52 protein-coding genes and 4 pseudogenes (1 of these 56 cut by a window edge) are annotated in these 54,907 nt (G+C 65.5%); 18 read left to right on the top strand and 38 right to left on the bottom strand.

Annotated features, from left to right (window positions below; all coding sequences use genetic code 11):
• The first annotated feature begins 970 nt into the window (after nt 1–970).
• The 3 genes and pseudogenes from ACFW16_RS23555 to ACFW16_RS23565 form a co-directional block, all read left to right on the top strand.
• Nucleotides 971–1,375 (top strand): response regulator, encoded by a 405-nt coding sequence (locus tag ACFW16_RS23555; protein ID WP_380309592.1) that lies wholly within the window; start codon nt 971–973, stop codon nt 1,373–1,375.
• Between the two features lie 257 nt (nt 1,376–1,632).
• On the top strand, nt 1,633–2,073 hold the full coding sequence (locus ACFW16_RS23560) for a hypothetical protein (RefSeq protein WP_380309594.1): 441 nt from the start codon (nt 1,633–1,635) through the stop codon (nt 2,071–2,073).
• A 36-nt stretch (nt 2,074–2,109) separates the two neighbouring features.
• Nucleotides 2,110–2,733, top strand: a pseudogene (locus tag ACFW16_RS23565) (Tn3 family transposase); the annotation flags it as partial.
• Nucleotides 2,734–2,791: 58 nt separating this feature from the next.
• On the opposite strand, the gene ACFW16_RS23570 reads toward ACFW16_RS23565, so the two are convergent.
• The 4 genes from ACFW16_RS23570 to ACFW16_RS23585 all read right to left on the bottom strand — a co-directional run bounded on the left by ACFW16_RS23570 (nt 2,792) and on the right by ACFW16_RS23585 (nt 6,232).
• Nucleotides 2,792–2,938, bottom strand: coding sequence for a hypothetical protein (locus ACFW16_RS23570; protein ID WP_380309596.1), 147 nt, complete (start codon nt 2,936–2,938; stop codon nt 2,792–2,794).
• Between the two features lie 220 nt (nt 2,939–3,158).
• On the bottom strand, nt 3,159–4,226 hold the full coding sequence (locus ACFW16_RS23575; RefSeq protein ID WP_380309598.1) for an NAD(P)H-dependent flavin oxidoreductase: 1,068 nt from the start codon (nt 4,224–4,226) through the stop codon (nt 3,159–3,161).
• Nucleotides 4,227–5,002: 776 nt separating this feature from the next.
• A complete protein-coding gene (locus tag ACFW16_RS23580; RefSeq protein WP_380309600.1) occupies nt 5,003–5,452 on the bottom strand; it encodes a MucR family transcriptional regulator in 450 nt (149 codons plus the stop codon).
• 135 nt (nt 5,453–5,587) lie between these two features.
• Complete coding sequence (locus ACFW16_RS23585; RefSeq protein WP_380309601.1) at nt 5,588–6,232, bottom strand: hypothetical protein; 645 nt, start codon at nt 6,230–6,232, stop codon at nt 5,588–5,590.
• Nucleotides 6,233–6,401: 169 nt separating this feature from the next.
• On the opposite strand from ACFW16_RS23585, the gene ACFW16_RS23590 reads away from it, so the two are divergent.
• From ACFW16_RS23590 to ACFW16_RS23605, 4 genes are all read left to right on the top strand, one after another.
• Nucleotides 6,402–6,647, top strand: coding sequence for a multiprotein-bridging factor 1 family protein (locus ACFW16_RS23590; RefSeq protein WP_380309603.1), 246 nt, complete (start codon nt 6,402–6,404; stop codon nt 6,645–6,647).
• A gap of 117 nt (nt 6,648–6,764) precedes the next feature.
• Nucleotides 6,765–6,914, top strand: coding sequence for a hypothetical protein (locus ACFW16_RS23595; RefSeq protein ID WP_380309605.1), 150 nt, complete (start codon nt 6,765–6,767; stop codon nt 6,912–6,914).
• A complete protein-coding gene (locus ACFW16_RS23600) occupies nt 6,911–8,587 on the top strand; it encodes a recombinase family protein (protein ID WP_380309607.1) in 1,677 nt (558 codons plus the stop codon). The genes ACFW16_RS23595 and ACFW16_RS23600 overlap by 4 nt, the downstream gene beginning before the upstream one ends.
• A 495-nt stretch (nt 8,588–9,082) precedes the next feature.
• A complete protein-coding gene (locus ACFW16_RS23605; RefSeq protein WP_380309609.1) occupies nt 9,083–9,445 on the top strand; it encodes an antibiotic biosynthesis monooxygenase family protein in 363 nt (120 codons plus the stop codon).
• 556 nt (nt 9,446–10,001) lie between these two features.
• On the opposite strand, the gene ACFW16_RS23610 is transcribed toward ACFW16_RS23605, so the two are convergent.
• Complete coding sequence (locus ACFW16_RS23610) at nt 10,002–10,748, bottom strand: hypothetical protein (RefSeq protein WP_380309611.1); 747 nt, start codon at nt 10,746–10,748, stop codon at nt 10,002–10,004.
• Between the two features lie 684 nt (nt 10,749–11,432).
• Here ACFW16_RS23610 and ACFW16_RS23615 point away from each other — a divergent pair.
• Nucleotides 11,433–11,933, top strand: coding sequence for a hypothetical protein (locus ACFW16_RS23615; protein WP_380309612.1), 501 nt, complete (start codon nt 11,433–11,435; stop codon nt 11,931–11,933).
• Nucleotides 11,934–12,067: 134 nt separating this feature from the next.
• On the opposite strand, the gene ACFW16_RS23620 is transcribed toward ACFW16_RS23615, so the two are convergent.
• A complete protein-coding gene (locus ACFW16_RS23620) occupies nt 12,068–12,838 on the bottom strand; it encodes an SDR family oxidoreductase (RefSeq protein WP_380309614.1) in 771 nt (256 codons plus the stop codon).
• 31 nt (nt 12,839–12,869) lie between these two features.
• Entirely contained in the window at nt 12,870–13,508 is a 639-nt protein-coding gene (locus ACFW16_RS23625) for a hypothetical protein (protein WP_380309615.1), read from the bottom strand.
• Nucleotides 13,509–13,540: 32 nt separating this feature from the next.
• Here ACFW16_RS23625 and ACFW16_RS23630 point away from each other — a divergent pair, with 32 nt between their 5' ends.
• Entirely contained in the window at nt 13,541–14,005 is a 465-nt protein-coding gene (locus tag ACFW16_RS23630; protein ID WP_380309617.1) for a hypothetical protein, read from the top strand.
• Here the strand turns inward: ACFW16_RS23630 and ACFW16_RS23635 are convergent.
• From ACFW16_RS23635 to ACFW16_RS23660, 6 genes are all read right to left on the bottom strand, one after another.
• Nucleotides 13,935–14,519 carry an RNA polymerase sigma factor gene (locus ACFW16_RS23635; protein ID WP_380309619.1) on the bottom strand — a complete coding sequence of 195 codons (585 nt, stop codon included), beginning with the start codon at nt 14,517–14,519 and terminating at the stop codon, nt 13,935–13,937. The genes ACFW16_RS23630 and ACFW16_RS23635 overlap by 71 nt on opposite strands.
• Before the next feature lie 134 nt (nt 14,520–14,653).
• On the bottom strand, nt 14,654–14,791 hold the full coding sequence (locus tag ACFW16_RS23640) for an entericidin A/B family lipoprotein (protein ID WP_380309621.1): 138 nt from the start codon (nt 14,789–14,791) through the stop codon (nt 14,654–14,656).
• Between the two features lie 188 nt (nt 14,792–14,979).
• Nucleotides 14,980–15,261, bottom strand: coding sequence for a DUF3309 domain-containing protein (locus ACFW16_RS23645; RefSeq protein WP_380309623.1), 282 nt, complete (start codon nt 15,259–15,261; stop codon nt 14,980–14,982).
• A gap of 162 nt (nt 15,262–15,423) precedes the next feature.
• Complete coding sequence (locus tag ACFW16_RS23650; RefSeq protein WP_380309625.1) at nt 15,424–15,594, bottom strand: DUF3309 family protein; 171 nt, start codon at nt 15,592–15,594, stop codon at nt 15,424–15,426.
• Between the two features lie 50 nt (nt 15,595–15,644).
• On the bottom strand, nt 15,645–15,827 hold the full coding sequence (locus ACFW16_RS23655; RefSeq protein WP_380309627.1) for a CsbD family protein: 183 nt from the start codon (nt 15,825–15,827) through the stop codon (nt 15,645–15,647).
• A gap of 151 nt (nt 15,828–15,978) precedes the next feature.
• Nucleotides 15,979–20,415 (bottom strand): chemotaxis protein CheB, encoded by a 4,437-nt coding sequence (locus tag ACFW16_RS23660; protein ID WP_380309629.1) that lies wholly within the window; start codon nt 20,413–20,415, stop codon nt 15,979–15,981.
• Between the two features lie 170 nt (nt 20,416–20,585).
• Between ACFW16_RS23660 and ACFW16_RS23665 the strand changes: the two genes are divergently transcribed.
• Both ACFW16_RS23665 and ACFW16_RS23670 read left to right on the top strand, forming a co-directional pair.
• Nucleotides 20,586–20,960, top strand: coding sequence for a response regulator (locus ACFW16_RS23665; RefSeq protein ID WP_380309631.1), 375 nt, complete (start codon nt 20,586–20,588; stop codon nt 20,958–20,960).
• Nucleotides 20,961–21,031: 71 nt separating this feature from the next.
• The gene (locus ACFW16_RS23670; RefSeq protein ID WP_380309633.1) at nt 21,032–23,308 is read left to right on the top strand and encodes a glycosyltransferase family 4 protein; all 2,277 of its coding nucleotides are present in this window, start codon (nt 21,032–21,034) and stop codon (nt 23,306–23,308) included.
• A 50-nt stretch (nt 23,309–23,358) separates the two neighbouring features.
• Here ACFW16_RS23670 and ACFW16_RS23675 read toward each other — a convergent pair whose 3' ends face one another.
• From ACFW16_RS23675 to ACFW16_RS23695, 5 genes and pseudogenes are all read right to left on the bottom strand, one after another.
• Complete coding sequence (locus tag ACFW16_RS23675) at nt 23,359–23,946, bottom strand: DUF2147 domain-containing protein (RefSeq protein ID WP_380309635.1); 588 nt, start codon at nt 23,944–23,946, stop codon at nt 23,359–23,361.
• 213 nt (nt 23,947–24,159) lie between these two features.
• Entirely contained in the window at nt 24,160–25,473 is a 1,314-nt protein-coding gene (nhaA, locus tag ACFW16_RS23680) for a Na+/H+ antiporter NhaA (RefSeq protein ID WP_380309637.1), read from the bottom strand.
• Between the two features lie 225 nt (nt 25,474–25,698).
• On the bottom strand, nt 25,699–26,346 hold the full coding sequence (locus tag ACFW16_RS23685) for a CapA family protein (RefSeq protein WP_380309732.1): 648 nt from the start codon (nt 26,344–26,346) through the stop codon (nt 25,699–25,701).
• Nucleotides 26,259–26,867 (bottom strand): annotated as a pseudogene (locus ACFW16_RS23690) (CapA family protein); the annotation flags it as partial. The gene ACFW16_RS23685 and the pseudogene ACFW16_RS23690, both read right to left, overlap by 88 nt.
• A 129-nt stretch (nt 26,868–26,996) precedes the next feature.
• A complete protein-coding gene (locus ACFW16_RS23695; protein WP_380309639.1) occupies nt 26,997–27,197 on the bottom strand; it encodes a hypothetical protein in 201 nt (66 codons plus the stop codon).
• Nucleotides 27,198–27,678: 481 nt separating this feature from the next.
• Between ACFW16_RS23695 and ACFW16_RS23700 the strand changes: the two genes are divergently transcribed.
• Nucleotides 27,679–28,149, top strand: coding sequence for a DUF2934 domain-containing protein (locus ACFW16_RS23700; RefSeq protein ID WP_380309641.1), 471 nt, complete (start codon nt 27,679–27,681; stop codon nt 28,147–28,149).
• Nucleotides 28,150–28,219: 70 nt separating this feature from the next.
• Here ACFW16_RS23700 and ACFW16_RS23705 read toward each other — a convergent pair.
• Together ACFW16_RS23705 and ACFW16_RS23710 are read right to left on the bottom strand one after the other, a co-directional pair.
• Nucleotides 28,220–28,705: pseudogene (locus tag ACFW16_RS23705) on the bottom strand (conjugal transfer protein TrbE); the annotation flags it as partial.
• Nucleotides 28,704–28,846, bottom strand: a pseudogene (locus ACFW16_RS23710) (ATPase, T2SS/T4P/T4SS family); the annotation flags it as partial. The pseudogenes ACFW16_RS23710 and ACFW16_RS23705, both read right to left, overlap by 2 nt.
• A 349-nt stretch (nt 28,847–29,195) precedes the next feature.
• Here ACFW16_RS23710 and ACFW16_RS23715 point away from each other — a divergent pair.
• Both ACFW16_RS23715 and ACFW16_RS23720 read left to right on the top strand, forming a co-directional pair.
• Nucleotides 29,196–29,981 (top strand): NYN domain-containing protein, encoded by a 786-nt coding sequence (locus ACFW16_RS23715; RefSeq protein ID WP_380309643.1) that lies wholly within the window; start codon nt 29,196–29,198, stop codon nt 29,979–29,981.
• A 536-nt stretch (nt 29,982–30,517) separates the two neighbouring features.
• A complete protein-coding gene (locus ACFW16_RS23720) occupies nt 30,518–31,657 on the top strand; it encodes a fatty acid desaturase family protein (protein WP_380309645.1) in 1,140 nt (379 codons plus the stop codon).
• 442 nt (nt 31,658–32,099) lie between these two features.
• Here the strand turns inward: ACFW16_RS23720 and acnA are convergent, their stop codons facing one another.
• From acnA to ACFW16_RS23735, 3 genes are all read right to left on the bottom strand, one after another.
• Nucleotides 32,100–34,706, bottom strand: a complete 2,607-nt coding sequence (gene acnA / locus ACFW16_RS23725; protein WP_380309734.1) for an aconitate hydratase AcnA — start codon at nt 34,704–34,706, stop codon at nt 32,100–32,102.
• Between the two features lie 2 nt (nt 34,707–34,708).
• Nucleotides 34,709–36,031: an MFS transporter gene (locus tag ACFW16_RS23730; RefSeq protein WP_380309647.1), complete on the bottom strand. Its 1,323-nt coding sequence runs from the start codon at nt 36,029–36,031 to the stop codon at nt 34,709–34,711.
• A 143-nt stretch (nt 36,032–36,174) separates the two neighbouring features.
• Nucleotides 36,175–37,065 carry a GntR family transcriptional regulator gene (locus ACFW16_RS23735; RefSeq protein ID WP_380309649.1) on the bottom strand — a complete coding sequence of 297 codons (891 nt, stop codon included), beginning with the start codon at nt 37,063–37,065 and terminating at the stop codon, nt 36,175–36,177.
• A 144-nt stretch (nt 37,066–37,209) separates the two neighbouring features.
• On the opposite strand from ACFW16_RS23735, the gene ACFW16_RS23740 reads away from it, so the two are divergent.
• A complete protein-coding gene (locus ACFW16_RS23740) occupies nt 37,210–38,289 on the top strand; it encodes a lactonase family protein (RefSeq protein ID WP_380309651.1) in 1,080 nt (359 codons plus the stop codon).
• Nucleotides 38,290–38,301: 12 nt separating this feature from the next.
• Here the strand turns inward: ACFW16_RS23740 and ACFW16_RS23745 are convergent, their stop codons facing one another.
• The 10 genes from ACFW16_RS23745 to ACFW16_RS23790 all read right to left on the bottom strand — a co-directional run bounded on the left by ACFW16_RS23745 (nt 38,302) and on the right by ACFW16_RS23790 (nt 48,671).
• On the bottom strand, nt 38,302–39,273 hold the full coding sequence (locus tag ACFW16_RS23745) for an amidohydrolase family protein (RefSeq protein WP_380309653.1): 972 nt from the start codon (nt 39,271–39,273) through the stop codon (nt 38,302–38,304).
• A gap of 52 nt (nt 39,274–39,325) precedes the next feature.
• Nucleotides 39,326–39,799 (bottom strand): ribonuclease E activity regulator RraA, encoded by a 474-nt coding sequence (rraA, locus tag ACFW16_RS23750; RefSeq protein WP_380309655.1) that lies wholly within the window; start codon nt 39,797–39,799, stop codon nt 39,326–39,328.
• A 21-nt stretch (nt 39,800–39,820) separates the two neighbouring features.
• On the bottom strand, nt 39,821–40,456 hold the full coding sequence (gene otnC, locus ACFW16_RS23755) for a 3-oxo-tetronate 4-phosphate decarboxylase (RefSeq protein ID WP_380309657.1): 636 nt from the start codon (nt 40,454–40,456) through the stop codon (nt 39,821–39,823).
• Nucleotides 40,453–41,727: a 3-oxo-tetronate kinase gene (gene otnK, locus ACFW16_RS23760; RefSeq protein WP_380309659.1), complete on the bottom strand. Its 1,275-nt coding sequence runs from the start codon at nt 41,725–41,727 to the stop codon at nt 40,453–40,455. Before otnK ends, otnC begins: the two co-directional genes overlap by 4 nt.
• 13 nt (nt 41,728–41,740) lie before the next feature.
• Entirely contained in the window at nt 41,741–42,406 is a 666-nt protein-coding gene (locus ACFW16_RS23765; protein WP_380309660.1) for an aspartate/glutamate racemase family protein, read from the bottom strand.
• 4 nt (nt 42,407–42,410) lie between these two features.
• Nucleotides 42,411–43,490 carry an ABC transporter ATP-binding protein gene (locus ACFW16_RS23770; RefSeq protein WP_380309662.1) on the bottom strand — a complete coding sequence of 360 codons (1,080 nt, stop codon included), beginning with the start codon at nt 43,488–43,490 and terminating at the stop codon, nt 42,411–42,413.
• The gene (locus tag ACFW16_RS23775; RefSeq protein WP_380309664.1) at nt 43,483–45,111 is read right to left on the bottom strand and encodes an ABC transporter permease; all 1,629 of its coding nucleotides are present in this window, start codon (nt 45,109–45,111) and stop codon (nt 43,483–43,485) included. The genes ACFW16_RS23770 and ACFW16_RS23775 overlap by 8 nt, the downstream gene beginning before the upstream one ends.
• Before the next feature lie 205 nt (nt 45,112–45,316).
• Nucleotides 45,317–46,423: an ABC transporter substrate-binding protein gene (locus tag ACFW16_RS23780; protein WP_380309666.1), complete on the bottom strand. Its 1,107-nt coding sequence runs from the start codon at nt 46,421–46,423 to the stop codon at nt 45,317–45,319.
• Nucleotides 46,424–46,563: 140 nt separating this feature from the next.
• Complete coding sequence (locus ACFW16_RS23785) at nt 46,564–47,655, bottom strand: isocitrate/isopropylmalate dehydrogenase family protein (protein WP_380309668.1); 1,092 nt, start codon at nt 47,653–47,655, stop codon at nt 46,564–46,566.
• Nucleotides 47,656–47,756: 101 nt separating this feature from the next.
• Nucleotides 47,757–48,671, bottom strand: coding sequence for a GntR family transcriptional regulator (locus ACFW16_RS23790; RefSeq protein ID WP_380309736.1), 915 nt, complete (start codon nt 48,669–48,671; stop codon nt 47,757–47,759).
• A 323-nt stretch (nt 48,672–48,994) separates the two neighbouring features.
• Between ACFW16_RS23790 and dctA the strand changes: the two genes are divergently transcribed.
• From dctA to ACFW16_RS23805, 3 genes are all read left to right on the top strand, one after another.
• The gene (gene dctA, locus ACFW16_RS23795) at nt 48,995–50,341 is read left to right on the top strand and encodes a C4-dicarboxylate transporter DctA (protein ID WP_380309670.1); all 1,347 of its coding nucleotides are present in this window, start codon (nt 48,995–48,997) and stop codon (nt 50,339–50,341) included.
• A gap of 39 nt (nt 50,342–50,380) precedes the next feature.
• Nucleotides 50,381–50,803, top strand: coding sequence for a cupin domain-containing protein (locus ACFW16_RS23800; RefSeq protein WP_380309672.1), 423 nt, complete (start codon nt 50,381–50,383; stop codon nt 50,801–50,803).
• Nucleotides 50,804–50,906: 103 nt separating this feature from the next.
• Nucleotides 50,907–51,806 carry a LysR family transcriptional regulator gene (locus ACFW16_RS23805; protein WP_380309674.1) on the top strand — a complete coding sequence of 300 codons (900 nt, stop codon included), beginning with the start codon at nt 50,907–50,909 and terminating at the stop codon, nt 51,804–51,806.
• Here the strand turns inward: ACFW16_RS23805 and ACFW16_RS23810 are convergent.
• The 5 genes in view from ACFW16_RS23810 to trbL are tightly spaced (at most 7 nt apart) and all read right to left on the bottom strand, a layout consistent with a single transcriptional unit that may run on beyond the window.
• Nucleotides 51,763–52,044 carry a DUF2274 domain-containing protein gene (locus ACFW16_RS23810; protein ID WP_380309676.1) on the bottom strand — a complete coding sequence of 94 codons (282 nt, stop codon included), beginning with the start codon at nt 52,042–52,044 and terminating at the stop codon, nt 51,763–51,765. The two genes, ACFW16_RS23805 and ACFW16_RS23810, sit on opposite strands and share 44 nt — an antisense overlap.
• A 7-nt stretch (nt 52,045–52,051) precedes the next feature.
• Entirely contained in the window at nt 52,052–53,197 is a 1,146-nt protein-coding gene (locus ACFW16_RS23815; RefSeq protein ID WP_380309678.1) for a TrbI/VirB10 family protein, read from the bottom strand.
• Nucleotides 53,194–54,153, bottom strand: coding sequence for a P-type conjugative transfer protein TrbG (gene trbG / locus ACFW16_RS23820; RefSeq protein ID WP_380309681.1), 960 nt, complete (start codon nt 54,151–54,153; stop codon nt 53,194–53,196). Before trbG ends, ACFW16_RS23815 begins: the two co-directional genes overlap by 4 nt.
• Nucleotides 54,153–54,839, bottom strand: a complete 687-nt coding sequence (gene trbF / locus ACFW16_RS23825; protein ID WP_380309683.1) for a conjugal transfer protein TrbF — start codon at nt 54,837–54,839, stop codon at nt 54,153–54,155. The genes trbG and trbF overlap by 1 nt, the downstream gene beginning before the upstream one ends.
• Nucleotides 54,836–54,907, bottom strand: partial view of a P-type conjugative transfer protein TrbL gene (gene trbL / locus ACFW16_RS23830; protein WP_380309685.1) — the final stretch only. 1,152 nt of this gene lie beyond the right edge of the window; the window shows 72 of its 1,224 coding nt (coding positions 1,153–1,224); the start codon falls outside the window, past its right edge; it ends in the stop codon at nt 54,836–54,838. The genes trbF and trbL overlap by 4 nt, the downstream gene beginning before the upstream one ends.

The following is a 54,907-nucleotide window of genomic DNA, read 5'->3' on the forward strand; positions in this document are numbered from 1 at the left end:
TGCCGCCATTGCAGCAGGGGCGCGCCCCTGCTGCAATGGCATCACCAAACTGACCTGTCTCTATTTATCGTGTCTCATGTCAGGGGTGCAGTCCAATATTCTTACTCTCTATCTTTATACATTAAATTTATCTAGACCCCGCGAAATCGCCGACGCCACCTAATACGCGACGAATTGTATAATAAATCGGCGGCGAGCGCACTGCTTCTGTCGGTCAGCAAAGGTCACTATGTAAATCAGCAAGTGCTCCCGCCGCCGATCGGCACGGTAAGTGCTGGATTTCGCGCGATATTGAGGGATCATGATCCGGCGCCGATTCACACGGACGGTGCCCAGCCGGTGAAATCACCAAATTTCAAAGAGGAAGTTCGAACGCAATCGGGCGCGCCACCACGGAAGCTATGACGCGCCCAGCCTCTCGCGTGGGGCCACCTCCGGGGAAATATCCCGGCATGCCCCCCTGGCGCTTCACGGCGTCGATGCGCGTTTCAGCGGCGTACCGGGGCGCCAGGACCGCCGCTTGGACTATCCCTCGTTGCCGGGGCCGCCCGGAAGTGGTTGCCCACCCTGACCCTCCCGACCTTTGTCGCCGGGACGAGACTGGCCGGGCTGCGCAGGATTAGGCCGCTCGCCTTGCTGGCCGCCCTGTCCCGGGGGTGTCGCCTGGCCCCGACGGCCCTGATCGGGCTGGTCAGGACGATTCCGGTCCGGTTGGTTGCCCTGCGTTTGGTTGTTCGGATTGGTATTCGACATGTCCGTTCTCCTGGGCGTGATGCCCTGAGGAAGCAACAGAACCGCCAGGCATTCTGTTCCAATATTTGAAAATCTAATCAGACATCGAGCAGATATTTATATCATTTGATGGAATCAAAATTACGATGCGGCCCACCAAAAATATCGAGTGCGTCGGCACGTTCGGCCTCGCTGGGATGTTGTCAAGAAATGCATTTGGCCAGGGAGGCTTTAAACCATGTTGAGCCAGTTCAAACCGCGCCCGCGGGTGCTGGTGGTCGAGGACGAGTTTCTTCTGGCGCTCAATCTCGAGCAACTCATCACCGAGCTCGGCTTCGAGGTGGTCGGACCCGTCGCCAGCCTGCAGGATGCTGCGCGCTGCGCGGACAAAGAGACGTTGGATGCAGCGATCCTCGATATCCAGCTGCAGAGCGGCGAGCGCGTGTATCCCATCGCCGACATCCTGCTGTGGCGACACATTCCCCACATGTTCATGAGCGCCCGTGGCCACGACGCCATCGAGCCCGCCTATGCCGAAATCCCGCTGCTGAGCAAGCCGCTTCAACTGGTGGATCTACGTCTCGGCCTTAGACGATTGCTGGCTTCTGCCGCCGACGGCGCGGGCGGCCCGCACGACGGCTGAGCTTGTCACCTGCTTCTCGCATCCACCAGGAAGCCGTGCGGCACCAGCGTCGCTGGCCGGCGAGCATTTCGCATGATGTTGATCCCCCTCGTGAAACCAACAGCAGCAGATGCCCCAATCCCATCAAAATCGAGTCGGATGGGTATTCGGCCGGCCGGCTCTCTGATTGAAAAGCGGGTGCTGCGCTTCTGGCTGATGGTTACCGTGGTCTGGCCCTGAACTGCACAGCCACAAGCATCAGCAGTGGAAGTGCAGCCATGAAACCTTACGCTGGACTGGACGTCTCTCTCAAGTTGATCTCGGCATGCATTGTCGAGAATCCGTCTCAGATCTTCGAATTCTTGCCCCATGGCGTGCGCGGCTGCATCCCGACCAGCGCCACTCTCAGCGTCGCGATCGGAGCGCTGTCATTGGCGATCGCCGGCGGCGTGTTCGTGCCGGCCAGAGCGCTCCTCGACCCGAACTGCGTACGGCGGCAGGCTCCGCCGGATGCCAGGAGCGTGTTCAGTCTGACCGCGCGGCAGGCCGCGATAGCCGACGGCATTTGCCGTGGAAAGCCGAACAAGGTCATCGCCTATGAGTTCAACCTCAGAAAGCACGGTAAAGGTGCACATCCGCGGCATTATGGGAAAGCTTCAGGCCCGGAACGCACCGAGGTTGCCTTCAAGCTGCACGCGACCAAGGCAGGCCCGAGGTGACCCATGGCGCCTGGTTGGCCGCACTAAACCAGCCAAGGCACAACCTCGTCATCGGATGGCCAGTTCGTCCGGACGGGCCGCGGCAAGGGCGGCCACGCTGCCGTCAACGCCAAGTACAACGTCGATCCCGGCGTCCGGTTCTACACCCATATGTCGGACCAGCACGGATCCTATCGCTCGGTGGTCATCTCCTCGACCGGCTCGGAAGCACCATATGCTCTCGACGGGCTGCTGCTGCGTGGCACGTCGCTACAGATCACCGAGCACTACACTGACACCGGCGGCAGCAGCGATCACATCTTCGGCCTGAGCCACATGCTCGGCGTCCGCTTCGTGCCGTGGCTGCGCGACCTGGCCGACCGCAAGTTGGCTTCGATCGGCTCCGCCAGCCAGTATCCTGGCCTGAAGGACCTCATGGGCAAGCCGATCCGGACGGACGTCATCATCGAGTGCTGGGACGACGCTGTGCGCACTGTGGCGTCGATCGACGCCGGCACCGTGGTGCCGTCGGAGATCCTCAAGAAGCTCGCCGCCTACCGGCGCCAGAACCGGCTCGACCTGGCGCTGCAGGAGATCGGCCGGATCGAGCGCACCCTGTTCACCCTCGACTGGCTCGAGGACCCGGACCTCCGGCGCCGCTGCCGGGCCGGCTTTAGGCGGTGTGGACGAATTGACTCAGGTACTGGTTTGAAGATTCCGCCAAGAAACTCGATGTGATTCATGGAATGCCGACCGATTTGGAGTCGGCGATGTCCACGACGATGATGGAACCGGATTGGCCGAACGCACGGGAGGTCTTCCGCGCCTCGCTGCCGCGGCGTGGGGCGAAAGGCCGGGATGACTGTTCCTGGAGGCCCTGCACCATTTCTCGGTCCACAAAGTAGGGCGAATGTCGTCACCCCAAGACCCAGCACGACTACGTCCGGGTGGTCGGCGACTTCGCCCGGTTCCTGGGGCGCTCGCCGGCGCGCGTCGAGACTCGACTTGCGACGAGCCGGCAATGGCCCAAACCGGCGCTCGAAACCCAATCCGAGACGGCACTGCAACTCGCAGGATTGGCGATCAAGCTTTGGCCATCGCCGGTATCAGCAGAGATTTCTGTGCGCGTCGGCGATCAGCCGGCGCACGAGATCGCCTGCGGGGATCTCATCCGCCGCTGATGCGCCCTGGCCTGCCCACATCGGCAGGAAGTCGGGGCGTATGGTTGTTCCGTCGGTGCCGCTCCCGAGCGGCATCGAGAGGGTCGCCTGGAATGGAAAGTCGAGCACCTGCGCGTCACCGGCTTCCATCTCGCTTGAAAAACGGTTGCGAAGCACGCGGGCGGGCCTGCCGGTATAGGCTGGCGTGATGTGGGTGCCGTGGTCCGTCGCACGGCGCAGTGCGGCCCGGTACGGCTCGGGGACGTTGCATTCGGGGCAGCCGAGAAACGCCGTGCCGATCTGCACGCCGCTGGCCCCGAGCATGAACGCCGCCGCGATCCCGCGGCCGTCGAAGATGCCGCCGGCGGCGATGACCGGCACGCGGATCGCATCGGCGACCTGGGGAACAAGTGCCATCGTTCCCACAGTGCCCGCGCCGGGATGGTCGGTGAAGGTTCCCCGATGCCCGCCGGCCTCGGCCCCCTGCGCGATGATCGCGTCGGCGCCTGCATCCTCGAGCCAGCGCGCCTCGTCCACCGTGGTGGCAGAGCTCAAGACGACGCAGCCTGCCTGCTTCAATCGGCGCAGAGCCTCTTCGCCGGGGAGCCCGAAATGGAAGCTCACGACCCGCGGCCGGAGCTCGAGGAGCAGATCCAGCCGTGCGGAATCGAACGTCGGGAAAGGCGGTTCGCTTGGCTCGGGAGCCATGCCGAGGCCGAGCTCATCATAGTAGCGCTGGATTGTCGTGCGTGCCCGGGCCAATGCCGCCCTTTCGAGGGGCGGCGTCGGATGAGCGAAGAAATTGAGGTTGAAGGCGTGACTGGTCCTTGCCCGCACGGCCGCCACCTGATCGCGCACGACATCGGACGACAGGATCCCGCAGCCGAGCGACCCCAGGGCGCCGGCGTTGCTGACGGCCGAGACCAGCTCGGGCGTCGTAACGCCGCTCATCGGGGCCTGGATGAGCGGGTGCTCGATGCCCAGAAGTTCCTGAAGATCCCGACGCGGCCACATCCAAGCCCCCTACTCTGCCGGACTGCCAGAACGCCAAACACCATCACTATACCATACCTGTCAGCCAGACATCGCGATGGCGTCTCCGAAGCAGATGACCGTTCCACTGGCACGGCCGTCTTCAGCGGGGCGGACCGCCTGCGACCTCGGCGCGCACAGCCCCCGTTCGGCGCCCGCGGTCGAACGGCGCGCGCACCCCAAATGGCACCGTATCCGATTGGCTGCGCTTGCCGAGGCGCGCTATCGGCCTCGGATGCGTTAGCGCAACCGTCCGGTTCGGAAGCGGGCGGAAAGAACCCTGAAAGTCGATAATGGGACCAAGCGGCCCTCCCCTAAGGTCCGCTATCGGGAACTCGTCGCGGCGACTGCAATGTCCGGTTCGAAGCAGCCCGGGTGGCTCCTCAATGGCGGGAATGGGGACGAACCGGCCCCCGCCCCGAGGTCCGCTTTCGGGAGCTCGTCGCGGGGATCGGTACGTCCGGTTTGGAGCGACCTGGTCGACTTCTGGATGACTGCAAAGGGGACAATCCGGCCCCGGATTCAGGCCCGATCTAGGGGCTGCCGCAGCGCCGATGGAGTGTCAGATTTGGAGTCGCCCCGAAGGCGTCCGAACAACAGCAATAGGGGTCTGAGCCGACGGTCGTGTCAGCAGCACGATTCCAGCGGATGCAGGAGTAGATCGCGCCGGCACCCGTGATCGGAGATCGACGGGTGCCGGCTCAAGTTTATCAGGCCGCCTTGCGGCCGCGGCGGGCCTTCGGAGTAGCGGGTTCAGGCTAGGGCGCCGGAGCCGGCGCCACTTCAGGACGATGTGTCCCGAGCCCGATCGTTTTGGCCAGGGCGCTGCGCTGGTTGGCGTAGTTCGGCGCGACCATCGGATAATCGGCCGGCAGGCCCCAACGCTCGCGGTACTCGTCCGGCGTCATGTTGTAGCCGGTCTTCAGATGCCGCTTGAGCATCTTCAGCTTCCTGCCGTCTTCGAGGCAGACGATGTAGTCGGGCATGACCGACCTCTTGATCGGCACCGCCGGCTGGGGCCGCTCCTTCACCGGCTCGACAGGCTTTCCGAGGCCGCTAAGTGCGCTGTACACCTGATCGATCAGCGCCGGTAGGTCACTCGTCGCAACATTATTGTGAGCCACATGCGCGGCGACGATCTGCACGGTCAGCTTTCGTGTCTCGTCTGCTGCTTCCTGTTGCAGTCCGACGGAAGTCTCCCCCGCCATTTCTGTTCTCCTTTGGGAATCGATGAGCGACTGTTGTCGCAGCCGCTCGGCAAGTCCAGGGTTTTCGGAAGCTCTTACATGTTATTCACACCGAGCCGCTTTTCTCGCTGTAACAGCTCGGATAACGCGCATTTCTTATCGTGAGGTCGACACCACGCTGTCCGGCAGCTTTCCCAGGCGCTGAAGATCCGCCAGCACCGAACGCAGAGGCGGCCACGGGAACTCGTCATCGTCGGAGCGGGATTGGCCAATGGAGAGCACCATGGCGAGTTTCGCGGCAACGCCAGCCAGGCTGCCGGCCGGGACCTGCCACACGGTTTCGGTGAGGGCGTCCCAGCGGTCCCAGGCGTTATTAACACGCTCCTCCACCGGACCAAGCCCGATCGCCCCGGCGGCGATCTCCCACCGACGCCGGTGGGCCGCGAACTCGCGGTGCAGCCTCTGTCGAAGCTCTTCCGTCCCCGGCAGATCTTCGAGCAGCTCGTCGATCTCGGCGGGCTCGCAAGCGGAGACCGGCTCGACCTGGCCGGGCACCGGCACGAGCACGCGCGGCATGCCGACGGTGCGGAGAAGAACGCCCTCCTTCTTCTGCCAATCGTCCTGCCAAGCATCCAACTCGGCGTGGAGGACTCGCCACTCCTCCCAGAGGTCGAGGACGGGGTCAGAGGTCGAGCCCCGGCGCGGGGCATCGGCCGCGCCGATCGGCAGAACGGTGGCGCCGCCGATCAGCTCGCGGCGGCTGAGCGCAGGCAAGGTCGTGGTATCGTCGGAATCAGCCATGATCCGGCTCCTAGCAGCTGGATTGTGGTCAGGCCGGGCTGGGTGGTGCGAACACCTGGCTCGTCCGCCTTATACCTCAAGGCGCAACTTGATACCTCAAGGCTAAACTCGTTCTTGACAAAGTCAAGACTCTTGGACTTGAGTGAGACTCCTGCGCTATGGCGCAGGGATGACCAGTGAGCAGATTCGCGCAGCACGCATGTTTCTGTGGTGGACGCAGCAGGACCTGGCGTCGGCATCCGGGGTGTCGCTCGCGACGATCAAGCGATTGGAGTCGAAGCCCGGGCGGCTCAAGGCCTATCGTCCGACGTTGGACGCCATTAGGAGAGCCTTCGAGGCAGCCGGCGTCGAACTCATCCCGGAGAACGGCGACGGTCCGGGCGTGCGGCTGAAGAAGCCGAGCTCTGGCGCCTAGGGGCGTTTCCGCCGCCGAGAGGCCGCTCCTCCCGCCCCGGCCGGCCTCGGCGGATTGATCCGCCTGCGTCGCGGGCGCAGCTCTGTTCCCCAGGAGCGACTGGCACGGAGCGGAGCGATGCCGGAGGACGTGGACCGGTGGGAGCGGATCGACGCGGCGGTGCTGCGGATCGCGCGGCTGTTGGGCCGACAGCTGGCCCGGGAGGAGCACGAGCGGTTGCAGCGCCAGGCCGCCAACGAGAACCGAGAGGAGAAGGAGGACCGATGATCCGTGTCGCGCTTTACGCCCGCTACTCCTCGGACGCGCAGCGGGACGCCTCGATCGAGGACCAGCTGCGGCTGTGCCGGGCGCATGCCGAGCGGCAGGGCTGGACCGTGACGCTCTGCTACACCGACCGGGCGATGTCCGGCGCCTCCCTTCTCCGCCCCGGCATCCAGGAGCTGATGCAGGACGCCCACCGCGGCGGCTTCGAGCTGGTGCTGGCAGAGGCGCTCGACCGGATCAGCCGCGACCAGGAGGACGTGGCCGGAGTGTTCAAGCGGCTGCGCTTCGCCGGCGTCGCCATCGTTACCCTGGCTGAAGGCCAGATCAGCGAGCTGCATGTCGGGCTGAAGGGCACGATGAACGCCCTCTTCCTGAAGGACCTCGCGGCGAAGACCCATCGCGGCATCCGCGGCAGGGTCGAGGCCGGCAAGATCGGCGGCGGCCTGTGCTATGGCTACCGCGTCGTCCCAAGCCCCCAGGGTCGCGGCGACCGCGAGATCGTCAAGGCGGAGGCGGAGACCATCCGCCGGATCTGCCGAGACTTCGCCGCCGGCGCCAGCCCGCGGGCGATCGCCCGATCCCTGAACGCCGAAGGCGTGCCGGCTCCCGGGGGGACAGAATGGACCGACACCACGATTCGTGGTCATGTCTCCCGTGGCACCGGGATCCTGAACAACGAACTCTATGTCGGCCGCCTGGTCTGGAACCGGCTCCGCTACATCAAGGATCCGTCGACCGGCAAACGCGTCTCCCGGATCAACCCGCAGTCCGAGTGGATCACCACAGAGGTGCCGGAGCTGCGCATCGTCGAGGACGAACTGTGGCAGGGGGTGAAGGCGCGCCAGCAGGCGATCCTCGCCAGCCAAGCCCACGCGGTCTCGGCGCTGAAGGCCAATCGGCTCAATCCGGCGCGCCGCCCCGTGTCGCTGTTGTCCGGCCTGATTACCTGCGCCGTCTGCGGCGGCTCCTATGTCCTGCACCTCCGGGACCGCTTCGCCTGCTCCCAGCACGTGCGCAAGGGCAGCTGCAGCAACAGCCGGACCATCGCCCGCCTCGACCTCGAGCGCCGGGTCCTCGCCGGCCTCAAGGACCGGCTGCTGGCGCCGGAGGCCGCGGCCGAGGCGATGCGCGCCTATACCGAGGAGATGAACCGCCGCAACCAGGCGCGGCGCGCCTCCATCGAATCGGATCGACATGCCCTGGTGGCTGCCGACAAGGCCGTGGCGGAGATCGTGCGCATCATGGAGACCGGTGGCTACAGCCGAGCGCTGATGGAGCGGCTGCACAATCTCGAGGCCGAGCAGGACCGTCTGCGGCTGCGCCTGGCCGAGGCGGAGGCGCCGCCGCCGGATGTGCACCCGAACATCGCCGAGCTGTTCCGGCGGAAGGTGGAGCGGCTGGCGGAGGCGCTGGCCCATCCGGAGGACCGCCGCGAAGCGGCAGACGCCCTGCGGACCGTGATCGCCGGCATCACCCTGCGGCCCGGTCCGGAGCGCGGCGAGCTGCACGCCACGCTGCATGGCGATCTCGGCACGATCCTGGGCTGGCTGGGCGCCAAAGCAAACAAGCCCGATGCGGTGTCGCATCGGGCTTGCATGACATCAGTGGTTGCGGGGACCCGCAACCAACGATTCTTGCGCTTGGTCGAAGGGTATGTTCCCAGGCTCGCTGCATAGCCCTTCGACAAGCCCACACTCATAACCTCGGCACTCCAGTGTCGACCGGCATGGGGTCAGCGCCGATCGGCACTGTAAAGGTGCCGGATATTTCATAATAGTGAGGGGCCACGACCTGGCGCCGATCCACAGCCGGCGGCACTTGCCGAAGCGCTGCCGACCGCCGAGGAGATCGAGTTGGGAATCGCGCACCCCCACGATCCAATCGACCCTTCCGACACGTAGCTGTAGCGGCTTAAGATCATCTGAAGTCGTTCTCCCAGTCAGCACCACCCGACCGAAGCGCGCCAAAGGCAGCCGCCACGCCGGCATCCCAATCCGGACATCTGCCGGACCGGCCGCAGCGGCTCATGCTTGAGGCGGTATGCCGGGAGAAGGCCATCAGGTAAGGGCCTAACAGCGAGTCCCCATCGACGTGTTCCCTGGGAATAGCAGCGATTTGCTATGCTCAGGAGCGATCACGTCACGAACCAAAGGCACTGCGGAGATCCAGGCATGGAACGCCAAGATGTGACGACGATCGTCCTGTTCGAAGTGCCCGCGCAACATGCGTCCCGATTCCTGTCGGACTGGACAGCGAGCAACGATTTCATGAAGCAGCAGAGCGGGTTGATCGATGGCACGCTTTACGCGACCGCTGACGACAATGCCCGATACAGGTTCATCAACGTGGCACGTTGGGCGTCAGAGACAGATCTCGCAGAAGCCAGGAAACGCCATTGGGAGCATCTGGAAGCGCCGAGCGTGAACCAACGTGAAGCCTGGAAGACATTGGGAATCACTGTGACGCCCGTCAACTATGCCATGGTGATCATCTACTCTGGAACTGAACGCGCGATCGAAGAAGAGCCTCGCTGAATTTCGCGTCGGGTGGGAGGGTTTTATGAATTTCGCTTTGCGGCTTCTCGACAACCAGGACGGCTGATGGCCGAACAGGAGGTCGGCGCGGTGATCGGAATCGCGAGCTATCTGGAGTTGGGCGTCATCGTCATCGACGAGGGACCGCACGATGCGGCAGCGTCAAGGGACTACGCCGCGCACTAGCTACTTTGATGTCATTCTTTCTTTTGCAATGACCAAGCTGCCCGCGCTATGGTTGTATTATCTGGTTCATATTCCGAACTGCCGCACCACTCCGAGACTTTGCAGAGATAAAGATTACCCATGTTGAATACAATATCGTTCTCTTTGTAGATTTTCCCTCTTATATACTGCGGATGTGATGTGGCATTGGTTTGCGCAATAGAGTCGGATGAAAATGTCATGACGGCAATAAGCATAGCAGCACAAAGAGACAAAATTACATGGATCGAAGCGCCAGATCGCGAAGGACAATTAATCATCACATTCCTCAGTTCTATCACAGGTTCCCTTTTCGAATCTTGAAATCTCGGATGATCGAGGGGCTGAAGCGTCAGCCGGCCTCGTGCGGCCGCGGGCGAGTCATGACCGCCGATCCGCCGTTCGCGACGATAGCGCGGATCGCCGCTTGCGCCGCGTCCAGAGCCGGTTTCCCCGCGAAGTAGTGGCCGTAGAACTGCCCGTCCCTGGTCACTGTCCATCTTCCGGCCTGGTACGCCACCAGGAATACCGTCGGGACGACCCTATGTTGCTCAACGACATGCTCCACCGTCGATGTGCACTGAAGTGGGCCCGCCGGCTGATCGGCGGGGATGGCTGATTTCCCCGACTCTTCTCCAAGACGGATCACCTCGCGGACGAACTGTTCGGCGTGTTGGGCGGTGTCCGTGTAATCGTGCTCGCGACGGCTCAAAAAATCTGGATTGTTGAACGCACGATTCAATCGAGTGATGAACTCCGGCTCGGTCTCCGCCATATGGGCGATCAGCGCCTGCAGGATTTGCTCGTGCGCGAGCACGCGTCTCTCCAGATCGGTGTTCTCGACCGCGCCATATCGCCTCCGAGCATGACCGTGGTCTATGCCGATGGTTGGTCCGCCATACTCGTGGACGGGGCTTCCTTGCCCTCCGATGCGCGCTGCCCGGTCCATTTCCCAGCCTGCCGGGTCCTGCGACTTCCGCGGGTGTTCGGCCATCCCTTCGTTTTCACTGCGCTCTTCCGCGGAACGGTCCAGTTCGGCAGGGAGCAGCGAGCCGCTCCGCACTGGCTCGCCCGACCAGTAAGAGCTCTTGCTCCGCATGAGGTTTCCCATAGTCTTTCCTTTGATGGGATATCGCTTTCCTGCGAAGCAGGACCCGATCGTTCCCAGTTCAATCTCGCTCGACAGGGGGGCGCGCGCCGGACCCTTGATCAGGATGCCGCTTCAACTGGCTGCCGTGACGCCATCCAAGTGAGGGCGCGATCCCGGATTGGATGTGGGGATCTTATATGTAGATTTCAAGAAAATTTGAAATATTTCCAGTAAACTTGAAAATATATGATTGAACTTCGATATAAATCGACTGACGGAAATGTGTGGAATGTCTTATTTTATCCCGGCCAATGCATTGACGATGATTGCCTCTCGTTGGCCATGCGCTGAAAAGGCAGCGTCCTCTGCACGCCTCTGGGGCCGGAGGAATTATCGATGCTTTCGGTCGTAATAGCTTCGGAGTCTCACCATCTCTTCAGGGTGAGCCGCTGAACATCATCGACCGGGCCTTACGGATCAGTCGGCTGGCGACGCCGCCTGATGGCCTGCTTCTTGACGGACCACAGTGCATTGAGAGAGCGCGTCATGAAAGCCTGGTTCATTCCACCGATCGTGATTCCCGCGGGCTTCACTCTGCTGGGCATCCTCTATGTCGTGTGGGGAGCGCTCCTGTAGCGCCTGCGCGCGGATGAATTGCGGTGAAGAGACGAGCAGCGAGCTCGGAGGATTCCGATGACCCTGCGGACCCGTAGCGAGACCGTCACCTTTGCGCGGCCCTTCACCTTGAGCGGCATCAACGGACCGCAACCACCAGGGACCTACACTGTCGAGACCGATGAGGAACGGATCGAGGGCTCGTCCCCTCCCACCTATCGGCGGGTCTCGACGATGATCAGGCTGGCCGGGCGCCCCGGAACCGGGGAGCAGGTCCAGGTTGTCGTCGTGGATCCCGAGGAACTGGCGGCGGCGTTGGCGCGAGATGCTGCTCCTCCGGATGGCGCTTCCGAACGGGGGCCGCCAGAGGAAAGCGGCCGAGAGGGCATACCGCCCGGGGCTCTGCAAGGATCCGAGCGCCGTTCCGGTGAGAAGAGCAGTCGGCAAGGGACCGCTCGCCCGATCGATCGGCTCCATGAGGTGTGGCGATTCTGGGCGAAGCGACACCCCATGAGGCTGGCCGGGATCGTCGCAATACTCGTGGGCGTTCTCTTCGCCGCCTTTGCTGTGAGCTGGTGACTGACCCACAGGTAGGAATATCGCGATGCGCACGTTCAGGAAGGCCTCTCGGCCAGCCGAGCGCGCTGTGAGCTTCACGATCAAGGCCGCTTCAAGCAGGCGAACCACAGCCGTCCGACGGAATATACCTGCGCTCAGCTTCGATTGATCGATACGCCGCCATCGGCGAGCAAGGCGCTGCCGGTCGTGAAGCTCGATGCGTCCGAGGCGAGGTAGAGCGCCGACTTTGCGATCTCCTCGGGCCGTGCGATGCGCCTCAGCGCGTGGAGCCGTTCGATGAAGGCCAGCACCTCGGGGCCCGCGCCCGGCGCGTTGGTGACGCTTGCCGGCGTGTCGGTGCCGCCCGGCAGCAATGCATTGACGCGAATCCCCATCGGCCCGTATTCGGCGGCGAGAACCTGCGCCAACCCGATCAACCCCGCCTTGCTGGCGGCATAGGCGGTCATGCCCGGCATGCCCACCGTGTGGCCGACGAATGAGGAGGTCAGGATCAGGGAGCCGCCGCCGCGTTCGATCATCGCCGGCACCTGATATTTGGCACCCAGGAAAGCGCTCGTCAGATTGGTGTCGAGCGTCTCGCGCCAACCCTTGAGTGTCAGGTTGGCAATGGCTCCCGTCTCGCCGATGATGCCGGCGTTGTTGAAGGCGACATCGAGCCCCCCGAATTCGTTTACCGCCAGTTCGACCAAGGCTTTCGCATAGGCTTCGTCCTTGACGTCACCGGCAAGCGCTGCCGCCTGACCGTCGGCCTCCCGGATTTCCGCGACGAGCGCGTCGAGCTCGGCTTTCCGCCGGGCCGCGACCACGACCTTGGCGCCTTCTCGCGCGAACAGCAACGCGGTTGCCCGGCCAATTCCGGAACTGGCCCCAGTGACAATGGCGACTTTGTAGGTGAGCGATTTCATCACAAAGTTCCACTTCTTTGTTTCAGGCTAATCATTCGCTTTGTTTTTGCGAGAATTGAAGTCGTTCTTCTGAGCCGATCCCAAGCGCCGGTGATCCGAGTGGATGCAGGAAATACTCGTCCCCACCCATGGTCATCAAAAGCGTCTGCGCATGCTGGAGATGGCGGCCCTCGACACGGCGCTCAAACGGACCGGGTTCGGCCGCGGATCGGTCGACAAGCTCGACAGGCGGGGCGTCCGCGTCGGGGTGACGATAGATCTCGATGGTCGCGGCGCAGGGCGACAGAACCGTGGCCTGCACGAGAAGGTCCGGGCCGTCCTCCATCACCCGGAAGTTCATCGCGTGCCGCGGCAGCCGCGGATCGTGATCGAGCGCCGAGAGGATCTGCCTGACCGCCACCGGGGCGACGGCGGCGATCCATCGGATGTCGCGATTCTGCAGGGTAAAGTCACGCGCCAGCCGCTCGCTCAGCGGCCCGACGATGCCGCGCCCGAAGACGACCAGGTCGAAATCGGCGGCGTCGAACTGGCGGGCGGCTCCCTCAGGATCGGTCGACCCCTGGACTGGGATGCCGAGCGCGAGAAGCGGCCCCACCACACTCTGGTTGATCGCCGGCGATCGGCCGATAACCAGGACGCGCTGCGAGGGCCGAGGGGAAAGGTACATCATCTCATCCGTCCCTTCATGAACCGGAAGCCTGCATGGCCGAGCCGGACGCCCACGGAACTCTGCATCCCGGACGAATTCTTCCGAAAATCATGGATCTGTCGGTTGGATCATCACACTTGCGCGACCCGGGGATAAAAATTGCGGCAGGTCACAAAGCTTGGAACAGGGTTTTGTTTTGCTCCGTTATCCATCGACCGATGAAACCCAAAAACACACCGCTCAGTGACCGAGCAAAGTTCGAATGCGCCGCACGCATGACTCGGACGATGCTCGATCAGGTCTTCGCCGAGAGAATGTCGCCGGTGGAGTTGGCGACGTGGCTGCGGCAGCTGATGATGCATTCGGAGGACCCGATGTCCGATAACGAGAAGAGCGCGATCGTCTGCACGCTGACCGTTGCTCTGCTCGACGATGACGGTCCCGAATTCAACCTGTCCCGATTGATGGATCTGGTGGACGCCTCGGACCAGGCGATCGCAATTGGACGTCTGGTCTGAAGGTTGCGTGGTGGGCCGTTCCTGTGTCGTGTCGCAGATGGATTCGGGCCCGGGCCAACCGGGACCGTATCGTCCCCGTCGGGATGCGAAGCTGCTCCGCAGCTTCCTCATAGGAGGCTCCCCGGACCGCCACCATCTCGAGAATCTCTCGATGGTCCTTCGAGAGATTCTGCCAACGCGCCGCAACCTCCGTCACTTCGACCGTCTGCATTTGCGTCGCCGGCGTGCTGGCATCCCAGTCGTCGATTGGAATCGTCTTGGCCCGGTTGTGCTTGTTGTCTATGAAATTCGTGAGGTAGAGCCGGCGCATCATCACGACGAGCCAAGCCATCATGTTGGTGCCCGGCTGCCATAGGTGGAGCTTGCGAACCGCGCGAAACAGCGTGTCCTGAACGAGATCGTCCGCGTCGGCGGAGTTACGCGTCAGGGCGATCGCGAGGCGGCGAAGATTCCGGATGCAGGGAACCACGGTCGCGAGAAATTGCCGCTCTGTCGTGGCGGTGATAGTCGACATTGAGAAGCATCCTTCAGTCGTTGATCTGATTGCCTGCCTCGACGATGCAGTTCTCGTTCAAGTATCCATGGCTCCACACTGGTGCGGCTGCGCGTTGCGCCGTGCCGAAAGTGTGCATTCTCAGGATCGGCGGGTCAGGGTGCGTTCTGGTTCGCGCTCGATTTGATGGCCTGACCTGTCTTTGAGATGTCCTCGCCGGCTCCCGCCGTGGCGTGACAGGCACTCAGGAGCGGCGCGGCACCCAATAGGGCGAACAGGGTGAGGGCCGACATGATCGTTCTCTTGCGCATGGCTTTGACCTATTGCTGAACGGTTTCGGGACGCGTCGGAAGGAGGTGCACCCGCTCCCTCCTTCCGATCGCGAGTTGCGTTTGGCAGTGGCGTCGGTGTGGGTTGCCGAAGCCGGCCTGCCGGCGCCCGTTTCGGCCCGCGATATCAGCCGTCGATGTGTCGGCCCGGCCTAAATCCGTCCCATGAGCACCAACACGACGATGATGGCGAGAAGGATGCTGAGCCCAAGGCTCGGGAGATAGCCCCAACTCGAGCTGTACGGCCATTTCGGCAAGGCGCCGATCATGGCCGCTACCAGGATGATCAGGAGGACGGTGCCAAGGCTCATGGCATGCACTCTGAGGAGGGCGGCGGCGCGAAACCGGCTGGCTCGGCCGCCCCATTCCAGTCTCACGTCACCGATGTTGATCGGCTTGCTGTCGGTGACGTCCGGTTTGCGCCCGCATCGCATTGGCATCCGGCGCATTTGACCGAGGGGTGGTTGCCGACGGTCCGGAGATTTCGAACAACCAAGCGCAGCGTAATCGGCAGCGAAGCGGTTGCGCCAGCCTCGGAAACTACTCAGAGCCGCCCGAGAGGCATCCGAGCCTTGCTTCGGATCAGAGGCGGTTGACTAGATCCTGCCCATGCCGCCCAGGCCACCAAGAAGCCAAAGCACCACGAGAATGAGAACAACCAACCCGAAGACGCCGCCGAACCCCGCCCCGCCATAGCGGCCGTGAGCGTAGTAGCCGCCGCCGCCGAGCAGCAGTATCAGCAGGATGACGATCAGAATCGTGCTCATTGCCATTGCTCCATTAGACGATAATCGCCATGCGAGAGCCGGGAACGCCGCTACATCCTCAACGCATTCCTGATTGCATCCTTGACGCGTCCGACGGCGTTCTGAATCCTGCCTTCAGCCTTGTCCGCCCTGCCGCCTGCCTGCAGCTTGGCGTCGCCTGTCGCCTCGCCAATGGTTTCTTTGACCGAGCCCTTGATCTCCTTCGCCGATCCGACGATCCGATCCTTGTCCATGACAGCGTTCTCCAAGCGGGGCTGTAGCCACCCGTCCCGTCGCAAGGCTTCGAAACTCCACGCCTCCGACATTTCCAACGTAGCGGGAAGGCGGCGGTGTCGGCAGGCTCGGAATGTACTCACGCCACGCGGCCGAGGCTGGAAATCCTGGTCAGGCGAGCGGTTCGTCGGCGCCGGTCCAGGCAGCGGCCAGCGCCAGCCGGGCCAGCGCCGGAAGGGACTTCGATCCTGTCTTCTTCATGATCGTGGCGCGATGGTTCTCGACCGTGCGCTGGCTGATGCCGAGATCCGCGGCGATGTTCTTGCTGGGGTGGCCGGCGAGGACCAGTTCCATGACCTGGCGCTGGCGTGCGCTCAGCCCCGCGACGTGGTTGGCCGCAGCCTCCCGCCAGGCGGCCAGCTTGTTCGCATCGCGCGATTGCTCGAGGGCACGCTCGACGCCGGCGAGCAGCTCGCCGCGGCCGACCGGCTTCTCGATGAAGTCCGACGCACCGGCCTTCATGGCCTGGACCGCCATCGGCACGTCGCTGTTGCCGGTGATCATGATGGCCGGCAGCCGATGGCCGGCATCCCTCAGCCGCTGCAGCAGCTCGAGCCCGCTCATTCCGGGCAGATAGGCATCGACCAGGAGGCAGGCTGCACGGCCCGGATGATAGGCCTCCAGGAAGGCCTCGCAAGACGCGTAGTCCTCGACGATCCGGCCGTCCTCCTCGAGCACGCTGCGAATTCCGTCCCGCACATGGCTGTCGTCATCGACGATGAAGATGACGGGTTCGCCCGGGTCGCCGGCCCCCTCGGCAGAGCTTGCGGCGTGGGGATGCGCCGAGGATGGCGCCGTCGCCAGCATGCGCTGGATCGCTTGCGCCAACTCCTTCAGCTTCACCGGCTTGTTAAGCTGCACGCAGTCCTGGCGGGCGATGTCGCGCAGGGTGGCGGTCGAGATGTCGCCGGTCAGGATGATGACCGGAACCTGGCGGCGAAGCCTTTCCCGCAGCTTCGCGGCGACCTGGAGCCCATCCATGCCGCCCGGCAAGTTGTAGTCCGCGAGGATGAGGTCGGGCCGGATCGTCCCCCGCGCCACCAGCTCCAGTGCCGCGGAGCCGTCTGGTGCCGCCGCGGCGCGGTGGCCCTCGTCCTTCAGGAGAAGTTCGAGGAGCTCGCGCACCTCAGGATCGTCCTCGACCACCAGGATCGCGCCGGTGCGGTGGACGTTTTCCGCGACCTGGTCATCGCTGCCGAGCCGCTGCGGCTCGCGCGACGGCCCCGTCTCGCTTTGCGGCAGCATGATCTCGACGGCGAAGACCGACCCCCTGCCCAGCTGGGAGCGGACGCGCACCCGATGACCCAGCAAATTCCCCAGGCGCTGCACGATGGAAAGTCCGAGGCCGAGGCCGCGGCTTCGTTCGCGCGCGGCATTGTCGAGCTGATGGTACTCCTCGAAGATCGTCTGCAGTTCCCCGGCCGGAATCCCGACCCCGGTGTCCCAGATCTCGATGCTCAACATCCCCTCGCGCCGACGGCAGCCGAGCAGCACCTTGCCCTGCTTGGTGTATTTCAGCGCATTCGACAGCAGGTTGCGGATCATCTGCTCCAGCAGACGTGGATCGCTGTGGATCGAAAGGCCGCACGGGACCACGTGCAAGGCGAGCCTCTGGGCCTGCGCGTGGTAGGTGAACTCGTCCTTCAGCCGTTCCAGCAGATCGTCGACCGGGAAATGGACCTTCTCTGCGCGGACAGTCCCGGCCTCGATCTGGTTGATGTCGAGCAACGCGTTCAGCATGCCGGTCATGGCGCCCAGCGTCTCGTCGAGCCGCGCGACCAGCTTCAGCCCCCTCTCCCCCTCCACGCTCTTCGCCAGCAGCCCCTGCAGCAGGGCCAGCGTCTGCAGCGGCTGGCGGAGATCGTGGCTGGCGGCGGCGAGAAAGCGCGACTTCGCCGCGGTCGCCAGCTCCGCCTGCCGCCTGGCCGCCTCCAGCGCGTCGGCCGTGTGCCGGCGCTCGGTGATGTCGGCGAAGGTGATGACGACGCCCTCGACCCCGTTGTCCTGGGTGCGATAGGGCAGGATGCGGCGGACATACCAGGCGCCGCTCTGCGCTTCGATCTCCCGTTCGATCGGCGCGAGGGTCTGCAGCACCGCCCTGGCGTCGGTCAGAAGCGCGCCGTCGGCCGCCAGCGAGTGGAGGTCCGCGAGCGGCCGGCCGACGTCGCCGGGAATGACGTTGAACAGCGATCTGGTGGCAGGCGTGAAGAAGCGGATGTTGAGGCTGGTGTCGAGGAAGAGCGTCGCGACATCGGTGCTGTACAGCACGTTCTGCAGGTCGTTGGACGTCGTGCGTTGCCGTTCCAGCGTTTCCTGGAGCTGGCTGTTCAGGGCGGTCAGCTCCTCGTTCAGCGACTGCAGCTCCTCCTTCGAGGTGATCAGCTCCTCGTTCGTCGACTGATATTCCTCGTTCACGGACAGGGCTTCCTCGTTGATCGCCTTCTGCTCCTCGGTCGAGATCTCGAGGTTGCGGATGGCGCCCTGCAGCTCCGCCCTCGTGGCCTCGAGCTCCTGCTCGAGTTCGGCGAACCGCGGACCGCGTCCCGGGGAGGCCCGGCGACCAACTCCACGCTCCGGCTTGGGTTCGTCGATGAAGCAGATCAGCAGCAGCTCCTCGCCCTCGCTCTGGACCGGCTGCACGGCGATGCTGAACGAAGCCGGATGGCCATCGTGATCGGTTCGGCCGCCGCCGACGACGATGCGCGCATTCTCCTGATCGGCCCGTTGGATCGCCGCGCGGAGCTTGGTGCGCATGCCCTCCCGCGCCATCGCCAACAGGTCGTGCGTCGGGTGGCCCGGCGCCATGCGCAGATAGCGGTCCGTCGGCCCCAGCGAGTACAGGCACTCGTGCTTGCGGTTGATCAGGACCGCCGCCGGCGCATACGCCTCCATCACCAGCCGCCGGCACAGCTCGGCCAGAACGGCTTGGCGTGAGGGCGCCGGGCCCTGTCCCGGACGCGCCGGGACCCGGACGCCGTCGCCGGCACCCGCCGACAATCCGAGATCGCCCGGCCGGCTGCGGCCGATGTGCCGATACAGCCGCTCCGGCTTGGAGATCACGTCGAAGCGGCCGTCGGGGCTCCCGATCGTCTCCGAACTCCCGAGCAGCAGGATGCCGCCCTCTCGCAGAGCGAAATGGAACAGCGAGACCACTCTCTCCTGGGCCTCGGGCCGCAGATAGATCAGCAGGTTCCGGCAGGACACCAGGTCGAGGCGCGAGAAGGGCGGATCGGCCAGCACATCCTGGACCGTGAAGACCACCGATGCGCGTAGTTCGGGCGATACCCGGTAACCGTAGTCCTCCTTCGAGAAGAAGCGAGCGAGACGAGCGGGCGACACCTCCGACACGATCGTCTCGGGGTACAACCCCTCGCGAGCCCTGGCGACGGCATCCGGGTCGACATCGGAGGCGAAGACCTGCAGCTTGAGGCCGGGCCTCGTCGCCGAGATCTCTTCGCGGAACAGCATGGCGAGGGAATAGGTCTCCTCGCCGGTGCTGCACCCGGCGATCCAGATACGCAGCGGGTGGTCGGGTGAGTGTTTGCGGACCAGGTCGGGAACGATCTCCTTCGCGAGAAGATCGAACACCTTCGGGTCCCGGAAGAAGCTGGTGACGTTGATCAGCAGGTCCCTGGCCAGGAGGTCGAGCTCGCGGGGATCGCTTTGCAGCATCTCGAGATACCGGCCCATATCGGCGGCCCCGATCGATGCCATCGCCATGCGCCGCTCGATCCGGCGCTGCAGCGTCCCCGGCTTGTACAGCGTGAAATCGTGGGCGGTCCTGGTCCGCAGAAGTTCGATGATCTGGGACAGCCGGATCTGCGCAGCATCCTGCGGTGCCGAACCGTCCGGCCCGGGAATGCCCTTCATCCTTCGCTCATGTTTCGCGAGCGCATCGGGAATCCTGGCCAAGGGAAGCACAAGATCGACCGCCCCCGTCGCGATCGCGCTCCGCGGCATGCCGTCATAGCCGGCCTCGTCGGGGTCCTGTGCGATGACGAGCCCGGACTTCTCCTTCACCGACCTCAGCCCGAGGCTGCCGTCGGCCCCGGTTCCTGAAAGGATCACGCAGATGGCCCGCGGACCGCAGGCTTCCGCCATCGAGTGCAGCAGAAAGTCGAACGGCAGACGCGCGCCGTGACGCGCCCGGGGTTGCGACAGGTGCAGGGCGCCGTCGCCCACCGACAGAAAGGTCCCGGGGGGGATGACATAAAGGTGCTCGCGTTCGATCGGCATCCCGTCCTCTGCCTGCCGCACGGTCATCGCCGTGTGGCCGGCCAGCAGTCCCACCATCATGCTTTCATGGGTCGGATCGAGATGCTGGACCAGGATGAAGGCCATGCCGGTCTTGGCGGGCAGGCCGTCCAGCAGCCTCTTGCAGGCATCGAGGCCGCCCGCCGAGGCACCGATTCCGACGACCAGGAACTCCCGCGATGGCGCCGGCGAGGCACGCCGGCTCGATCGCGGCCGGGCCGCTCCGGCCCGCTGCGGACGACTTCCCGGCATGTTTGTGGGCCTCACGGGGTTGCCTCCCATTCGGAGGACCATCCCGATGCTATCACAACCGCGTTGCGGCAGCGACCTGCGGGTGGGAGTGGCGGCCCATCGCCAAGGGCGCGGCAACAGAAGCGGCCTGCGTAGTTTCCGAGCCTGCCCTCGGCCGTCTCGCGCCGGCTATGGTTGGACATCTGGGGCGAACCGAGAGTGCCGGAGGCGACATGAACCAAATGGCAGCGCTCCGCGTCCTGCTCGTGGAAGACGAAGCCATCATCGCCATGCTGCTGGCCGAGGTGCTCGGCGGAATGGGCTATGAGGTCTGCGCGATCGAGGCCACCGAGGCGGATGCGGTGGCAGCCGCCATGCGATGCAGGCCGGATCTGATGATCGTCGATGCGCGATTGGGCGCCGGCAGCGGTGTCTCGGCCGTCGAGACAATACTCCGGGCCGGACCTGTTCCGCACGTGTTCGTCAGCGGGGATGCGTCAAGTGTCCAAGCGCTCAGGCCGGACGCGGTGGTGATGCAGAAGCCGTTTCGGGAAGCCGACCTGGCCCGAGCCATTCAATGCGCGCTCGGTGTCACGCCTGTCCCTTGAAGGGCCGGACCGCCCCGCACGGCCATCACAGAACCGCGGCGGATCGCCGACCGCCCGAAGGAGGTACGACCATGGCCCAGCTGAGCCGTCTGGCATTCATCGGAAACTCGCTGCCCCGCCGCTGCGGGATCGCCACCTTCACAACGGATCTGCAGCAGGCGGTCGCGGAATCGGATTCGACGACGGACACTTGCATCGTGGCGATGACCGACCACGGCCACACCTACGACTATCCGGCCACCGTTCGCCTCGAGGTCGCCGACGACCGGATCGAAGACTACGTCCGGACGGCCGAGGCCCTCAATGCCGGCCAGTTCGACGTCGTCTCGCTGCAGCATGAATTCGGCATCTTCGGCGGCGAGGCCGGCAGCCACATCATGGCGCTGCTCTCGCGGCTGACCATGCCGGTCGTCACCACGCTGCACACGGTCCTGGCCGAGCCGACGCCGGCGCAGCGGAGCGTGCTGAACCGGATCATCGGCGCATCGTCCCGGGTCGTCGTCATGGCCGAAAAGGGCCGCGAGCTCCTGCAGGCGGTGTATGCGGTCCCGGCGGAGAAGATCGATGTCATCCCGCACGGAATCCCCGACGTCGCCTTCGTCGAGCCCGCCGCGGCGAAGGCCAAGCTCGGCTTCGCCGGGCGGCCCGTCATCCTGACCTTCGGCCTCTTGTCCCCCAACAAGGGCATCGAGGTCATGATCGACGCGATGCCGTCGATCCTGCAGGGCCGGGCAGATGCGGTCTATGTCGTGCTCGGCGCGACGCATCCCAATCTCGTCCGCGACCAGGGCGAGGCCTATCGCGAAAGCTTGGCGGCCCGGGTGCGCGATCGCGGCGTCGAGGGCCACGTCGTGCTGCTCGACCAGTTCGTGGACCGGGCGACGCTGCTCGAGTTCATCGCCATGTGCGACGTCTACGTCACGCCCTATCTCAACGAGGCGCAGATGACGTCGGGCACCCTGGCCTACAGCTTCGGGATGGGCAAGGCGGTGGTCTCGACACCCTACTGGCACGCGCAGGAGCTGCTGGCCGAAGGCCGCGGCATTCTTGTCCCATCCGGCGATGCACCGGCCATCGGTGCCGCGGTCGCCGGGCTGCTGAACGACGACATCCGGCGCGAGGCAATGCGCCGACGGGCTTATGCCAGCAGCCGGTCGATGACCTGGGCTCGCACGGCGGGACGATACCTGGCCGTGTTCGAGCACGCCCGGCGCGGGCATCGGCTGCGGGTGATCGACCGGCCCGACATCACCGTGCCGACGCGTGACGGCTTCGCTCCGCCGGAAATGCAGCTCGGCCACTTCCTGTCGATGTGCGACGACACCGGGCTGTTCCAGCATGCGGTCCATTCGGTGCCCGATCGGTCCCACGGCTACTGCGTCGACGACAATGCCCGCGCGCTGCTGGTGGCCTGCGCCTTGAACCATCCGCGCGAACTGCGCCTGCCCGAAGCCCTGACGGCCCGCCTGGCCGCCTTCGTCCAGCATGCCTGGAACCCCGACACCAAGCGGTTCCGCAACTTCATGGGGTTCGACCGGCGCTGGCTCGAAGCCAGTGGTTCGGAGGACAGCCACGGGCGGACGCTCTGGGCCCTGGGCGAGTGCGCCCGCAGCGACGCCAGCCCGTCGCGTCGGCGCTGGGCAACGGCCTTGTTTGCCGAAGCGCTGCCGACGGTCGAGGGCTTCGGATCGCCGCGCGCCTGGGCCTTCGCCCTGCTCGGGTTGGACGGATATTGCGCGGTGGTGCCCGAGGACTCCCTGGCCGAGCGGGTCCGGCATGACCTGGCCGAGCGGCTGATGTCGATCCTGGCGGCGGTCGAGACCCGGGACTGGGTGTGGTTCGAGGAGGGTCTGGCCTATGACAATGCGCGACTGTCCCAGGCTCTGATCGTCACCGGAATGGCCACTGGATCGCTGGGCTTTGTCGATGCCGGCCTGCGGACCCTGCACTGGTTGATGGCGCTGCAGACGACGCCGGCGGGCGTGTTCCGCCCGGTCGGGTCGGACAGCTTCGGCGACAAGCGGACGGCACCGCGGCCCTTCGATCAGCAGCCCCTGGAAGCTGCGGCGGCAATCTCGGCGTGCCTGGCGGCGTGGCGGGCGGATGACGACTCCGAGTGGAAGGCCGATGCGGCGCGTGCCTTTGCCTGGTTCCTCGGCGACAACGACCTGTCGCTGTCCCTGGTCGACCCGGACACCGGCAGCTGCCGCGACGGCTTGCACCCCGACCGCCTTAACGAGAACCGAGGCGGCGAGTCGGTCGTGTCCTATCTTCTCGGCCTGTCGGAGATTCGCCGGGCCACCCGTCTCAGCGACGGCCGCGCAAAATTCCTGCCGCGCCTGGCCTAGGAGCGTGAATGCCGTGGGCGTCCGATGGATCGGACGCGGTCGACCGCATCTCAACACCAGCCTTCCGATGTGCCGTGTGGAATCCGTTGCAGAGTCTTGGTTTCGCCGAGAGCCGGGATCCCCGCATAGACTCGCGCAACGAGCACATCGGCGGATTTGAGTTCCGCCGAGACCCCGTATGTTTTCCCATCGTCCGGGTTGTAGAACGAACCACCTTCCCAGCGATCAGGGCCTGTCGGCCGCATCCCCGAAATGATCGTCAGGCCGCAGAGTTGCCGCTGCCGCAGCGCCGGCTCCGGATTGTTCTTGTCACGCACCGCCTGATTTTGGGGATCCCGAGCATTCTGCAACCAACGAATCCGGCCACACAGCAATCCGTCGCAGTCGAACATCTGCACTGCCGCCTTTCCGCCGATCAGCCACACGCCCTGCAGGGCGGCCGCCCAGGCTGTAGAGCGCGGAATCGCGAGACAAGCGATCCCCGCGATCAGCAGGGCAGCGCGATACAGCTGACGCGGCGAGCGCAGCCGTACGGAGGCCCTCCTCCTGTCCAGGGTGGGCAAGCAATTCTGACCGTCATTCAGCGCCCGGCGGGATCCACGATCACCGGCCAGCCCGCCATCCTCCAGGATCCACATAAGGCCTCCGAGCCGGGGAGCCTTCGGACAGCTGCCTATATATCCATCATCCGAGCGCGGCTGCTCAATCCTTCAAAACGGATGCTAACACACGTCTTCGGGCTTCCAGGTGATTCGCGATCCGCGTGGGCACCGCAATGGAGACGACGCCGCAAGCTCTTCACCTCGGCGGGGACTGCACGGGTGCGGGCTGAAGGATCGGTCTGATCCGGGTCACCGCCTGGCGGGAGACGTCAGCCATGCCAAGGCCAGCAGCCCGCATGCCGCGGAGGCGGCCGAGGCGCCCAGAATACCCAGTTTGGCCGCGTTGAGCAGGCTGGAATCGAAGGCCAATTCGCCGATGAACAGGGCCATCGTGAAACCGATGCCGGTCAGGAGGGCGCCGGCTGCCAGCACGCTCCAAGACAGCTCGGGCGGGCGCACCGCAAATCGGAGGCCTACGGCCAGACAGCTGAAAGCGACCACGCCGATGGGTTTGCCGAACACGAAACCAGCGAAGATCGCGATTCCGAGGGTTCCGCCAATGTCTTCGGGGGAGATCGCCAGACCGGAATTCGCCAGCGCGAAGAGCGGCATGATCGTGAATGCCACCCAAGGGTGAAGGATGATCTCGAGGCGCTCGATGGGAGAGAGGGCTTCACGGGAAGCGATGCTTGCGCGGCGGAGATCGCGCCGGTCCGTCGTGTCTCCGCTCCAGCGGTTGCCCGGAGGATACGCCACCACACGATTTAGAATAGCGCGCAGGCGGTTGTCGCTCACCCAGCTGCGCGCCGGGGTCATCAGGCCCAGGACAAGGCCCGCGAGCGTAGGGTGGATGCCCGATGCGTCCAGGGCCAGCCAGATCGCTCCGCCGATTGCGAAATAGATCAGGAAGCTCCGGACGCCGAGGCGCGCGATCCCGGCCACGACCGCAAGTCCCAGCCCTGCCACTCCGAGCGCGGTCCAGTCCAAAGCGCCGCCATAGCCGATCGCAATCACCACAATGGCGCCGATGTCATCGAAGATCGCCAGCGACAGGAGAAACAGCCGCAAGCTGTGCGGAACGCGGGATCCAAGGACTGCGAGGCAGCCGATCACGAAGGCGGTATCGGTCGCCATGACGATGCCCCAGCCGTGGGCGCCCTTGCCGCCGCCCTCCAGCAACAGGAAGAGGCCCGCCGGCACGACCATTCCGCCAAGAGCCGCGGCGATGGACAGAGCGGCCATGCGCGGGTTGCGCAATTCTCCCAACACCATCTCGCGCTTCAGTTCGAGGGCGACGACGAAGAAGAACAGCGTCATCAGCCCATCGTTGATCCAGTGCTTCAACGAGCGGGAGAACTCAAAGCCGCCCAGCCGGAAGCCGGCCGGCATGTCCCACACAGTGAGAAACGGCGTCGACCAGGAGGAGTTGGAGAGAACCAGGGCCAGGAGGGCGCAGAGCAGCAAAACGGCACCGGCCGTCGCCTCGATGCGAAGGAACCTCGTGAACGGCTTGGTAAACCGGTCCACCGGTTCCTGTGGAAGCCGCTCAAGGCTGCGGTTCATGGTACGCGGACTTTCCTGATCGGTTCGTGCGGTCGTCCGTCGGTCGAAAATGCAAACTGCAGTTTGCGCGCGGCTTTGCCGCACAAGGTATGAAGCCGTCTGGCAGGGTGACCATCAGGATCAGTTGCCGACCGGCCGATCATTCCATCTCTTGTCGTTGTCGTCATTCGATCTGCAGTTCGAGGTCGGTTCGACAATGCGAGGGCTCGGGCAATGTCGTCATCATCACCGGGAGATCGGAATCTCCAGCCCATCAGGGGTCTCAAGGACAGCAGTGCCGATATCAGCGCATAGGGACTTCATCCGCGCCCTGATCGCCCGGTCCGTCTCGCCCTTTGCCAGACCGAGCGGGGAGGAATGGATATGGACCGGCACCAGCCGAAGCCGGCTGGGCCGATCACCCGCGATGTCCAGGAGAAAGACGAACGACCAGAACGTCCGGCGGAACGGGAACTTCCAGTAGTCGTCGATGAAGTTGCCGGTGTCGTAGAGGATGATGGCGCCGCGATGCCGCTCGACCGCTTGGACGACATGCGCGGAATGGCCGTGGATGATGTCGACGCCGCGCTCGATCGCGGCATGCGCGAACCGTTGGAAGCGCCGGCTCGGCGACAGGCGCATGTTCGGTCCCCAATGCAGCGACAGCAGGACGACGGCCGCGCCGGCGCGCCGCAGCGCATCGACAGAGCGGGCGACCCAATCGAGGCCAGCGGAGTCTTCCTTGAATTCGATGATATTCGTGCCCGGGCGATCGGCCCGGCGCCAAAGGCGCGCATGTTGTCGGTCGCCGCGAGCAGCCCGAGCTTCAATCCGGGCAGATTGAGCATGGCTGGAGCCGCTGCCTCGGCAGCGTTTCGCCCGGCACCTGCATATCGGATGCCGGCGGTGTCGAGGGCGGCCATGGTGTCGAGCAATCCGCGCTCATCGAAATCCAGCATGTGGTTGTTCGCCAGGCAGACGAAGCGGACGGCAGCGCAATCCAGGATGCGGACAGCCTCCGGATCAGCCCGGAAATGGAACATTTTCCAGCTTCGACGCCTGGTGGCAGTCGTGATCGGACTTTCGAGATTGGCCAGCACCGCGTCGGCCCGGCGGAGGGTGGGCAGGACATCGCCCCAGAACCATTCGGGCGGCCGGCGACGCAATTTTCGGCTCACGCCGCGCCCGAGCATCAGATCGCCCAAAAGCGCGAGTGTCGTTGTCCGAGCCATGTTCCCCCACCGCCGACGCACCCGACCGGCGACATCATGATTCGGAGGTCGGGCGAAGGGATCAACGTTGCGGAAACGAGCCGCAGGCGCCGCCTCGGGCTTTGCGAGGATGTGGAGATCGAGCCGGGCTGTCGGGTGCTCGACTGCCGGACAGCGAGAAGCACGCTGCCCGGGGCCGCGCATTCCCGATAAGAGCGGGTGGCGTAGCCGCCTAAGAGCAATACCTCATCCTCGCAGAACCGCTGGGAATGGGCAGCCTCGCGGACAGCGGCGATCATCTCAAGCGATCATCCGCCGCCGCTCATGCTGAACTCAGAACGCCTGCGCCGGCACGTAAACCGTGCGTTGCGGCGCCGTGACGTACGTCGTCGTTCCCGGCTGGGTGGTGACCACAGCGGACGGGACGGTCACCGCGACGGGGGTTGGCATCGGTCGCGTGTTGTTCACGCTGCATCCGGCAACGACAAACAGCGCCGGTGCGATCCACACAATGATCTTTATGGTATCGCGCATTGGGATATCTCCGGGTAGCGACGGCGTGAAATCACTCCGTGCCCATGGCAAATGGGAAAACATGGATTCTTGTTCCCAAGATTATCTGCCCAATCACTTCGACCGATTATTTCTTGATTCTTGTGCGCAATACGGAGGCCAACTGCCGCTTTGGTGAGGCGCCTTCGAAGGGCGTGGGGTCTCGAGGCCGACTGCACGGCAAGCTCTTGATTTCACGTGCTACAGAGGATCGTGACCGCGTCCAATCACACGCAGCGGATCGGAATGAGCAGTTTCCGACCCTACTTCCGCACGTCGCCGCCGGATACAGTCGAATCGGCTCGCAAGATGCTCGCCTGGACGCGAAGGGGAGTGGAGAGTTTCAAGGATGGCGCTGCGGCAGACGAGCCTGACTGAATTCTATCAATCTCGAATGCGTCGTTGCCTGACTCACCGAAAGCTAACCCAAGGAAATTTCTATATTATTCAGAAAGGGTAGTCTATGGCAGAACGTTTGGTTGACGTGTCGAACAGCAGGAAAACTGTTTTACACACCTATCCGATCACGATCGAGGGCACTGACCCTGCTCCGAATGACGGCCAGTACAGAGAGAAGGCACTGGAGGCGGCATCTCGCGCCCAACTGGTACCCGATGCCGAACTCAAGAGCTTGACCAGTAAGATGCATGTCGATCACGGCGGCGCACTGGCTGCATACGGTGATGACGGCGATGCCCAATCCCAAACGAAACAGGGTCTTGATCAAGCCATACGCGAACGTGCCTACTTTCTGTGGCAGCAGGAGAGCTCGCCGCACGGGCATGCCGTCGAATACTGGGACCGTGCACGTCAACAGCATCTTCGCGAGAGTGCTTACCTCCTCTGGCAGCAAGAGGGCTGTCCGGAAGGTCGGGCCGGCGAATACTGGCACAGGACTTGTGAATTTGAGAACTCCTCCGGAAAGATGGATTAATCTGAACCCGACGAAATGACGCTTGTCATGATGTGAATTGTAGCATCGCCAGCCAGGCGGCATCGGCGACCGTCGGAAAGCCGATGACGGTCAGCGTTCGCAGGTGCGCCACGCCGAACCGCGGGTCGAAGCCGCCGACGAGCGGCGCGTCGGCGAGGAGCGCGTCGAGATGCATCGGCACCTCGGGCACGGCGACCCGTTGCCGCCGGGTCAAGATGCAGGCGTGGAGATAGGAGAGCGTCTCGGCGTCGTCGAGCCAGGCCGCCTCGGGCACGAAGCCCTCGATCAGCTGCAGGATGCGGTCCGTGCGGTCGACGAAGCCGCGCAGCAGCTCCCACGGATCGACGCCGCCGCGGTCGCGGCCCTCGTAGAGTCAGGACTCGATCCGCGAGACCTCCTCGGCCGGCGGCAGCCAGACGGAGGTTATGACGTAGGCGCTCTCGCAATGGCCGCCCGCCTCCTCGAACTGCGCCTTCCGCTCGACGTCGACCGGGGCCGAGACCGGGTCGGGGAAACGGCTCTCCGGATAGCTCTCCGCCGGCTGCCGGCGGGCCTCCCTTCACCTTGCCGATCGGGATGCGGTCGGGGCGCAGGCGGAGCGGGGAGCGGACGAGATCGGATAGCGAGGCACGCCGTCCTCGGTGCGCAGCGCCACCAGGTTGGGTGCGGAGCATTGCAGCTCGCGGGTGTCCTGAATTCACCGTGCTGCGCTTCAACTTCTGCGGCATCGAGCATCGAGACCACGCTCAAAGGCATGCCGCTGGATTCCGCTCCGACGTAGTGGGCATGGCCTATCACTGCAAGCCATCCTCCCGCCACAAGGCCCGTCGATATGAGCAACGCGATTCTACCACCAGCTCAGCTTCAGCGGCTCGGCGGATCTATATCCCCTTCTGAGATGCTCGCCCACTTCCTCTTCTGGCACATCTAAGCGTAAGCAGCGATGATGTCGGCAGAACATGTGCCGTCCATTGACCAGGGTATTGACCCTATCCATGAGGACAATGGCCTGATCTGCAGGGCTATCCCAAACGGAGGTGCGGACCATGGCGGAAGAGCGCCTGCCCAGATTTGCCATCCTCATCGATGCCGACAACACCTCTCCCCGGATCGCCGGGGGGCTGTTCGAGGAGGTCGCCAAGTTCGGCGAGGCGAGCGTCCGGCGGATCTATGGCGACTTCTCGGGCCAGCGTCTGAAATCCTGGGCCGACATACTGCAGAAATACGCGATCGATCCGTACCAGCAGTTCGCCTACACGACGGGGAAGAATGCGTCCGACATCGCTCTCGTGATCGACGCCATGGATCTTCTGCACAGCGGACGGTTCGACGGCTTCTGCCTGGTCTCCTCCGACAGCGACTTCACCCGCCTGGCGTCCCGCCTGCGCGAGCAGGGGGCCGATGTCTACGGCTTCGGCGAGCAGAAGACGCCCGAAAGCTTCCGGCAGGCGTGCCGCAGGTTCATCTACACTGAGAACCTGCTGCCAGAGGCTCAGGTTTCGACGCCCGAGGACGGGCCTGGACCGCTCCAGCCTCCCGGCGCGGCCGTTCCGATCCTGAACAAGGCCATCGCGCAGATGGAGACCGAGGACGGCTGGGTGGGACTGGGCGCCGTGGGGCAGCGCCTCGCCAACATCGCCTCCGACTTCGATCCGCGCACCTACGGCTATCGGAAGCTCAGCGATCTGGTGCGGAAGACCGAAGCATTCGATCTCGATCAGCCGGAGGGCCGGGCGATGCGGATCAGGCCGCGGCCGACACCGCCGTCCAGGAATTCCGCCGCGGCGGCGGCTGGAGCCCGGCGCGGCCGAGGCCGGACATCCAAGCAGTGAGACCATCCGGTCGGCAGACGCCTGCCGCCGGCCGCGTTCCAATTGCCCATCCTAGCGGCTTAAAATCGCCGGTCGCCGTTCACATATCTGCTCGGTCGACCTAGGTTTGTTCGGCCAGCTCTCAATGCGCGTGATCGAGCGCCGAACCCAGCTTTCCGCACCTTTCGAAATTTGAGCGACGCTGCTGTGGAGCGCTGTTTGTCGTCTGCATTGCTCTCGACAATTCTCACGGACACCGCTTGGCGGTTCATGGGGCAGACATGCCAAGCAATCGCGACCCGAAGCCCGTGACGGCACAGTCACGCCTGCCGCTCGACGCCCGCCGATGCGGCGCTGCGTCGGCACCGCGGTCAACGACGCTCCAGCACCAGTGACCAAGGAGCCCGAGTATGTGGATGCCCCTCTGAGCGGGCGAAACACGCTTCGGATGAACTGGCAGTCCATTTATCCCGTTGAGTCACCATTGGGACCATCAACCTGAATGGCGGTGCGCTGCATTTCGCTGCAACGGGATCCGGCTTCCAAGGAGGCCGACATTGACTGAAGAGTGCAAGCCTAGCCGGAACCTGGTCGAGGCCGGGGCGCAGCTACGGGCCGAGGTGGCCCGCTTCCGGACGCCGAGCCTGCCGAGGGCGGTCTGGCAGCTGGCCTCGACACTCGTCGGCTTTGTCGCGGTCTGCACGGCGATGTATGCCAGCTTCGGGGTGTCGTACTGGCTGACGCTCGGGTTGGCCGTGATCGCCGCCGGCTTCACTGTTCGCCTCTTCATCATCCAGCATGATTGCGGGCACTCGTCGTTCTTTGCCTCACGCCGCGCCAACATCGTGCTCGGCCGCCTGTGCGGCCTGATCACCTTCACGCCCTTCGCGAACTGGCGCCGCCAACATGCGGGGCACCACGCCGTCTGGAACAATCTCGACCGGCGGGACAGCGGGGTGGATATCTATTCGACCTGCCTGACCGTCGCGGAATACCAGGCCCTGGCTCCGCGCCGCCGCCTTCTGTATCGGCTGAGCCGCCATCCGGTGGTCACCGGGCTGCTGCTGCCGCCGCTGGTCTTCCTGCTGCTCTACCGGATTCCTTTCGACACGCCGAAGGACTGGCGCCGGGAACGGTTGTCGGTCCATGCCACAAACGCCGGCATCGCCGGTCTCCTTGGCGGCCTCGGGCTGCTCCTGGGGTTCGAACGCGTGCTGCTGGTCCAGCTGCCGATCATGGTGATCGCGTCGATCATCGGCGTCTGGCTGTTCACGGTCCAGCATCGCTTCGAAGAGACGCTGTGGCAGCGGGACGCCGATTGGACGTTCGGCGCAGCCTCGCTGCAGGGGTCATCGTATCTGAAGCTGCCGCGGATCCTGCAGTGGTTCACCGGCAACATCGGCTTCCATCACATCCACCATCTCAACCCGCGCATCCCCAACTACCGCCTGCCGGCCTGCCACGCCGCGATCCAGGAGCTGCACGCCGTGCCGAGCCTGAGCCTGTGGGATGCCCTGCGCGCACCGTTCTTCGCGCTCTGGGACGAGCAGCGGCAGCGGATGGTGGCCTTCCCGAGCAGTCCTCATCAAATGCTGCCCGAGAAACAGAATATGCCCTCAATGGGCAATGAGGGAGCTGCTGGCAACCAGAACAGAATGGGATCGTTGCAACGGTCGTGCGACATCAGGAATCCGTGAATATAGCGGATACACGGATGGCGCTGGCTTGCCGGGCCGGTTCGAGCGGCAGCCTGGAAGGCCGGTGGCCGCAGACCGGAGCGGCGGCGCTCCGAATGGCGCCAACCGCTTCGGGAGCATCTAGGATGTGAATCGGCACCAGGTCGCGACACTCCGAATTGTGGATCGGCGCCAGGTCGCGCCCCTCAATATCATGAAATATCAGGTACTTACCGCGCCGATCGGCGCCGAGACCCCATGCCGATCGACAGCCAGGCCGAACCATAGGCCTTCCGGGTGTTGGCCGACAGCGAGGCTTCGACCAGTGAACGGCGGACCTGATCGTGCTGCGGCGCGAATCTGGTCAGAAGGTCGTGGAAAAGCGTGGTTGCGGGGACATGCAGCCAACGATTCTTGCGACTGATTCAGGGCAGAATCCCACGGCTCGCAGCTTAGCCATTGATCAACGATCGGACGCCCGCTGAAGAATCAGGGGCAGGATGCCTCCGGCCGTCAGAATCTCGATCTCGAGTGACGTCTCGATGGCTGCGACCGCCTCAAAAGCTTCGCATTCCCCAGTCGAACGGATGAGACGGATAGGAATCCGCCCCCGCGGTTGGACCTTGTCAGGCGAAGCATTGATCTCGATCACGTCTCCCGGTATCAGCGCCAGCGCTTCCGGCCGCCGATCGGCCTGCAGCCGCAGCGGTAGGACGCCCATGCCGATCAGGTTGGAGCGGTGGATGCGCTCAAAGCCAAGCGCCAGCACCGCCCGCACGCCGAGCAGCGCCGCGCCCTTGGCCGCCCAGTCCCGCGACGACCCCATGCCGTAGCGCTCGCCCGCCATGATGACGACGCTCTCCCCCTCCTCCGCATAGCGTTCGGCGGCGCGCCACAGGGGCAAGGCCTCGCCCGATCCGGCATGGATCGTCGAGCCGGGGGCGATCCCCGGGGCCAGCAGGTTGCGGACGCTGCGGTTGGTGAACAGGCCGCGCAGCATCACCTGCCAGTTGCCCCGGCGCGCGGCGAAGACGTTGAGGTCGCACCGGTCCTCGCCACGCGCGACCAGATGCTCCGCCGCCTCGCTGTCCGCCGGGATCTGCCCGGCCGGGGAGATGTGGTCGGTGGTGATGTCGTCGCTGAGCACGATAAGGGAATGCGCGCGGTAGCTGCCCAACCGCGTGCCCGTGCCGAAGCCGGCGAAGGGCGGCCGGCGGATATAGGTCGACGCCTCGTCCCAGGGGAAGAGCGGCGTCTCGGGCGCGTCGAGCCGCGCCCAACTCTCGCTTGCCTCGGCCCGGTCGTAGGATGCGGCATAGTCGGCAGGGTCGACGGCGGAGGCGAGGGCCGCGTCGATCTCCTCCCCCGTCGGCCAGAGATCGGCGAGCCGGATCCCGGTGCCGTCGGCGGTGCGGCCGATCGGATCCGCGAGGATGTCCCGGTTCACGTCGCCGGCCAGGGCGAAGGCGACGACCAGCGGCGGCGAGGCCAGGAACCCGGCTTCCAGCTGCGGATGGACCCGACCCGGGAAGTTGCGGTTGCCGGAGAGGACGGCGACCGGGAGGATGCCGCGCCCTTCCATCGCCTGCTCGATCGCGGGCGTGAGCGGCCCGGAATTGCCGATGCAGGTGGTGCAGCCATAGCCGACGATGCCGAAGCCGACGGCTTCGAGATCCTCCAGCAGGCCCGCCCGGCGAAGATAGCGCTCTGCCGTCGGCGATCCCGGCGCCAGCGAGGTCTTCACCCAGGCCGGCGGCATCAGGCCGAAGCCCCGCGCCTTGCGAGCCAGCAGGCCGGCGGCGACGACGAGGCGCGGATCGGAGGTGTTGGTGCAGCTGGTGATCGCAGCGACGGCGACCGCCCCGTCGCCCGGCTCCCCGGCCGTCTGGACGCCGGAACGCCCGGACAGCATCGGGGCCAGAGCCGGGACGGTGCCTCCTGCCGGGATCCGGTCCTGCGGCCGGCGCGGGCCGGCCAGGCTGACCTCGATCTCACGCAAATCGAGCTCGATTACCTCGGTGTAGCGCGGCGTCGCCGCCGGGTCCAACCAGAGGCCCTGGCGCCGGGCATAGTCCTCGACGAGGCGGACCTGGTCCTCCGTCCGGCCGGTGCCGCGCAGATAGCGCAGCGTCTGTTCGTCGATCGGGAAGTAGCCGGAATTGCCGCCGAACTCCGGCGTCATGTTGGCGACCACGGCACGGTCGCCCGCCGACAGTGTCGCGACGCCGGGGCCGAAGAACTCGACGAAGCGGTCGGCGAGGTCGATCCGCCGCAGCCGCTCGGTGACGGTCAACGCCAGGTCGGTGGCCAGCACGCCCGGCCTCAGCCGGCCGGTCAGCCGGACGCCGACGACATCGGGCACCCGCATCATCACCGGCATGCCGAAGAACACGCTTTCGGCCTCCAGCCCGCCGACGCCCCAGGCCAGCACGCCGATGCCGTTGACCATCGGCGTGTGGCTGTCGGTGCCGATCAGGGTGTCGGGCATGGCCCAGGCAACGCCGTCGCGCTCGACAGTGGTCACCACCGTCGCCAGCCGCTCCAGGTTCAGCGTGTGCATGATGCCGGTGCCGGGCGGATGCACGCGGACGCCGGAGAGCGCCTTGGTCGCCCATTTCATGAAGCGGTAGCGCTCGGCGTTGCGGCCGAGCTCGCGCTCCATGTTCCGCCACATTGCGTCGGGCGCGCCGAACACGTCGACGGCGAGAGAATGATCTGTGGAGACATCGACCGGCAGGACCGGATTCAGCCGACGCGGGTCCCCGCCGGCCTCGACCAGGGCCGAACGCATCCCGGCGATGTCGACGAGGGCCGGGCCGCAGGTGGTGTCATGCATAAGCACGCGGCCCGGCAGGAACGGAATCTCCTCATCGCTCCACCCGGTGCCGAGCCAGGCGAGGATCGCCGCCGCCGCGCGCGGTGCATCCTCGCCCGCATGGCGCAGCACGTTCTCCAGCAGGATGCGGTGGATGGTGGGCAACCGGTCGAGATCGGCGCCGGCCGCTTCGCGCAGATCGACGATCCGATAGCGGCGGCCGCCCGAGATCAGCGATGCGGCTGCGGTCATCATGGTCACGCACGGATCTCCCGGATTTCGGCCTGCTCCTCTGGCGTGGTCGCCATGCGGGCAAACCACGTCATCAGGAACGACAGGAACAGGAGGCCGCTGAGGAACAGCAGCCCGCCATAGGCGCTGCCGGTCCAGTCCTTGATGGTGCCGATGGCGTAGGGCCCGGCGAAGCCGCCGAGATTGCCGATCGAGTTGATGGCCGCGATCGAGATCGCCGCGGTCGACCGGGTCAGGAACAGGCCGGGCAGCGACCAGAAGGGCGACTTGAAGGCGTAGATCCCGGCCAGCGCGACCGAGATCAACCCTAGAGCGATGGAGGGCTGAACCACCAGCCCCGTGGCCGCGAGCGCGACGGCGCCGACCAGCAGCGGCAGGGCGGAATGCTTCTGGCGCTCGCCCGTGCGGTCGGAGCTGCGGGACCAGAGAACCATGGCGACGGTCGCGAAGGCATAGGGCACCATCGCGATCAGCCCGATCTCGAAATTGCTCAGCCCCGAGGACAGGCCCTTGATGATCTGCGGCATCCACAGGCCGATGCCGAGATTGCCGACCTGGTAGATGAAGTAGATCACCGACAGGAACAGCACCTTGCCGTTGGTGATCGCGGCCATGACACCGAGATGCTGCACATTCGGCCGCGCCGCGTGGTCCTTCCGCAGCTCACCGACCAGCCATGCCCGCTGCTCGGGCGAGAGCCATTTCGCCTGCTCCGGCCGGTCGGTCATGATGAAATAGTTGGCCACACCGGCGATGATCGCGGGCGCCCCTTCGAGGACCAGCATCCAGCGCCAGCCGCTCAGGCCGAAGCCGGACACGTGGTCCATGATCCAGGTGCTGAGTGGCGCCCCCAGAAGGTAGGAGACCGGGATTGCCGCGGTGAACAGCGCGACGGTGGTGGCCTGCTCCTTGGTCCGGAACCAATAGGTCAGATAGACGATGATGCCCGGGAAGAAGCCGGCTTCCGCAACGCCGAGCAGGAAGCGCAGGACGTAGAGCTGCGTCGCGGTCTGCGCGAAGCCGGTCGCGGCGGCGATGACGCCCCAGGTGATCAGGATCCGCGAGATCCAAAGGCGCGCCCCGAACCGGTTGAGCGCCATGTTGCTCGGCACCTCGAATAGGAAGTAGCCGATGAAGAAGATCCCGGCCGCGAAGCCGAACGCCTCGCTGGTCAGCGCCAGTTCGTGGTTCATCTCGAGGGCGGCGTAACCGATATTGGCGCGGTCCAGATAGGAGATGACGTAGAGCCCGAAGCAGTAAGGGATGATGCGCCAGAAGACCTTGCGCATCGTGGCATTCTCGAGAGCGTCAGTCGCCGCGGCGGCCATGGCCATCCTCCCTGGGTTCCTCGGATGCGAGAGCGGTCAAGTTCACCCGGCCGCTGCGTCGGCCGGTGCCGCATGCCGAACCTACTTTGCATTATATGATATAAAATTCAATATGGGATTCAGGAATCCTGAACGGCCCGGGATCAGCCGAGCTGCGGGCTCTTGATCGCGCTGGCGCCCTCGATATGGATGCGCAGGAAATCGGCAGCCTCCTGCCGCAACCCCTTCTCCAGCAGGGTCAGGATGTGCAGGTGCTCGCGGCACTGCAGCGGCAGCCGTGCCCGGTCGATGGTGATGCGATACTCGATCAGCCGCCGCAGCCGGTTCACCCGCCGCACCGACTCGACGAAGAAGTCGTTGCGGGAGCAGCCGACCAGCATCTCGTGGAAGCCGGAATTGGCGCGAAAGAGATCGTTGCGCGTCGCCCGCTTGTAGCCGCCGTCGAGCAGCCATTGCTGCTCCTCGCGAGCGATGCGGAAGGCCTTCTCGTCGATTGCGAAGCCGGGCAGCAGCAAGGCCTGCGACTCGACCGCCGCCCGGAACTGGTAGCCCTGCTCATAGGCGGCGCGCGAGGTCAGGATCGGCCGGAAGGCCCAGCCGTTGCCGGGCAGGCGCTCGATCCAGCCCTCCTCCGCGATTTTGTTTAGGATTTTGAGAAGGACGCTGCGCGACAATCCGTAGAGCCGCATCAGCTCGCTTTCGCTGATCCGGTCGGGCAGCTTGCCGGCCAGCCGGTCCTCGGCGATGGCGAAATAGCGCTCGTCCTCCGGCTCATCCTTCCGTAGATCGCCGAGATCCTCTTCGTGCTCCAGCTCCTGCGCGCCCTTCACCAGAAAGTAGCCGCGGTTGGGTTCGGAGCGGACGATCCCCATCCCTTCGAGCACCCGAAGTGCGGCGTTCACCGGCGCCCGCGAGACACGGAAGGCGTCGGCCAACGCCTGGCCGGGCAGGTGCTGGTCAGGCTGCAAATTGTGCTCACGAATATGGCCGATGATCCGGGCCGTCATCTGGGGCGAGAGGCTGGGCCTGGCCATTCCTGCAAACCTCGATCGAACGCCGCCCCGTCAATGGGCAAGGTCTGGCGATGCTTCGCACAGCCCCGCCGGCCGGGCAATTGCCAGCATCGGATAATTGTGGTTCTTTGATATAAAATTCAATCCTGAGCGATGCCGAAACCGATGACCGATCCGCAATCCTATCTCACCTATGTCGGGGCCCGCACGTCGAGGGAGCGCTATGCCCGCGGCAACGGGCTGAACGTCTACCGCGTCGACGCGGAAACGGGCGCCTGGACGCATCTCCAGCTCGTGCCCGACTTGGTGAACCCGTCCTTCCTCGCCTTCGATCGGACACAGCGCTTCCTCTACACGGTCCACGGCGACTCGACCGAGATCAGCGCCTTCGCGATCGACCCGGAGACCGGCGAGCTCCGCTTCGTCAACCGGCAGAGCACCGAAGGCAAGAACCCGGTGCATCTGGCGGTCGATCCCACCAACCGCTTCGTCGTCGTGGCCAACCACGTCACCTCGACAATCGCTCTCCTGCCACGCCACGACGACGGATCGCTCGGCGCCGCCGTCGACCTGGTGACGCTCGAAGGCAGGATCGGCCCGCACCGGGTCGAGCAGCCCTTCGCCAAGCCGCACCAGGTCGAGTTCGATCCGTCCGGCCGATTCATCGTGGTGCCGGACAAGGGGCTGGATCGCCTCTTCACCTACCGGATCGATCCGGAGACGGCGAAGCTCCTGCCGGCCGCGCCGCAGGTGAAGGCACGCGAGGGGGCGGGTCCGCGCCACGTCGCCTTCCACCCGCAGGGCCCTTGGGCCTATGTGATCAACGAGCTCGATTCCACCGTCACCGCCTACCGCTTCGACCGCGGGACGGGCGCGCTGCAGCCCTTTCAGCTCCTCTCCGCCCTGCCCGACAGCTTCGCCGGCAACAGCCGCGCCTCGGAGATCGCGGTCTCGGCGGACGGCCGCTTCCTCTTCGTCTCGAACCGCGGCCACGACAGCATCGCGGTCTTTGCCGTCGAGGCGGCGAGCGGTCGGCTCTCGCCCAAGGCCTGGCAGGCCAGCGAAGGGCGGACGCCGCGCTTCTTCGCCCTCGATCCGGCGCAGCGCTTTCTCCACGTCGCCAACGAGGACAGCGACACGATCGTCACGTTCCGTTTCGATGCGGCCTCCGGAGAGGTCAGGCCGACCGGGCAGTCCCAGCGCGTCGGCAGTCCTGTCTGCATTGTGTTCAAGCCTGTGGCGTGAGGCCGTTCAGCGTCACGCCGTCTTCGGAAAGCCGTAGAGCGTCACGGGATTGCCGACGAGGATGCGGTGCCAGATCTCATCCGACCCGGCCCATTCCGCGGCGAGGTCTAAGAGGAGCGCGTCGTCGGGGGTGCCGTAGGCACCCTTCGACGGATGGGGCCAATCAGACCCCCACAGGACACGCTCCGGCGCCGCCTCGATGTACGCCCGGGCGACCTGGCCGACATCGGAATAGCTCGGCGGGCCAATCTTCGTGTCCTGGTACAGGCTCGAGATCTTGACCCAGGCCCTGCCCTCTCCGAGCAGCCGGTTGATGACGGCGAAGGCCGGGTGCTTCATGCCGTCCGGCTGAGGGATCCGCCCGAGATGGTCGAAGACGACGGGCACGGGCAGGCGCCCGAACAGCGTCGCGTTCTCGGCGATGCCATCTGCCGCCATGTGAACCTGGACATGCCATCCGAAATCGGCGATGCGCCGGGCCAGCGGCTCGATCATTTCGACTGTGGTCGCGCCGGCCCGCGCGATGTTGAAGCGGATGCCGCGAACGCCGCGGTCGTTCAGCCGCTTCAGCTCGGCGTCGGTGACAGAGGTGTCGACCACGGCGACCCCGCGCACCGTGTCGCCGAGCTGGGCCATGGCGTCGAGCGTGCAGGAATTGTCGGTGCCATAGGTGGACGGCGTCACGATAATGCCGCGCTCGACACCCAGTCGCTGCCGCAGCCGCAGATACTCGGAGGCCAAGGCATCCGGCGGCTTGAGGCTGGCATTCGGGGCCGCCGAGAAGCGCGCGTTGTAGATGTGGAAATGGCAATCGCAGGCGTGGGCCGGCGCCTTGTGCTTCGGATGCTCCGTGCCGGCCGTGTAGGGGATCGGCTCCTCTCCGGCGGCAGCCTGTACGGAGAGAGCACTGGAGAAAACGAGGCCCGCCGCGGTCCCCTGAAGCAATCCCCGGCGGCTGATCCAAGAGGCGCCGATCCTGGCCATGGTGATGTCCTCCATGCGTTTCGGATGGTTTATTGGTCGATCCCGCAGAGGCTCAGACGAGCTTCTCGGCCGAGACGAGGACGCCGTCGGAATCGCAATAAGCGTGGTCCCCCGGCCGGAACTCGACCTCGCCGAAGCTGACCGGCACGTCCCGCCTGCCGACGCCGTCCTTGGTGCTCTTCTTCGGGGATGTCCCGAGACAGAAGACGCCGACGTCCATGACATCGATCTCGGCGGAATCGCGGATCGCCCCGTTGATGACGATCCCGGACCAGCCGCTGGATTGAAGAATCGCGGCGATCTGATCCCCGAGCAGCGCCAATCGTGTGGAGGCGCCGCCGTCCACGACCATCACCCGGCCGTCGCCCGGCTCCTGCAGCATGGACTTGAGAAGCGCGTTGTCCTCGAAGCACTTGACCGTCGCGATCGGTCCCCAGAACGAGCGCCTGCGCCCGAACATCCGGAACGGCAGGTGGCAGAAGCGGACCTGTCCGTCATGCGCGTCGACGAGGTCGGCTGTTTTCATGATCGATTCCTTCAGGTGATCTCAGGAGCCGCCGAACACACGGGTGAGTTCGTTGACCTGATCGACGGAAAGCATGCGGGTGGGCAGCCCCCGTAGCGAGACGAGGAGCTTGGCCGTCTCCTCCAACTCTTCCGCGGCGTAGACCGCGGCGTGGAGATCCCTGGCCGAAACGACCGGCCCGTGATTGGCAAGGAGGACGGCGGCATAGCGTCCCTCCAGAGCGCGGATGAGATCTCCGGCCCGAGGATCGCCGGGGCGTGCATACGGCACCAGCCGCACCTTTCCTACGCGCATCACGACATAGGGTGTCAGTGGCGGGATGCAGTCCTCCGGGTCGGTGTCGGCAAGACACGACAGCGCCGTCGCGAAGGTGGAGTGGAGATGGACGACAGCGCCGGTCTCGGGCCGCGTCTTGTAGAAGGCGCGGTGCAGGAAGATCTCCTTGGATGGCGCATCACCGAAGATATGCCGACCATCCCGATCGAGCTTCGAGATCCGAGCGGGATCGAGGAAACCAAGGCAGGAATTGGTCGGGGTGATCAGCAAACCATCGTCCACCGCCGCGCTGATGTTCCCGGCCGAGCCGACCGAAAAGCCGCGCTCGAACAGCGAGCGAGACAGACGCGCAATATCGTCCCGAAGCCGCGTCTCTGTCATGCGTCCCCCGCAAGCGTGCGCAGCGCCTTCGCGAAGAAATCGGGCGCGCCGAAATTCCCGGATTTGAGCGCGAGCGCCAGAGGCTCCGGTCCCTCGCTCACCAGCACCGGCACGCCGGGATCGATCTCCGGCCCGATGGTCAGCGCGTCGAGGCCGAGGGCGGAGACCACGGCGCCCGAGGTCTCACCGCCGGCCACCACGAGTCGACGGATGCCGCCGGCGACCAGCGCCCGGGCCGTTTCCGCGAACAGGCCATCGAGCGCGGCGGCCACCCGCTCGCGGCCGTGCCGGCGCTGCACCGCGGCTACCTCTTCCGGCGACCCGGAAGAGGCGACGAGCGGGGCTTCGCCCCGATGCGCGAAGATGAACCCCGCCAGGTCGGCGGCCGTGATGCTGCCTTCCAGGACTCGGTCAGGCACGATGGTCAGCATGGGATGGGTCCGAGAGTGGACCTCGATCTGCTGCCGGGTGGCACCCGAGCAGCTGCCGGCCAGAAGCGCTTCCGGACCCGAAATGCCGGCGAAGGACGCCGCGCCGCCCGAGGCCAAGCCCTGATCCAGGAAATTCGCCGGCAGCCCGAGGGCGATGCCCGATCCGCCGGTGAGAAGCAGCGCATCACGGCAGGCACGGCCGATCGTGACCAGATCCTCGTCGGTCAGGGCGTCGACGATGACCAGCCCCTCTCCCCGAGCAGCGGCCTGGGCGAGCGCCGCCCGCAACGCATCCGCGCCGCTCCTGACAGTCGACCAGGGCACGAAGCCGACCGCGCCGGCGCATTGACGCTGCAGCCAGCACCGGAGGTCCGGATCCGTCATCGGGTTGAGCGGATGGTTTTCGAGCCCGGATTCGTTGAGCAGCCGGTCGCCGACGAAGAGGTGGCCCTGATAGACGGTCCGGCCGACGGTCGGGAAAGCCGGGCAGGCGACGACGCCCTTGGCTCCGAGCGCATGGGCCAGCGCCTCGCCCACCGGGCCGATATTGCCGGCCGGGGTGGAATCGAAGGTCGAGCAGTATTTGAACAGGATCTGCCGGCAGCCCTGCCCCTTCAGCCAGGCGAGCGCCTGCAGCGACAGGGCGACCGCCTCCGCGGCCGGGATGGACCGGCTCTTCAGGGAAATCACCCCGGCCTCGACGGCCTCCAGTGCCGGGCGGTCCGGCACGCCGAGATACTGCGTGGTGCGCAGCCCGCCCTGCCCCGGCAGCCCCTTCGCCAGCGTATTGGCGATGTCACTCGCCCCCGTGAAGTCGTCGGCGATCACGCCCAGAAGCATCGATTGGGTCCTCTCAGGATCCGGTGATTAGCCGGCGCAGCTTGGCCACGGCGGCGTCGGGGCTGGTCAGGACAGGGATGTCGATGACGCGGCGAACCGCATCGGCCGCCCGGGCCGTCGAAAAATGCGCCAGCACGATCGTGTCGAAACCGACGAGTCCGCAGGCCGCCTCAGCGACGAGCCGGTTGTGGGTGTCGGCGTCGCCGGCTCTCAGCGCCGTCATTGCGGCTTCTGCGACGATACTGGTCAGCGTGGCATTGGCTCCGAGGCGCTGCGCCTCCTCCGCGAACTCGGCCTCCATGCTGGCCCGGGCCGGCGGAAAGGTGACGATCATCGCCGCGTTCTGCCCCTTCCCGATCGCCGCCTCGAACATCGCCTCATTCGGCTTCAGCACCGGGACATCCAGCAGGCTTGCGGCCGTTTCGATTGCGCTGCCGAACGCGGAGCAGGTGAACAGAACCCCGTCGGAGCCGATCCTCCGGGCGTAGCTTGCAAGCTCGACGATCCTCTCCGTGAGCGTCGGCGAGATCTCTTCGGCCTCGGCGCGGTCGGGGGTCAGACTGTCATCGAGAATGTTCACCGGTCGAGCCTCCGGCCAGCCGGCGGCGAGGGCATCGCGGATCGGATCCACCGCCACCGGGGTGGCATGGATGAGAGCGATGCGGGGATGCGCCGGCATCGCGTCACCCCTGCGGATTGCCGGGGAACACCCACACGCTCTCCGGCGGGAACTCGCACCAGACCGCCCCCGGGGGCAGCGGCTTGGTTCCGTGCGCCTTCGCGCTGAAATCGCCGCGGCGGATCCGGTACTCCCAGCGGTCGCCCAGATAGAGGCTGTCGTCCAGCTTCATCTCGATGCGGTTGGGACCGGGCGCGTCCGAAACCGAGATGCGTTCGACCCGGATCACCGCCTGGGCTGCCGCGGCCTGGGCGAGCCCCTGGCGGTCCTTCACGACGCCTTCCAGCGACCAGCCCTCGCCCCCGATCACCGCCCGATCTCCAGCCAGCTGTGCGAGCGTGCCGCGGGCGACGTTGTTCGCACCTAGGAAGTCCGCCGCGTAGAAGCTGTTGGGGTTCGAGTAGATCTCGCGGGGGCTGCCCTCCTGCACGATCCGCCCGTCCTTGAGCAGCAGGATGTGATCGGCCGCGGCCAGCGCCTCAGTCTGATCGTGGGTCACGAGAATGGCGCAGATCTCGAGGTCGAGGATGAGCTTGCGGATCCAGTACCGCGCCTCTTCGCGCAGCTTGGCGTCGAGGTTCGACAGCGGCTCATCCAGCAACAGCACGCGCGGCTCATAGACCAAGGCCCGGCAGATGGCGACGCGCTGCTGCTGGCCGCCGGAGAGCTGGTCGGGATAACGGTCGGCCAGGTGGCCGAGCCCCATCCGATCGAGGATCGTCTGGACCTTCGCTCCCGCCTCCGCGGAGCCGACACCCCGTAGCTTCAGCCCGTACCCGACATTCTCCTTGACGGTGCGGTGCGGCCACAAGGCGTAGGACTGGAAGACGAGGCCGATGTTGCGCTGTTCGGGCGCCAGGGCCGTCTTCCGCTCGCTGTCGAGGGCGACCTTGTCGCCGATCTTGATGTAGCCGATCTCGGGCTGCTCCAGCCCGGCGACGCAGCGCAGGAGCGTGGTCTTGCCACTGCCCGAGGCGCCCAGCAGGGCCACGATCGCGCCCTTCTTCGCCGTGAACGACGCGCCCTTGAGGATCTGAAGCCCGCCCAGCCATTTCTGGACGTTGTTGACGACGAGTTCAGTCATGGACCTTGGCTCCCAGGCGCAGCGCGAGGGTGAGACCGCCCGCGGTCAGGACGATGCTGATGAAGGCGAGTGCGGCGATGGTGTCCATGGCGCCGGTCTGCAGCAGCGACACCATGAGCGAGCCGATCACCTCGGTACCGGCGCTCATCAGATAGACGCCGGTGGCGTATTCGCGCAGGAAGATGATCATGATCAGCGCCCAGGCCCCGACGAGGCCGGGTCGCACAATCGGGATGACGATGTCGCGCCAGGTGCGCCCGATGGTGGCGCCGGTCGTCCGCGCCGCCTCCTCCAGCTCCGGCCCGACCTGGATCAGGGTGCCCTGGAGCAGGCGCAGCCCGTAGGAGAGGCCGACCACGACATAGGCGACGAACAGGCTGACCAGCGTCGGGCGGAGCGGCGTGAGCAGCGGCACGAACAGGAAGACCCAGAAGAAGGCGAGGCCGATGACGAGCCCCGGCAGTGCCCGCGGCAGCAGCACCATGTAGTCGAGAACCGTATTCGACAGGCCGGGGTTGCGATGCCCCGCGAGGCCGACGAGCAGGTAGATCACGACCGCGACCGCCCCGCCCACGACCGAGAGCGCGATGGTGTTGAGGATGCCGCGGAGCAGGCTGGGCACGGAGAGCAGATTGTGGAAATTCGCCAGGGTAAAGTGGTCGAGCAGATCGACCCCCTGCCCCCAAGCGTCAACGAAGGCCCTGAGCGCAATGCCGCCGACCGGCAGAACCACCGAGACGAAGAGCCAAAGCGCGATCAGGGACAGCGCGACGGCCTGGCCCCCGCGCCCGAGCTTCAGCGGCGTCGAGCGGCCGCCCTTGCCGCCAAGAGCCGCGTAGCGGCGGCTGTGGCGCAGGATGCGCCGCTGGAAATAGACCAGCGGCAGGGTGACCAGCACCAGCACCATCGCCACGACGGCCATGAGCTGGTAGGTCGGCACCCCGAACAGCGTGGTCAGCTTGTAGATGTAGGTCGTCAGCACCGTGATCCCGTTCGGATCACCGAGCACTAGTGGAATGCCGAAGGTCTCGAATCCGAGCAGCAGGTTGAGGGCGGCGCTGAAGATCAGCGCGGGCAGCACCATCGGCAAGGTGACGTCGACCGAGACGCGCCAGATGTTGGCGCCGGTGGTCCGGGCGGCCTCCTCCAAGTCGGACGGCAGGTTGCGCATCGCCGAGGAGACGTAGAGATAGACATGCGGCACATGGCTGAGGCCGGCGATGATGATCAGTCCGCCCAGCGAATAGAGGTTCCACGGCACGAAGCCGAAGGTGTCGCGGAAAAAGATCGAGACGAAGCCCGAGGGGCCGACCGAGACGGTGTAGCCGAACGCCAGCACGATCGAGGAAATGAACATCGGCATCAGAACCAAGATTTCGAGCAGCTTCCGGGCCCTGATGTCGGTGCGGGTGAGCAGGAACGCGAGCATCCCCCCGAGCGGGACCGCGACGGCGACCATGCCGAGCGCGAAGACGACCGTCGTCCAGAGCGCCTGATAGAAGGACGGATCAGTCAGGACGTAGCGATATGCGTCGAGGCCGAGCTTGGCCCGCGGGCTGAAGAACGGGGCGTCGAGGAAGCTCTGATAGACAATCAACCCGACCGGCGCGAGGACAGCCACCGCCAGCGCCGCGATGGCTCCGATCCGGAAGGGGGCTGCATCGAGCCTCCGCCGGAGGCGGGGGGCCGGCCGGGCGGCGGGTCCCGCCCAGGCCTCGTTTGCGATCAGCGCGGCTTTTTCGATGTGCGTTGCCATGGTCACCACGATCGAGAGGGTGGAGTGCGCTGCACATCGGTCGATGCGCAGCTCCGTCCGTTCGAGGCCGTCAGGAGCCGGCGAGCGCGGCCTTCCACCTGTTCAGGAAGTCGACGCGGTTCTGCGGCTTCATGAATTCGAGAAGCCCTTCGTCGAGCCCAATCGGCTTCAGGTTGCCGCCCACGCGCTCGTTCAGCGTCGCCAGGTTGAACCCCTTGTCGACATCCGTGCGAACCGAGGGCAGGCCGCTCGCGGCCAGCGCGTTCTGGCCCTCGCGCGACAGCAGGAAGTCGAGGAAAAGCTTCGCGGCGTTCGGGTGCGGTGCGTCCTTGGCGATGGTCGCGACCCGGGAGAAGGCGGCCGTGTAGTCGGTGCCGAAGGCGACGCCGAGATTAGGGCTCTGCTTGACCCAGTCGAGCGCATAGGAACCGATGATGTTGAAGGCCAGCACATTCTCGCCGGAGACGACCGTCTCCTTCATCGATCCGGAACTCGAATAGGTGCGCCCGCCGATCACGCCGAAAGCCTTGGCGAGGTCCCAAAAGGTTGTGGTGGCGCGGGCGTCGTTGGTGTGGTGCAGGAACCCAGAGCCGCTCTTCTCCGGATCGAAGCTCGCGATCCTGCCCTGCAGTTTGTCCTTGTTGTCGATCAGGAACTGGATAAGGTCGGCCCGGGTCTTCGGGACGCTGCTCTCGGCCAGCGCCTTGGTGTTGTAGATCATCCCGATCGGCTCGACCGTCGTCGAATAGAGCGTATCCTTGTACTTTGCCCAGTCCGGCAGTGATTTGGCTTCCGGCGAAGCATAGCTGTCGGTATAGCCGTCGGCCGCGAGCATCATCTGGAGATCCATGGCGGAGCTCCACACAATATCGGCTCCAACCTGGCCCGCAGCCGCTTCCGAGATCACGCGATTATAGGTGCCGTTCGTCCCGAGATCGTTGTATTCGATCTTGATGCTGGGATATCTCGCCGTGAAGGCATCGAGCAGTGCCTGGGCCTGAGCGCCGTCGGTCGACGTGTAGATCGAAACCGCACCCTCCGACTTGGCGGCTTCGATCATCGCGCCGTAATCGGACGGATATCCTGCCGGAACGTCCTGGGCGCGGGCGGCGCCGAAGCCGATGACCAAAGCGGCGGCGGCGCAGAGCGCCCCCTTGCGTGATGGGATGATAAACATCCTCTCCTCCCTTGGTGAGCCCCGCCTGTCGGCGTCGGGCTCGTTTTCTGATCGGACGACGATCGGAGGCCGTTGGCTACAATCGACTTTTTAGAGATTTAAAGCCAATCGAGCCGTCGCCATCGACCGATGCACGGCAATCACGCGGCCGACGTCGCCGGCTGCGCCTTGCGAATGGCCTTCGCGACGCGCTCTCCGAACGCATCGGTGTTCAACGAGCCGCCAAGATCGCGGGTCCGCGAGGCCGGATCCGCCAGGATTTCGTCGACGGCGCGCTCGATCTCGGCACCGGCGGCTTCCAGGGCCGGGAGCTTGCGCTGCTCGCCCAGCCAGCTCAGCATCATCGCCGCTGAGAGGATCAGCGAGGTTGGATTGGCCCTGTTTTGGCCCTGGATGTCGGGAGCCGAGCCGTGCTGCGCCTGGGCGCAGACGAGTCCGGCCTCGGCATTGGCGTTGATCGATCCGGCAAGACCGAGGCTGCCCGACAGCTCGCTGGCCAGGTCCGACAGGATGTCGGAATAGAAATTGGTCGAGACGATCACGTCGTAGCGCGACGGATCGCGCACCAGATGCGCCGCCATCGCGTCGATGATCACGTCGTCGAGCTCGACCTCCGGGAATTCCTTGTGGACCTGGCGGACCTTCTCCAGGAAGAAGCCGTCGGTGATGATGAAGTTGTTGGCCTTGTGGACCGCCGTCACCTTGCGACGGCGCTTCATCGCCATCACGAACGCGGCACGGGCGATGCGCTCACAGGCATGGGCGGTGAGCTTGCGGACGGACAGGGCGACGTCCGGCGTCGGCATGAATTCGCCGATCCCCTTGTACATGTTGCGGTCCGGATAGAACCCCTCCGTCGCCTCGCGCATGATCACGAGGTCCATGTTCTTGGCGCCGCGATCGAGGAACAGACGTGACCGGGCTGGCCGCACATTGGCATAGAGATCGAGCTGCACGCGGAATCCGGCGGACACATTCCGCCCGCCCTGATCGCGCGGCGGATAGTCCATGTGCGACTGCGGCCCGAGGATGATGCCGTCGTATCCGCGCGCCTTCTCGAGCGTCTCGTCGCGGAGCGTCGTGCCGTGCTTCTGCAGGCTGGCGAAGCCGACATCGTCGTAGTCGAAGGACAAGCCAAGACCGAAAGCTCGGTCGGCTGCCTCAAGCGCGGCGATCGTCGCCGCCGTGATCTCCGGACCGATGCCGTCCCCGGGCAACACAATGATTCGCATATGGTTCTCCTCCCGACGGCCGACCGCTCCCCGAGCGGGCGGCTGGATCTCATGAGAGGAGTATTGGCTTTTTGAACCTATAAATGCAATAGGCTAATTTCCTAGTCGCCGGCGGCGACCGGTTCCAAGGCGGAGGCGAGGACCACTGGGGACTTCCGGGCGAGCGCACCGCCCAGATGCCGCCGCATCAGATAGGACGCCTCGACCACGTCGCCCTGCTCCAACCGCTCCAGTATCTCGAGGTGCTCGCCGCACTGCACCCGCAGGCGCTGGCGATCGACCCGCGCCCGGTATTCCAGCAGCCGGCGCATCCGGTTCGCCTGCACCAGCGCGCGATGGAAGAACGGGTTGCCGGACAGCTTTATGATCTCCTCGTGGAACAGGGAGCCATTGTGCAGGAGACGCTCCGCCGGCAAGGTCGCGATGTCCGAGGCCAGCATGCTTTCCTGGATCCTGCGCTGCTCCGCCAGCACCTGCCGGTCGATCCGGAAGGTGGGTTCGAGCATTGCGGCCGGCTCGATCAGCATGCGGAAGCGGTAGATCTGCTCGAACGCCTCCGGCGTCTTCGCGACAGGAAGGAATCGCCAGCCGTAACCGGGCTTTCGCTCCGCCCATCCCTCGCGCACAGCGCGCATGAGGAGGTCAGTGAGCTGCGTCTTGGTCAGGCGGTATCGGTCACGCAGGAACTGCTCGGTCACCTCGGCCTGGATCCGGTCCGCCAGCCAGTCATCCGCGAGCCGCTGGTATTCATCCGCCTCGTCGGGCAATTCGACCCTGTCGTCCGTTTCGCCTGAGGCATCCGGCAGCGGCCGGACGAAGAAGCCGCGGTTGGTTTGTTGCTCGAGGACCAGTTGATCGGCGAGAACCTGCATGGCCTCACGCACCGGCGACCGCGACACGCCGAACTGGTCGGCCAGGCGTTGGGTGCTGAGATGGTCGCCGACCGAGATGCGGCCGCTGCGAATCAGTTCCCGGATTTCGCCGGCGATGCGGAGGGCAAGAGGGCTGGAGGGCATGTCGGACACTCATACGTTCGAAGGTCACCACGATGGCTGCGTGGCGGTCGCCGGAGCAAGCGCCTCACGCTCTCCATCCCACGCCTTCACCGCAGTGGCGATCCGATTCTGCTTTTGTTGATGCTCTAATGCAATCGGCCATCGAACCGCCTGGCACAGCCACCAACATGCCCGCCAAGGCTCAGGGAAATCAGGTGGTCACAAGCTCCCGCCATGACTGCGGAGGGCATATCATCGAAGGATTGCATTTTTGAATATATAAAGCCTATTCTGGTCACTTGAAAGCTCCGCAGAAGGCTTTGGCGAACCGAGGGAGACAGCCCATGGGTCGGGTACCGCGTTGGCTACGGCCGCTTTACGTGCAGGTTCTGATCGGGGCCGTGGCGGGCATTCTGCTCGGCCACTTCGCACCGGCTTGGGGCATGGACGCCAAGCCGCTCGGCGATCTGTTTATCCGGCTCCTCAAGATGATGGTCGCGCCGGTCATATTCACGATCATCGTACTCGGCATCGCGCGCATGGCGGACGTCAAGGCGCTCGGCCGCGTCGGGCTGAGAACGGTCGTGTATTTCGAGATCGTCACCACCGCCGCCCTCGCGATCGGACTGGCCGTCGGCCATATCGTACAGCCGGGCGCCGGGATGAACGTGGATCCGGCGACGCTCGACGCATCGGCGATTAGCGGCTTCGCCAAGACCGCCGCGTCCCAGTCGCTGGCCGACTTCTTCCTCCACATCGTGCCGGACACCTTCGTCGACGCCTTCGTGAAGGGCGAGATCCTGCCGGTCGTGTTCCTGGCCGTGCTCTGCGGCTGCGCGCTCGCCCATGCCGGCAGCCGCGTCCAGGCGCTGACGGCTGTCGTCGAACAGGTCTCCGACATGCTCTACAGGATCGTCGGCTACCTCATGTATCTCGCGCCGATCGGGGCCTTCGGCGCCATGGCCTTCACGATCGGCCGATACGGCGCTGGAAGCCTGCTTCCGTACCTCAAGCTGATGGTCGCCTTCTACGCGACCTGCTTCCTGTTCGTGTTCGGCGTTCTCGGGCTGGTGTCCCGCTGGGCCGGCATCGGGATCTGGCGCCTCGTCGTCTATCTCAGGGACGAGATCGTCATCACCCTGGGCGCCGGCAGCACCGAGCCGGCGCTGCCGCGGCTGCTGCAGAAACTGGAAGCGCTCGGCTGCGACAGGAGCATCGTCGGCCTCGTCGTGCCGACCGGCTATGCCTTCAACATCGACGGGGTCTGCATCTATCTGACGATGGCGCTGATCTTCCTGGCCCAGGCGCTCGGCATCGACCTCACCCTGGGCCAGCAGTTGGTCATTCTCCTGGTCGGCTCCTTCACCTCTAAGGGAATGAGCGGGGTTCCGGGTGGCGGCTTCGTCGCGCTGGCCGCCACTTTGAGCAGCGTCGGCACGGTCCCGGTGGCGGCCATCGCGCTGCTGCTGGGAATCGATCGCTTCATGGGCGAGGCACGCGCCGTCACGTCGTTCATCGGCAACGCAGTCGCGGCGGTGTTCGTCGCTAAATGGGAGGGCAAGCTCGACCTCCAAAAGGCACGGGCCGTTCTTCAAGGAACCGCTTGTGATCCTGCGCTCACGCCTGAGTTGAGCCCCGGGTCGGTCGGAACACATCAGGCTCCTGCGGCGACGACGTACGGCAACCGCTGATTGATCGGACCGAGAACGGCAGCAGCAAAGGAATCCACGATGACCATCCAACAGAGACCAGTGGTTCTACGCCCCTCCGAGATTCCAGCGCGTCAGCGCGGGGGCGGAGCCAAGACGATCCCGCTCGTCACCCGCAAGGCGGGTTCGACCAGCTTCATCAACGGCATCACGGTCTTCGACCCCGGCGCCGCCATTCCGTTGCACAAGCACAACTGCGAAGAGAGCGTGATGCTGCTCGAAGGTGACGCCGTCGCCGAGATCGACGGCGTCGAATATCCGATCCGGCCGGGTGATGTCACCTTCATCCCGGCCAACGTCCCTCACCGGTTCCGCAACGTCTCCGATAGCCGAGTGATGAAAATTCTTTGGATCTACGCCTCGCTCAATGCCACGCGCACGCTAATCGAGACCGGCGAGACGCGCACCATTGACGATGAGCACGCGGCCCGTATGGCGTCTTGAGTCAGCAAGCTTTGACAAGCCTGCGACGTCGTTTCTCTGAGATCCGTGGGGAGTGTGATTTCTCTCCAGGTCTTCTAGAGATATTCAGGTGTGAATTAGAATGATGGCCCCGGATCTGCAAGCACTTAGATATGCCATCACGGCGGCTGAGCATTTGAGTTTTCGGCGCGCCGCCGAGGCCATGGGTATTCGCCAATCGGCAATTAGCCGGCGAGTCCGGAGACTCGAAGAGATGATCGGAACCTCTCTCTTCGAGCGGCATCCGCGGGGTCTACGGCTGACCCATGCTGGCCTGACCTTCGTCCGCGATGCACGCTATGTTCTGATGCTCCTTGAGCAGGCCGTTAGTCAGGCGGACCGCAGCGGGAGAGCAGAAGCCGGGCTGCTGACCCTCGGCTTCTTTCCTTCGCTAGTTTCAGGAAGGCTGCGCGATACGCTTGAGCAGTTCCGCCGCAATTACCCAGCAATCCTGGTAGAGACGGTTGAGGGAAGCCCCGTCGATCAACTCCAATGGTTGCGAGCTCGGCGCATCGATGCAGGTGTGCTCGCCGGCGGCTATGAAGCGTCCGACCTGGAGCGCCTCCCGTTGTGGGAGGAGCGGATTTTCGTCGCCCTTCCGCAGGGCCACCAGTTGGCCGCCGCGCTTTCGCTGGAATGGCAAGACCTCCGACGCGAGCAGTGGCTCGTCCGGGCTTTCGAGAGCGGCTCCATCGTATACAACTTCCTGATCGGCAGGATTGCGGCAGACGGATACCTTCCTAGTACGTCAATGCACCTCACGTCGCGGGAGAATATTCTCGGCCTGGTCAGCGCCGGGTATGGCATCACCATCGTTCCGGAGACGCTGACCGCGACGCCATATCCTGGCATCGTGTTCCGTCCGATAATGGGGGACGGTGCGCTGCTGCCGATCTCGGCAGCCTGGATCGCCGCGAACGACAACCCCGCCCTGCGCCGATTCATCCGCTTGCTTCGTCAGATTCGTGCTGAACGCCAGCCGTAGTGCGCGCCGGCTCGCCGGCGGCTCGCGGCGGCCGCTTCGTCTTCGTGAACCCCCGGTCGGTGGCCATGAACCGCGCCAGCATCGGCGCGACCAGTCGGACCGGCTCGACGGTGTGCCCAGTCTCACCGCCGAGCACCTCGGCATACGCGACGAGGTCGCGATGCACCGCCGCCGGCAGCTCGATGGTGAGCTTGACCGGCCGGTCGTCCGGGATCGCCCCGAGCTTGAGTTTCGCCATGGCCTCCTCACTCTCTAAACGGCTCGAGCACGAGGTCGCGGCTGACCATCACCCGTATAGGGAAGCCCTGGCGGATGGTGATGGTCGGCGGGATATCGAGGTTCCGCCGCACGACCTCCTGGCCGACGTCGTTCAACGTGTCACTGCCGGCGCGCCGTAGAGCCTGCAGGATCTCGCTTTCGTCGTCGCCGGCGCCGAGCTCCGTGCCGACGCCGAGGATCGAGGACAAGGCCGCGGCGGCGAAGAGCCGGCCCCAGTGGTGGTCGATCTCATCCTCGAGCCCGGCATGGCCTTCCGTGTCCGCGCTGGGCAGCCGCTCCAATACGATGGACCTGCCGTTCGGCAGAATGAGCCGGGTCCAGACCTGCAGCACGCTGTCCTGGCCGAAGGCGACCCGGCTGTCATAGGTGCCGACGAGCAGAGAGCCCTGAGGGATGAGGACGAACCGGCCCGTCGGGCTGTCGAACACGTCCTCCGTCACCCGGGCGATCACTTGGCCCGGCCGGTCGGAGCGAAGGCCGGTGACCAGTGCGGCCGCGACCAGAGAGCCGGCCTGCAGCACATAGGGCGATGGTGGATCCTGCAACCGGTCCGGGCTCAGCGTCTGCCGATCGGCCGGTGCATTCAGAAACGCCTGCTCCCGATCCTGCACACTATCGAATGCGGAGGCGCTTGCAGATACGTCCGACGGCAACGAGCTCCCTGCCCTCGCCGGTTCACTGGCGCCCCCTCCCCGCTGGCCGGTGCCGACGAACAGCTTGCTGGTCCGGGCCGCCTCCTGCTCCTGGGCGATCCGCTGCTGCAGCGGATCGGGGCCGGGCTGCACCGGCGGGGTCACCGCCTTGCCCTGCTCCTGCGCCCGCAGGATCGGCCGGCCGAGATCGCCAGGCAGCGGCGGCCCGAGCTGCGGCACGCCGGTGTAGTCCTTCGGCAGCGCGGCCAGACCGTCGGCGGTGGCCTTGCTGTCGGTGCTGTAGAGCTCCTGCTGCGGCTCCGCCCGGCGGCGGCTGTCGAGCGCCCAGACCAGTAGGCCGAGCACGGCGAGGCCGGCCAGGCCGGCGGCGCCGATCAGCACCTTCCGCGACAGCCGGGTCACCCGCGGCCGCTCCGGATGCAGGCGCAGTGCCGCCTTGAGCTCGGCCTCGCCGGTCATCGGGCATCGGTCCGGACGATCCGGACCACCTGCTGGTCCTTGGCGCCGAGCCGCAGCTCGGCCGCAGCGAACAGCCGGTCGACGATGTAATAGTTCTGCCGGACCCGGTAGTTGACGAGCTGACTGTCGCCCTCGGCGCCGATCACGAAGAGCGGCGGCATCTCGCCCTGGCCGATGCCGCGCGGGAACTCGATGTAGACCTTGGCACCGTCGTCGAAGACCTGGGTGGGCTGCCAGGGCGGGTCATCGCCCTCGATCCGGTAGCGGAAGCGCAGCCGCGTGAGGTCGACGCCCGTCGCGACAGGCGCCGCCGCCTCGGCCTCGGCGTTGCGGCGGCGCAGCGCGATCAGCTCGTCCTCCGGATATTGCCAGGACACCGCGGCCATGTAGGTCGAGGGCGTCGAGCGCAGCTCGAGGAGATAGGTGCGTCGGTCGGTGTTGATGACGAGGTTGGTGACGAGGTCCGGCCGGGTCGGCTTCACCAGGATGTGGACCCGGCGCGTCTCCCCGGCCCCGCTCTCGGTGTCGCCGACGATCCAGCGCACCGTGTCGCCGGCCGCGACCGGCCCTGAGCCGGCCAGCTGCTCGCCCGGCTCGAGCGCGATGTCGGTGACCTGGCCCGGCGCGGTGTAGACCTGGTACAGGGCTCCGGCGGAGTAGGGATAGACCTGCACGGCATTGATGTAGCCATGGCGACTCGGCTGCATCCGGGCTGCGGCATTCGCCTGGCTCACCTGCTCCTTCGGGTCGGCCGGCTCCGGCGGCGCCCGCCGGGCGCCGGGCAGCGGCTTCAGCTGGCCCGGCAGCGGCAGGGGCTTCGGCAACTCGACGACCTGGACCGGCTTCGGCGGTTCGGGCAGCCGCACCGCCTCGACCGGCTCGTCGTAGCGGATCGCGGGCGGCTTGCTCGAACAGGCGGCCATCGGCAGGACGGCGAGAATCAGGAGGAGGCGCATCAGCCGAGCTCCTTCGACCAGTTGATGGCGTTGACGTAGATGCCGAGCGGGTTGCGGCGCAGCCGGTCGGCGTCGCGCGGCGGCGCGACCACGATGGTGAGGATGGCGGTCCAGCGCTCGGTCGCCGCCAGGCTGCCGTTCTCGTAGCGGCGCTCGACCCAGGCGACGCGGAAGCTGTCATCCGAGGCGCGGATCACGCTCGACACCTCGATCGCGACCTGTTGGCGGCCGACCTTGCCGAAGGGGTCGTTCGCCCGGGCGTAGTCGTTGAGCGCCACGGCGCCGCGGTCGGTGACGAAGTCATAGGCGCGCAGCCAGGCTTGCCGCACCACGACGGGATCGGCCGGGAGCCCGCGCACATCCTCGATGAAGTGGGCGAGGTGCCAGGCGATCTGCGGATCGCTCGGCCGGTAGCCGGCCACGGCCGGCGCCACCGCCTGGGTCTGGCCGAGGCGGTCGACCTCGACCACCCAGGGCACGACCGTGCCGCGTGCTGCCTGCCACAGGAGCCCGGTGCCGAGACCGCCGGCGAGCAGGAGGCAACCGAAGGCCATGATCCGCCAGTTGCGGGCCTGGACCCGGGCCGAGCCGATGCGCTCGTCCCAGAGCTGGGCTGCCCTCTGGTAGGGCGTCTCCGGCTCGGGCGTCCGGCCGTAGCGGACGGAGGAGCGGCGGAACAGGTTCATCGATCCTCCTCGACGAGCGGCACCGAGGCCGAGCCGCCGCCATGGTCGCTGGAGCGGACGGTGTGGAT

This window comes from Inquilinus sp. NPDC058860 (assembly GCF_042743185.1).
Lineage (GTDB): Bacteria > Pseudomonadota > Alphaproteobacteria > DSM-16000 > Inquilinaceae > Inquilinus.

What these genes read in the sequence shown, in the direction of transcription:
- ACFW16_RS23555 (WP_380309592.1), top strand. Translation starts at nt 971, where the DNA reads ATGTTGAGCCAGTTCAAACCGCGCCCGCGGGTGCTGGTGGTCGAGGAC.
- ACFW16_RS23560 (WP_380309594.1), top strand. Translation starts at nt 1,633, where the DNA reads ATGAAACCTTACGCTGGACTGGACGTCTCTCTCAAGTTGATCTCGGCA.
- ACFW16_RS23570 (WP_380309596.1), bottom strand. Translation starts at nt 2,938, where the DNA reads ATGGTGCAGGGCCTCCAGGAACAGTCATCCCGGCCTTTCGCCCCACGC.
- ACFW16_RS23575 (WP_380309598.1), bottom strand. Translation starts at nt 4,226, where the DNA reads ATGTGGCCGCGTCGGGATCTTCAGGAACTTCTGGGCATCGAGCACCCG.
- ACFW16_RS23580 (WP_380309600.1), bottom strand. Translation starts at nt 5,452, where the DNA reads ATGGCGGGGGAGACTTCCGTCGGACTGCAACAGGAAGCAGCAGACGAG.
- ACFW16_RS23585 (WP_380309601.1), bottom strand. Translation starts at nt 6,232, where the DNA reads ATGGCTGATTCCGACGATACCACGACCTTGCCTGCGCTCAGCCGCCGC.
- ACFW16_RS23590 (WP_380309603.1), top strand. Translation starts at nt 6,402, where the DNA reads ATGACCAGTGAGCAGATTCGCGCAGCACGCATGTTTCTGTGGTGGACG.
- ACFW16_RS23595 (WP_380309605.1), top strand. Translation starts at nt 6,765, where the DNA reads ATGCCGGAGGACGTGGACCGGTGGGAGCGGATCGACGCGGCGGTGCTG.
- ACFW16_RS23600 (WP_380309607.1), top strand. Translation starts at nt 6,911, where the DNA reads ATGATCCGTGTCGCGCTTTACGCCCGCTACTCCTCGGACGCGCAGCGG.
- ACFW16_RS23605 (WP_380309609.1), top strand. Translation starts at nt 9,083, where the DNA reads ATGGAACGCCAAGATGTGACGACGATCGTCCTGTTCGAAGTGCCCGCG.
- ACFW16_RS23610 (WP_380309611.1), bottom strand. Translation starts at nt 10,748, where the DNA reads ATGCGGAGCAAGAGCTCTTACTGGTCGGGCGAGCCAGTGCGGAGCGGC.
- ACFW16_RS23615 (WP_380309612.1), top strand. Translation starts at nt 11,433, where the DNA reads ATGACCCTGCGGACCCGTAGCGAGACCGTCACCTTTGCGCGGCCCTTC.
- ACFW16_RS23620 (WP_380309614.1), bottom strand. Translation starts at nt 12,838, where the DNA reads ATGAAATCGCTCACCTACAAAGTCGCCATTGTCACTGGGGCCAGTTCC.
- ACFW16_RS23625 (WP_380309615.1), bottom strand. Translation starts at nt 13,508, where the DNA reads ATGATGTACCTTTCCCCTCGGCCCTCGCAGCGCGTCCTGGTTATCGGC.
- ACFW16_RS23630 (WP_380309617.1), top strand. Translation starts at nt 13,541, where the DNA reads ATGGCCGAGCCGGACGCCCACGGAACTCTGCATCCCGGACGAATTCTT.
- ACFW16_RS23635 (WP_380309619.1), bottom strand. Translation starts at nt 14,519, where the DNA reads ATGTCGACTATCACCGCCACGACAGAGCGGCAATTTCTCGCGACCGTG.
- ACFW16_RS23640 (WP_380309621.1), bottom strand. Translation starts at nt 14,791, where the DNA reads ATGTCGGCCCTCACCCTGTTCGCCCTATTGGGTGCCGCGCCGCTCCTG.
- ACFW16_RS23645 (WP_380309623.1), bottom strand. Translation starts at nt 15,261, where the DNA reads ATGCGATGCGGGCGCAAACCGGACGTCACCGACAGCAAGCCGATCAAC.
- ACFW16_RS23650 (WP_380309625.1), bottom strand. Translation starts at nt 15,594, where the DNA reads ATGAGCACGATTCTGATCGTCATCCTGCTGATACTGCTGCTCGGCGGC.
- ACFW16_RS23655 (WP_380309627.1), bottom strand. Translation starts at nt 15,827, where the DNA reads ATGGACAAGGATCGGATCGTCGGATCGGCGAAGGAGATCAAGGGCTCG.
- ACFW16_RS23660 (WP_380309629.1), bottom strand. Translation starts at nt 20,415, where the DNA reads ATGGTCCTCCGAATGGGAGGCAACCCCGTGAGGCCCACAAACATGCCG.
- ACFW16_RS23665 (WP_380309631.1), top strand. Translation starts at nt 20,586, where the DNA reads ATGAACCAAATGGCAGCGCTCCGCGTCCTGCTCGTGGAAGACGAAGCC.
- ACFW16_RS23670 (WP_380309633.1), top strand. Translation starts at nt 21,032, where the DNA reads ATGGCCCAGCTGAGCCGTCTGGCATTCATCGGAAACTCGCTGCCCCGC.
- ACFW16_RS23675 (WP_380309635.1), bottom strand. Translation starts at nt 23,946, where the DNA reads ATGTGGATCCTGGAGGATGGCGGGCTGGCCGGTGATCGTGGATCCCGC.
- nhaA (WP_380309637.1), bottom strand. Translation starts at nt 25,473, where the DNA reads ATGAACCGCAGCCTTGAGCGGCTTCCACAGGAACCGGTGGACCGGTTT.
- ACFW16_RS23695 (WP_380309639.1), bottom strand. Translation starts at nt 27,197, where the DNA reads ATGCGCGATACCATAAAGATCATTGTGTGGATCGCACCGGCGCTGTTT.
- ACFW16_RS23700 (WP_380309641.1), top strand. Translation starts at nt 27,679, where the DNA reads ATGGCAGAACGTTTGGTTGACGTGTCGAACAGCAGGAAAACTGTTTTA.
- ACFW16_RS23715 (WP_380309643.1), top strand. Translation starts at nt 29,196, where the DNA reads ATGGCGGAAGAGCGCCTGCCCAGATTTGCCATCCTCATCGATGCCGAC.
- acnA (WP_380309734.1), bottom strand. Translation starts at nt 34,706, where the DNA reads ATGATGACCGCAGCCGCATCGCTGATCTCGGGCGGCCGCCGCTATCGG.
- ACFW16_RS23730 (WP_380309647.1), bottom strand. Translation starts at nt 36,031, where the DNA reads ATGGCCGCCGCGGCGACTGACGCTCTCGAGAATGCCACGATGCGCAAG.
- ACFW16_RS23735 (WP_380309649.1), bottom strand. Translation starts at nt 37,065, where the DNA reads ATGGCCAGGCCCAGCCTCTCGCCCCAGATGACGGCCCGGATCATCGGC.
- ACFW16_RS23740 (WP_380309651.1), top strand. Translation starts at nt 37,210, where the DNA reads ATGACCGATCCGCAATCCTATCTCACCTATGTCGGGGCCCGCACGTCG.
- ACFW16_RS23745 (WP_380309653.1), bottom strand. Translation starts at nt 39,273, where the DNA reads ATGGCCAGGATCGGCGCCTCTTGGATCAGCCGCCGGGGATTGCTTCAG.
- rraA (WP_380309655.1), bottom strand. Translation starts at nt 39,799, where the DNA reads ATGAAAACAGCCGACCTCGTCGACGCGCATGACGGACAGGTCCGCTTC.
- otnC (WP_380309657.1), bottom strand. Translation starts at nt 40,456, where the DNA reads ATGACAGAGACGCGGCTTCGGGACGATATTGCGCGTCTGTCTCGCTCG.
- otnK (WP_380309659.1), bottom strand. Translation starts at nt 41,727, where the DNA reads ATGCTTCTGGGCGTGATCGCCGACGACTTCACGGGGGCGAGTGACATC.
- ACFW16_RS23765 (WP_380309660.1), bottom strand. Translation starts at nt 42,406, where the DNA reads ATGCCGGCGCATCCCCGCATCGCTCTCATCCATGCCACCCCGGTGGCG.
- ACFW16_RS23770 (WP_380309662.1), bottom strand. Translation starts at nt 43,490, where the DNA reads ATGACTGAACTCGTCGTCAACAACGTCCAGAAATGGCTGGGCGGGCTT.
- ACFW16_RS23780 (WP_380309666.1), bottom strand. Translation starts at nt 46,423, where the DNA reads ATGTTTATCATCCCATCACGCAAGGGGGCGCTCTGCGCCGCCGCCGCT.
- ACFW16_RS23785 (WP_380309668.1), bottom strand. Translation starts at nt 47,655, where the DNA reads ATGCGAATCATTGTGTTGCCCGGGGACGGCATCGGTCCGGAGATCACG.
- ACFW16_RS23790 (WP_380309736.1), bottom strand. Translation starts at nt 48,671, where the DNA reads ATGCCCTCCAGCCCTCTTGCCCTCCGCATCGCCGGCGAAATCCGGGAA.
- dctA (WP_380309670.1), top strand. Translation starts at nt 48,995, where the DNA reads ATGGGTCGGGTACCGCGTTGGCTACGGCCGCTTTACGTGCAGGTTCTG.
- ACFW16_RS23800 (WP_380309672.1), top strand. Translation starts at nt 50,381, where the DNA reads ATGACCATCCAACAGAGACCAGTGGTTCTACGCCCCTCCGAGATTCCA.
- ACFW16_RS23805 (WP_380309674.1), top strand. Translation starts at nt 50,907, where the DNA reads ATGGCCCCGGATCTGCAAGCACTTAGATATGCCATCACGGCGGCTGAG.
- ACFW16_RS23810 (WP_380309676.1), bottom strand. Translation starts at nt 52,044, where the DNA reads ATGGCGAAACTCAAGCTCGGGGCGATCCCGGACGACCGGCCGGTCAAG.
- ACFW16_RS23815 (WP_380309678.1), bottom strand. Translation starts at nt 53,197, where the DNA reads ATGACCGGCGAGGCCGAGCTCAAGGCGGCACTGCGCCTGCATCCGGAG.
- trbG (WP_380309681.1), bottom strand. Translation starts at nt 54,153, where the DNA reads ATGCGCCTCCTCCTGATTCTCGCCGTCCTGCCGATGGCCGCCTGTTCG.
- trbF (WP_380309683.1), bottom strand. Translation starts at nt 54,839, where the DNA reads ATGAACCTGTTCCGCCGCTCCTCCGTCCGCTACGGCCGGACGCCCGAG.